The sequence below is a fragment of the Cyclobacterium xiamenense genome (genome assembly GCF_009467825.1).
Taxonomy (GTDB): Bacteria; Bacteroidota; Bacteroidia; order Cytophagales; family Cyclobacteriaceae; genus Cyclobacterium; species Cyclobacterium xiamenense.
On record NZ_WIOK01000027.1, the window covers coordinates 1 to 57671 of the forward strand.

Consider the following 57671-nt stretch of genomic DNA (forward strand, 5'->3'; position numbering starts at 1 on the left):
AAAAAGCCTAAAAGTGACTATTTTCGGGGTTTTTAAATTAAATTACCTCTATTTAATTCATTGGATATCAGTTTTTTAGGGATTCAGAAAGAAGCCCTAAAGCGATCGCAGGTACTGGCGGTCCTCTTCGTCCAGGTACCGGAATCCGCTGGTGTTTTCCACGGCCTGTCGGGGTGTTTTTATCCCTGGGATCACCGAAGATACCCCCTCGAAACTCAGAATAAAACTCATGGCCAGCTCGGTTTTTGTAAGGCGGTACTTGGCACACAGGGGCCATACCTTTTGCTCAAGTACATCGAGGGCGCGGGCCAGTAGCTCGGGTGGCAACCGAAAAACCCGGTGATCATCCTTTGAAAATTGCGTCGATCTGGAAAATTTACCGGTCAAAAGCCCGAACTGCAAGGGCATTCTCGCAAGGATACCATACCCCATCTCTCGGGATTTTTCTACAATGGGCAGGGCTTCCTGATTCATCAGATTCAATACCAGCTGCATGCCGTCGGCAATCCGGTGGGTATACAGGTAGCTGGCTTCGGGTGCTGGTTCAAAGGTATTCAGGGATAGTCCCCAGTATCGGATTTTCCCCTGCTTTTTGAGCTGTTCCATCGCTTCCACACAGTCTCCCTTTTCCAAATCCGCCACCTTGGCCGTATGCAGCTGATAATAATCAATCACGTCCCGGTTTAGTCGGCGGAGACTCTCCTGACAGGAATGAACGATGTGTTGCCTGGAATAATCCGTATAAATACCACCATTTGGGTCCAGGCGGTGCCCCACTTTACTTGCGAGAACCACATCTTTTCTATTGCCCAGCACCTTTCCGAGCAAGTGCTCGGAATGACCCAAACCGTAGAAATCAGCCGTGTCAAAAAAATTAACTCCTACATCGAGCGCCGTTTTTATCGCTTCCAGTGAGGTTTGATCGTCTACATTTCCCCAGCCGATCGGAACTTTTCCTGCCATAACGGGTCCACCGATCCCCCATGCGCCAAATCCGACTTCGCTCAACCGAAGCGAGGTATTTCCAAATTTACGGTAGTTCATTTTTCCGGCGTCCAGTAGTGTTTGTGAATGGCTAATCGGGTCTTTCCAACGAAAGCCTAAAGCGAAGAAAACAAATATTTGGGCGAAAAAAAATCACACAGGGTAGTTTTTTGGAAGATGGCTCCGGTTTGCGTGTGGTATTGCATCGACTGGCAAAACTGCTTACCTTGCGCAGGGGTTGTTTGAGGAACTTCCACACTATCCGCATGAACAAGATTCGACTATCACCGGCTGGCCCGCTTCAGATCCCCCTGGTGCAGGAGATTGCGCGCAAAACCTGGCCTTCGACTTTTGGGGCAATTCTGAGCAGAGAGCAATTGGCCTACATGATGGAACGCATGTACAGCAACGCTTCCCTGACACAACAGATGGCGGCCGGGCATCGTTTTTTGCTTGCTTACGAAAGGGAAACGGCCTGCGGGTTTACTTCCTTTGAAGTCAATTACCAACAAACGGCAATCTTAAAAATACATAAATTATACATTTTGCCGGAAGCCCAGGGGAAAGGTGTGGGAAAAAGAATTCTGGAAAAGTTAGAGCGAATCGCTCAGGAGGAATCCCAGAACGCACTGGAACTAAACGTTAATAAATACAATCAGTTGGCCATTGATTTTTATTTCAAGAGGGGTTTTGTGACCGTTAAAGAAGAAGTGATTCCCATCGGAGAAGGATTTGTCATGGATGATTTTTGCCTCAAAAAAGCGCTTCCTGCCGGTTAATTGTTCTTCTCTGGCATATCGATGTTTTGTGACTTTTCGTTGATATCCTTTATTACGTCATCCAATTCATCTGCAGAAAACACAATGTGGTTCAATAATTCTTTTTTCTCTGCTGGCAAATCAGACAGTTCAATTTCCAGCAAATTCACCAGCCCCATAAGGCGTGCAAGCGGAGCCCGTACCACATGCGACTGCACCCAGGCAATGTCTCGCAGCCGCTTATTTTGCTGCTCCACGGTTTGTATGTAGGCTTTTTTCTGTGTGACATCATTGGCAAGAACCAATTTTGCGGGTACCCCGTCAAAACTTATCCTATTGGAGCTAATTTCCACGGTAATCAACTGTCCGTTTTTTTTGGTATGTAGAAAGGTGCCTGCGCTTCGTAGCCCAGGAATTGCTTTGCCTTCCTCCACCGCTTCGTACATCTTTTTCCGCTCCTGTTCGGGACGTATATCCGCGATGGTCATGGACAGAAACTCGCTGCGGGAATAGCCGTACGATTGAATTGCCGCTTCGTTAACATCGAGGAATCGGAGTGAATCCTGATCGTATACCCACATCGGGAGCGGGCTCAAGTGAAACAGCTCCCGGTACCGAAGTTCGGATTGTTCGAGGCGATTAAAAACTTTTTTCCGTTCGATGCTGTACACGATGCTTCGGGAAAGGATATCCGGATGAATTTCGTCTTTGACGAGGTAATCCGACATGCCAAGTGCAATGGACTTGATGGCAAAATTTCGGTCTACGTACCCGGTCAGCACCACCACGGGAACTTTACCGGCGAGGCGAAGAATTTCCTTGATCAACTCTTCTCCGCTTTTATCCGGCAAGGTCAAATCAAGTAATACCAGGTGGTAGTCCTGTATTCGCTTGGTGGAAGCACTTTCGAAAGTAGGCGCCCGGTCAATGCTGCACGAAGGGAAAATTTCTTCAATCGCTTCCGATACCAGTACAAAGTCTCCTTCGTTGTCTTCGATTACTAAAAGATTTAGGTAGTCGTATCCAGGTGACATGGAATCAGTTTTTTGACGGAAGCTGAACCAGAGAAAACCAGAATGCTTCGACTTTCTGAAGTATTTCCTGATAACTTTCAGCCCCCACAGGTTTGGTAATATAGCTATTCGCGTGGTTTTGGTACGATTCAAGCACGTCCCGATGACTGGAAGAAGTGGTCAACATAATTACCGGTAATTGCTTCAAGTCGTTTGATGTTTTAATGAAGCGCAAAACCTCCTGTCCGTTCTTCTTGGGAAGATTGATATCCAGTAAAACCAGGTCCGGTACCCCATTTCCGGACGCGTTGATGCAGGCAGTAAGAAGGGCTACGGCCTCTTCCCCGTCTTTGGCGTAGGTTACGTGCAAGGGAATGCGCAGGTCTTCCAGCGCTTCGGAGATCAACAAAATGTCCCCTTCATTGTCTTCAATTAAAAAAAGCTTCAACATGGCTATCCATCAAAATTTTCGGAATCAATTGGTTCCTCGTTAATTTTTACCGGCAATTTAATGAAAAAAAATAGATTTCTTTTTTAAATACAACTAAAACCCTACATGTTTTTATACAGCGGAAAGGTTTGATTTATTCTCGGGACCAACTCCTGTATTTTTGAACCCAAATGCATTCCTATGCCGGCCCCTCGGGGATCGAAAAGTAAAATTTACTGCCCTTGTCCGGTGCTGATTCCAACCAGATGGTGCCTCCGTGATTTTCGATGATTTTTTTGCAAATGGGCAAACCCGTGCCTGTTCCGGAAAATTCGTCCCGACCATGAAGCCGTTGAAAGAGCAAGAATATTTTTTCGTGGTACGCTTTGTCGATCCCCAATCCATTATCCTGCACGCAGAAAACAACCTTTCCCTTTTTGGTAAAACTGCTGAGTTCGACTTCTGCCGTCCGCATGGGCGGTTGGTACGTAATCCCGTTGAGAATCAGGTGTTGAAAAACCTGGAACAACCGCTTTTTATTTCCCCAGATTCGAGGCAATTCTCCGACGCGTACCCGAGCAGCGGTTTGTTCCAAATAGGCCTGATTTTCCACTAGTATGTCGTTTACCAGTTCAGCGCTTTCCAACCATTGGGCTTGAAGTTTCTGTTCCTCTCTTCCAATTGTAGAATACTCGAGCAAATCAAGAATCTGCTTACGCATGTGTTCGGCTCCGCTTCGGGCAAATAAGAGGTACTTGCGGGACTTTTCATCCAACTGATGGTGTTGGGAGCGATCGAGTTTATCCATAAAGCCAATAACCATCCGAAGCGGTTCTTGCAGGTGATGCGAGGCGATGTATGCGTACCGTTCCAACTCGGCATTGGTGGCTTCCAGGTCCCGGGTGCTGGCTGCGAGAATCTTGTTTAACTCTTCCAGCGAGCTTCGGTATTCGTATTGGGCAGATACGTCTCGCATGGCTCCTACCATCCGCAGTGCCGCACCTTTCTGATCCCTGACTACCAATCCTTTGTCCTCGACCCGAAGGTAATTTCCATCCGCTTTCCGGAAACGGTATTCCATGGTCCAGGTTTTTTTCCGGCCGTCGATGATTTTCTGAATGCTGCTGGTGACTTCCTCGAAATCATCGGGGTGGATAAAGTCGGACCAGGAACTACCGGGCATTTCCTCTTCCCGATGGGGGTGACCAAAGAGGGTATGGTAGCCTTGACTCCACACGACAGTGCCCTTTGGTAAATCCGCATCCCATATGGCTTCGGAAGTGGCTTCACGTACGTATTGAAATCGCTGATCACTTTCCTTCAGCGATTGGATATTTTCGTGGTTTTCCAGAATGATCGCCAGAATTTTGCTGGACCTGTCAATGAAATCCAGTTCCATCGGTTCGGGCGATTTTTTCTTTTTGTAGTAAATGGCAAAGGTCGCCAACACCTTATCCGAAGCAGAGATGATTGGGTGGGACCAACAGGCCTGCAATCCGTAAGGAAGTGCTGCTGATTTGTAGTCCTCCCAGCGGAAATCCGTGGAAATATCCGCTACAAGGACGCCCGATTTTAAGAAGGCAGCCGTGCCACAAGAACCCGCCCTGGGACCAATAGGGACACCATTTATCAATTCCAGATAGGCTTGTGGAAGACTCCTGGACGACCAGCAATATACGCGGTCGTCGACCACTTTCATTAGCGAACAAATCATATCGGGAAAGATTTGCTCCAAGCCCAGGATAAACTCATCCAAAACCTCTTCCAGGGTATAATAGGAGAGCGCATTCTTTTCCAAGACATTTCGCTCCAACTGGTCGAGTTCCTTAAATATCACTTCCCGGCTAATATCTTCCGCTATGCATGCAAAGTGGCTGTTTTGTAATGGCATCAAAAACACATTCAACCAAACCTGCCTTTCATCAATTCGGATCACTTTTAGTTCAAAGGGAGAAAGCCGGGTTAACGAATTCGCCTTGATCGCATTAAATCCGAAATTAGCATCTTTTTTCTCAAAAATATCGTCCCAATTACGCCCGCTTAATTCCTTTTCGGTATAACCCGTCACCCGCAAAAAATTGGCATTTCCTCGTTCCCATTTGCCCTCGGAATCGACAAATGCAATCCCGACTTTCGCATTTTCAAAGACCGACAATAGATCGATCGAATATCCTGTACTGTTCTTCATGGCTGAAAAAACTCGTGGGCTTTGAATGAGATGAAAAATGTACTACCCTCACCCGGTACGGAGGTGGCCCAGATTTTACCTCCTACATCTTCTACAATTTTTTTGCAGATGGCCAATCCCATACCGGTACCCCGCTTGATAAATCCATCGTCGTAGCGTTGCAAAACGTAAAATATCCGCGGTAGGTATTCGGGCGCAATCCCCTTTCCGTTGTCCTGTACGGCAAGGGTGTGGATATCTCCCGCTCGGGTAGCACTTACCGATACGCGTAAAACTCGCTCCGGATTTCTGAATTTGACCGCATTGTTCAATAAATGATCAAACAGCTGGGTAAACCGCTGAAAATCACCCTTTACAATTGGAAGCACCTCCTTGCGTAAATGTATGTTGTGCTCCCGTATCTTTTTTGAATTCAAGTGAATCACTTTCTCCAGCACTTCGTTTAGATCCACCTTCTCATGCGTCGTTTCTTTTTCCGAAAGCTGAGAAAACGTCACCAAATCCTGAATCACTCCCTTAATTCGAATAAAATTATCCAACGTAAGCCGTAAAAAAGACATGGATTTATCCGGTAGGTTGGCTTCGTTTTTCCGAATAAATAGTTCCAAAAACCCCTGACTTTGTCTGACGGGGCCCGCCAGATCATTTGCCGCAACCAAAATAAATTGATCCAGTTGGTTTTTGGCATGTTCTGATTTCAACCGCTCTTCTTCCAATTTGGAATTGGTGAGTTCCAACTCTTTGACTTTTCGGTCCAGGTAGCGATACTGCTTCTTTATCAACATATACAAGAGAAGCCCTGTCAGTAGCACAAAAAACACGCCCTTTGCCAGCTGCAACTGCGCCAGCTGCGTTTCATCCAGCTGATCGCGCACCAAAAGCATCAATTTATCGCTGCCAAAAATCCAAAGAATACCTATCACCACATAAATAATGGAAATCTTTTTACTCGCTGCCATTTTCCTTAACGGTTAGCTCCAACCGGAACTTCTCTCTCTCACTTTTTGAACCTGTGGTTGAAAATACAAAACTAAATTGACTACAAAAGAAAACTACACCAAATTTAATCCAAAGGTAACAGGTATTTTTTCATTTCTCCTTTTATCAGAACGGAAAATTCCAGTAACTTGCTACAGAAAATCGAGCACTTAATCGAATCTTCATACCATGTCTATTCCGGTTTCTTGTACGTGTATCTTCGCGTTATTGGCCATGCTATCCTGCGGCAGCACTGTCGAAACAGCCGTACCGGAGCGTCAGGATATTACCTTGTCGGTATACGCCTCGGGGAAAGTGGTGAGTAAAAATCAATACGAAGTAAAACCAACTGCCAGTGGTACCATTCAGGAAGTTTACGTCCAGGAAGGCGATCTTGTAGAACCGGGTGCCGTATTGTTTTCCGTGCGAAACGAAACCGCCCTACTCAACCGGGAAATTGCCTCCCTTACCAAGGCCTTTGCCGATAAAAAAAACAATCTGGAAAAAATTCAGGACATGGAAGTCCGGATCGAGCTTGCAGAAGCCCGGCTGGTACAGGATTCGGTTATGGTGGAAAGGCAAAATCGCCTCAAAAAACAAGGCATCGGCACCGACCTGGAGTTGGAACAACGTACGCTGAGCTACGAGCAAACCAAAACGGAGTTGGCAGGACTCCGGCTACAAAAAGAGACACTCCGTCGGGAGTTGGCCCATAATGAAACCACCGCCACAAAAAACTTCGAAATTGCCGCCGCTGCCGCAGAGGACCTGGATGTGAAAAGCGACATACAAGGCAAGGTATATGCGCTCTACGTTGAACGCGGAGAATTGGTGAATTCGCAGACGCCGGTTGCCGTCCTGGGAGATGAAAAGGAATTTTTGTTGGAGTTGCTCGTGGACGAGTACGACATCTCCCAAGTACAGATGGGGCAAGAGGTAAAAGTAAGCCTGGATAGCTACAGGGGCGAGGTATTTGATGCCCGGATCTCAAAAATTCATCCCATGATGGACTCGGGAAACAAAAGTTTTGTGGTGGAAGCCAGCTTTGTGAACCAGCCACCAACCCTCTACCCGAACCTTAGTCTGGAGGCAAATATCGTCATCGAGGTGAAGAAAAATGCGCTACTGGTTCCCAGTTCCTTTGTATTTAAAAACAATCAGGTGATTACCGCCGATGGGGACACCATCGAGGTACAAACCGGAATAAAAAATTACCGCCATACAGAAATAATCGGTGGTATCGATGAAAACGCAGCGCTAATCAAGCCATGAAATACGGCTTGTTGATACAGATCGCCCGGTCCCTGATGCTGGCAAGACTCAAGCAAACGATGGTCGCCGCAGTGGGGGTCACCTTTAGCATCACGATGTTTGTGGCGCTTTTGGGTTTTATGAATGGGCTGAATCAACTGCTGGACGGGTTGGTATTGAATCGTACGCCGCATATCCGTTTTTACAACGAAATCAAACCGAATCCGGATCAACCCATCGACCTTTCGGAAAGCTACCGGGATTTCGAAAATACCATCCGAACGATCAAACCAAACAGCAGCCGGCTACGCATCTACAACAGTGCCGCCATCATCGAAACCCTACAGGCAGACAATCGGGTACTCGGAGTCGCACCAAAGGTCTCCACTCAGGTCTTTTTTAATGTTGGTACAAGCGATATCAGCGGTACCATCAACGGGATTGACGTTCAGGCAGAGAACGCGCTTTTTTCCTTTGCCGATTACGTCACGGAAGGAAATGGTAGCGACCTGGACCAAACCAATAATGGCATCATTCTGGGAAAAGGTGCCGCCGACCGCATGCTGGCAACGATAGGAGACGTGATTCAGGCCACCACCGCTCGGGGAGATCGGATACAGCTAAAGGTAGTGGGCTATTACCAGTCGGGCCTGGGTGACCTTGACAACGTACAAAGCTACGCTTCCCTACAAACGGTCCAAAAAATGCTCGGCGAACCCCCTTCCTACATTACCGATATACAGGTGAAGCTGCACGAACTGGACCTCGCTCCCCCCATGGCGAAGGACTACGAGGCACTTTTCCGGGTGACGGCGGATGATATTCAGACGGTAAACGCCCAATTTGAAACCGGTACGGAAATCCGAAACCTGATCAGTTATGCGGTAGGAATTACCTTGCTCATTGTATCCGGCTTTGGGATTTACAATATATTGAACATGATGATTTACGAAAAGATGGACACCATCGCCATACTGAAGGCGATCGGCTTTTCTGGAAGGGATGTAAACATTATTTTTATTATCATTGCCCTGATCATCGGAGTCGTTGGTGGCACCGTTGGGTTGATGCTGGGATACCTGGCAGGCCTTGGTATTGACCGGCTGCCTTTTGAAACCGAAGCACTACCTACCATCAAAACCTTTCCCGTGGACTTTAATCCCCGGTATTACATCATTGGGGGGATATTTAGTTTAATTACCACCTACCTGGCGGGGTATTTTCCCGCCAGAAAAGCAAGTGCCGTGGATCCGGTAGAAATCATCAGAGGAAAATAGGATGGCAAAACAACTGGTATTGGAGGCCAGGAATATTGATAAGTATTTCTACAGCCCTCAAAAAACACAAGTACTCAAAAAAATCTCTTTTACCATCAATCGGGGAGAATTTGTCTCGGTTATGGGTAAGTCCGGCTGCGGCAAATCAACCCTGCTATACATTTTATCCACCATGGATACCAGCTATCAGGGACAGCTCCTAATCGATCAGGAGATGATCACCGGCAAACCTCCGGAATACCTTTCCAAAATCAGGAACGAAAAAATCGGGTTTGTTTTTCAGTTCCACTACCTATTGAATGAATTTTCGGTGTTGGAAAATGTCTTGATACCCGGGCTCAAACTGGGTAAACTGGGCCGGGAAGCGCTGGAGGTAAACGCCATGGAAAAACTGCGAATTTTCGGCATGGAAGAGCATGCCCTGAAAAAAGCATACCAACTCTCCGGTGGCCAAAAACAACGCGTAGCCATCGCACGAGCACTTATCAACGATCCCCTGATCATCATGGGAGACGAACCCTCTGGCAATCTGGACAAAAAAAACAGCGACATTGTTTTTGGGATTTTTAAAGAATTGGCAACCGAGTTCAATCAAACCTTGCTGATTGTTACGCACGACCCGGAATTTGCCGAAAAGACCGATCGCACCATCGAAATGGAAGACGGAAACATCATTGCCCAATAAATCCCTAAATTTTTGATAAACATCAGCGCTTTCTGTGACTTTTGTCATAGAGGAAAGGGCACTGATTTCTTACATTAGTTGTGTAAAAAATGCATTTCCAGTATCTAAAAAAGCGAATGATGAAAAGTCCAGCCAAATTTAGAGACAACTTCTGGCCCCGCACTTTTTCTGACTTTTTTGAGTCAGAGAATCTGCCAGAATGGAGCAAGCGGTTTTACGATGGGGAATCAAAATTTGAAATCCCCTCAGTAAATATTAAAGAAAATGAAAGTGACTTTCAGGTGGAAGTCGCAGCACCCGGTTTCGAAAAAAAAGATTTCAAGATCGATTGCAGCGATGGCATGCTGACACTGCAAGCAGAAAGGGAAGAAAAAAAAGAGGCAGCGGAAAAAGGAGAAATGAAGCGAAGGGAATTCTCGTATTCCTCTATTAAGCGGTCGTTTAATTTGCCCGCCAACATTGACGAAGAAGGAATCAGTGCCAGGTACGAAAACGGCATCTTGCACCTTCAGCTTCCAAAGGTGAAATCGGCAGAAGCACCGCCTGCAAAGACTATTAAAGTTGGTTAGGTCTAGTGAAAAGGCTCCGACCGTTTGGTCGGGGCTTTTTTTATACGGTTAACCTGAGTAAGATTTTAATTGATGGCAAGTGGGGTCGTTTGAACGGTTTTGTAGTTGATTCCGGTCATTTTTGGAAAAAAATATTCAACCCTCTCCCGGGCTGCAGGAAGGGTCGATTGGCTCATAAGCCCCGGATTATTGTTGTTGAAGCCCCACTGGCTACGGAGTCGAATAGGAGCTTTTTTTGGGAGAAGTGATAGCGGACTTCACTTCATCGGGTTGGGCTAAAGAAAAGTTATTTTCTTTATATGCGGTTTCTGCCTGTTGATACTTCACTCTGCAAATGCAGGCCTGAAGGGCCTGAACAAAATAACCGTGGGAGCAACCCACGACTCGTTGACCTCCAATTAGCTCCAACCCTGGAAGGGGTTGAACCGGAATTGCCTGCCATGCAAGAAAAACGCTTCCGGAGATAGAGTCATTCGATCGATCCTATATCGACAGAGGAGAACCTGCTGGCTCTAGTATTCGCTACACCCTTTTACTTGAGAATCTACACTAATTGAGTAGCGCAATCCTCAAAAGGCCATTTGCGATGGCAAAAGACAAAACTATTAATCCGAGATCGGGGTGGAAATTTGTCAAAAAGCCGTCGTTACAAGGCATTGGTTTGAATCGAGAAAGCCGTGGGAAATTCCAACTTAGCAAGACTGCCAAACCTTTCCCCTCCTCGCTACCCAGCTAAATGAGTCTGGATTGACGATTTAGACAGTTTTTTATGAAAAACAGTTCGAAATCAGGTGTTTAGATCTTACCGAAATGCCATCGTACTGGAAACATACGGGACATTTTGGGTATAAAACGTACCTTTCGATTTATGCAACGTACGGATACTTTCTATTGCTACTCAAAAAACCCGCTATTACGGCAGCCTAAAGTGCGTCGGTGCCCTTCTTGAGGTAAAAATAGGAAATGGCGGCAGCTCCGGTATCTGCCAGGGGGAAGGAGTACCAAATCCCCTCCAATCCGAAAAATATCGGCAATACAATCACCAGGGGAACAAGAAAGATACCTTGCTTGCTCAACGCCAGCAATAAGGCAGACTTTGGCTTTCCAATGGCTTGAAAATACGCACTACCAATCAGACTAAACGCCAGCAAGGGGGTCGCTAAAAAGGCTTTTCGCATCGCGGGTATCGTTTCTAGAATCAGGGTTTCGTCCGAAGTAAATATCTGGACCAGGGAGCCCGTAAAGCTCATGATCAGCACAAAAATAAGCAGAGCGATCAGACTGGAAGCACGAAGCGCCAGACGAATGGCTTTGTGAACACGTTCGTTCAGCTTTGCTCCGTAGTTGTATCCCGCGATGGGCACAAATCCCTGCGTAATCCCCAATACAGGGAAATTGGCGAACATCATGACCCGGTTGATAACCCCATAAACCGACAGTCCCATCTCACCTCCATAGTTGAAAAGTTCGTTGTTTAGTACAATCGCTAAAATACTCACCATTCCCTGCCTTGCCAGCGTTACTGCCCCTAGTGCTGCAATCTCTTTGGCCAGACCAAGATCCGGGGTAAACCAGGAAGCCTTCACCTTCATGATGGATTTTCCAAACAAAAAGAACCACAAGGTATAGGCGGCGCTGGCGATGTAAGAGATGGTCGTAGCCCAGGCAGCTCCCTCTAAGCCCATATCCAGCCACACGATGAATATCGGATCCAAGATTATGTTAAAAACCGCCGGAACAATTAAGGTATACATGGCCACCTTCGGGTATCCTTCAGCGCGAATCACGTTATTGCTCATCATGGCCCAGGCAAGGAAGGGAATACCAATCAGAATGATGTTGAAATACGATTTGGCAGGCTCAAGTACCTCGCCTTTCCCTCCAAAAAGCTGTAAAATCTCATCTGCAAATAGAAATCCCAGCCCAACAAATAGAATCGCCAGGGTTAGGGTCATGCCAATTTGGTTTCCAAAGGTAGAGAATGCCCTCGCTTCGTTTCCATCGCCAAAAGCCCTGGAAATGACAGAGGCTCCCCCTACCCCGATGGACATGCCAATACTAGAAATCAAAAAGGTAATCGGCAGGACCACAGTAATGGTGGCGATGCCGATGGAACCCACAAAACGTCCGACAAAAATCGTGTCAACTATCCCGTAAATAGACAAAACCAAAATGCCGACAGCGGCCGGGACCGCTTGTTGCAGCAGTAATTTACCAATGGGCGAATGACCAAAAGTATGGTTGTTTTTTTCCATAAGATGAGAATTTCACAAAAAAGGAAATCCCTGAAATGATTTATCCGGGCAAATTACCGATTTTATCTCAATGGATGAACCTCAATTACAGGAACACCTAAAAAGTTTTGGTAAATTGAATTTTCACTTTCAGCTGCAGATCCCTGATCACCTTGAATATTTCCTTGATGGTGACGGCCTGAACTTTGGTCAAACTACTGATCTTAATGTAATTCACCGGGTCTTTTCGCTCGCGGATAACGGCTATTGCTTGTTTTTCCAAACGAAGGCCCATTAGGTAATAGTAGCCCTGGTAAAGCTCTTCGGCCTCCTTTGCAGAAAAGACGCCTTTTTTCGTCAGAATTTTCAGGCGTTTACCCGTATTGGTTTCAAAAACCCGGTTGGCTAAGGCGTACAAACGGATGGCATCGACCATGGGTGTCATGGCTTTTTTTATATCAAATACCTGCTCCTTTTCTACCTTGAACGTGCGAATGTTACGCAGCCAGGTCAACTGTGGATCGTATTGCAAGGTATTTTGAGCCATATTGAAGAAAAACCGCTCCAAGGGGTGCTGCAGCTGCTCGTCCATAAAATTCTTTAATCCCTGAAGTAGTGAAAAATCACCGTAAATGGGCCTGCAATCAAAAAACGTTCCGTAGGTCATTACGGTTTCCATCGAGGACTCCTGAAACCAACCGGCATAATTGGCTTTCCAATGAGAAAGAGAATGAGTCCACTTGGGATTGCTAGCCATAAACCCTCCCTTGCAGTAGTTAAATCCAATCTCGTCCAACCGGTCGGAAACAGCCCGGGACATGTCCAAAAAATAGGATCGCACCAATTCCCGCTGCTCGTTTGCTTTGTCTTCGTAAATGATCGCATTGTCCTGATCTGTTTTCAGCGTTTGTTCCTTCCTCCCCTCACTTCCCAGCACAAAAAATACAAATTTCGCCGGCGGAGACCCTTTTTCCTTGATTACCTGCTCAATAACCCGCAACGCAATGGAGTCGGCGATGGTCGAAATAATCTGATTGATGATCTCGGCCCGGACGCCGCGCTGAATCAATTGGTCTACAATTCCCGGTACCTGCTTCCACTTATCGCGGAGCTCTTCCTTGCCCAGCGCGAGTTTTACAGATTGGATAAAAACAAAGGGAGACTGGGATTGGATCGTCAGTATTTTATTCCGGCTCGTAACACCTACGTAGGCACCCTGCTCCGTCACGAGCAGGTACCTGCTCTTGGTCCGAAACATCAACAACAGGGCCTCGTACACAAATGCTTCCCGCTCGATCGAAACCAGCGTTGGGTCCATGATCTGATACACCGGGGTTTCCGATGACAAACCGGCTGCCAGAACGTTGTCGCGTAGCGTAATATCGGTAATCACCCCCTGAATATCCCCGCTCCCCGTACCTACAAAAAGACAGCTGGATTTTTCATCCCGCATCAGGCTAGCCGCTTTCGATACCGGTGTATCGGGCAGGCAAAATAGAATTTCCTTCAAAGGAATATCACCGACAGTCCTGACATAAAAGTCATCAATAGGGCTTAATGGCTCCTGCGTCATATCCACTTTTTTTGTAAAGATCCGTAATCCCTTTGAGTAATTAAAAAGTAATTGCCAATTACTATTTGTAATTAAAAAAAACCGCCTTACATTTGCACAAGCTTTTGAAAAAAGCACTCCCAGACAGGCTGAAAAGCCTGTTTCTGTTTACAGACAACGGTTCCATCGCTACCGCTGAGTAAGCCTCACCCCATTTTGAATGGGGCGTTTTGGAAGAAGCATTACCGGCTGGATGTGACCAAAAAAAGGTCCTGTAGCGCAACCGGATAGCGCATCCCGACTGCTGGGTCGGGAAGGGTTCAGGTCCAGGAGTAGACAGTAAGTAAACAGCAAAAAAGGTCCTGTAGCTCAACCGGATAGAGCAACTGCCTTCTAAGCAGTAGGTTTCAGGTTCGAGTCCTGACAGGATCACAGCCAGTTAGGAGTACCTGAAACGTGAAAAGACGTTGTGTACACTAATGCAAAGCAATTGATTCCGTAGCTCAGCTGGTAGAGCATAACACTTTTAATGTTAGGGTCCTGGGTTCGAACCCCAGCGGGATCACACCCATATAAAAATCCTGTGAGAATTCGCAGGATTTTTTATTTCCCCACCTCGTCTCGTCACTGCGAAAAATGCATGGAGCATCCCGGCTGGGCTGAAATTAGCAGGGGACTCATATCCAGAAAAATTCCGGTGGTAGGATTCAGGGGTGCCTTTTTCGCTTACTGGAATCCGGAAAATAAAAAAGCAGCTACCAACAAATCGGTAGCTGCTTTTTTTAATTGCTTCGTGTCAGGATTTCAAAAATTGGCGTAAGACGTAATGCAAAATGCCGCCGTTTTTGTAATACTCAATTTCGATGGCCGAATCCAGTCTGGCAATGACATCAAAATTGATCAAACTTCCGTCGTCTTTGATTGCGGTCGCTTTTAGCACTTTTAAAGGACTCAGGCTGTCCTTTATCCCTTCGATAGAAATTTGTTCCTTTCCGGTAAGTCCCAGGCTTTCAGCGGTTTGACCCTCCGCAAACTGCATGGGTAAGACCCCCATTCCGACAAGATTAGACCGGTGTATTCGCTCGTAACTTTCGGCAATGACCCCTTTGATCCCCAGAAGTGAGGTACCCTTGGCTGCCCAATCTCTGGAAGAACCGCTACCGTATTCTTTGCCCGCAAGTACCAAAAGGGGCACCTGTTCGCTTCGGTAGCGCTCAGATGCATCAAAAACTGTCATTTCCTCACCAGAAGGCATGTGAACCGTATAGCCTCCCTCCTTCGAGGTTAGCTGATTCTTGATCCGTACATTGGCAAAAGTTCCCCGAACCATGACCTCATCGTTCCCTCTTCTGGAACCATACGAATTAAACATACTTTGGTCCACACCTTTTGCGATGAGGTACTTGCCGGCGGGCGATGAAGGTGAAAACGATCCTGCTGGAGAAATATGGTCGGTGGTGATGGAGTCTCCCAATTTTAGTAGAACCCTTCCGTCGACAATGTCAGCTGCCGCAGCTACCTCCTCAGCGATACCGTTAAAGAAGGGTGCCTCTTTGATGTAGGTAGAAGAATCCGACCATTGGTACACCTTGTCTTCGGGCGCTTTGAGGCTGCGCCACTGTTCGTTTCCTTCGAAGATTTCCCCGTAATTTTTCTTGTAATCGTTTGGAGAAAGCACCCTATTGGCTACTTCGAATATTTCTTCGTTGGACGGCCAGATGTCTTTTAGGTAAACGGGTTCCAGATTGGGATCGTACCCAAGGGGTTCGTTATTGAGATCCACATCCACCCTGCCGGCCAATGCGTACGCCACCACCAACATGGGCGACATGAGGTAGTTCATTTTTACCTGCGGGTGTACTCGTGCTTCAAAATTTCTGTTTCCGGAAAGGACCGAAGCGACGACCAGATCATTTTCCTCAACTGCTTTGGCGATATGGACCGGTAAGGGTCCCGAATTGCCGATACAACTGGTACAGCCGTAGCCAACCACGTGGAAGCGCAGGGCTTCCAAATCATCGAGTAATTCGGAATGCCTCAGGTAATCGGTCACTACCTTGGAGCCAGGAGCGAGAGAGGTTTTGACCCATGGTTTTACGTCCAAGCCCCGTTCTCTTGCTTTTCGCGCCACAAGTCCCGCGCCGATCATCACACTGGGGTTTGAGGTATTGGTACAGGAAGTGATGGCAGCAATTACCACCGAACCGTCATGAAGCGCAAATTCTTCGTTATTCAATTGCACCATAACGGTTTTTAAACCGTTTTTAACCTTTGTTTCAATCTCTACCTCCTTCTCTCCACTCGGATCGGGTGTTTTCACTGGCTGATTGCCTCCCCCTTCTGCGTACCATCTTCCAACATCTCGTTTGTTGATAGGAATGTAATCCCTGCCATGTACCTCCTTTAGCAACGCGCCAAATTTGTCCTTAAATTCGCGCATGAGGATCTTATCTTGCGGACGCTTCGGCCCAGAGACGGTGGGTTCGACGGTACCCAGATCCAACTCAACCACGGTGGAATAGTTGATGTCGTCTTCATTAGCCCGCCACAGCATGTTGGCTTTTGCATAGGTTTCCACGAGTTCGATTTGCTCCCGTGAACGGTTCGTACGGGACATGTAGTCCAATGTGCGGTCATCGATGGGAAAATAGGTCACCGTACACCCAAATTCCGGAGACATATTGGCGATCGTGGCCCTGTCCGGAACGGATAACCCATCCAACCCGGGTCCAAATACCTCCACAAACTTCCCCACGACACGCTGTCGGCGGAGTAATTCCGTAATGGTTAGCACCATATCGGTGGCAGTGGTACCCAGGGGAAGGGCACCTGTAAGTCGCAGACCCACTACTTCCGGCATGATGAAATAAATGGGCTGGCCCAATAGGGCGGCTTCTGCTTCAATCCCGCCTACTCCCCATCCGACTACACCTATCCCGTTGACCATGGGGGTGTGGGAATCGGTACCTACCAGCGTGTCTGGGAAAACGTTTCCGTCCCTGGCGATGACCCCCTGGGCCAGGTATTCGAGATTGACCTGATGGCAAATACCCATTCCGGGCGGAACCACGGAAAAATTATGAAACGATTTTTGCGCCCACTTTAGAAATTCGTACCGCTCACCGTTGCGTTCGTATTCTACATCTACGTTTCTCTTGTACGAATAATTGGTACCGAAAAAATCCACTTGTACGGAATGATCCACCACCAAATCTACCGGAATCAAAGGGTTGATTTTTTCCGGATCTTTTCCCTTTCGAACGGCTTCCGCCCGAAGTGAGGCAATGTCCACCACCGCGGGCACGCCGGTAAAATCCTGCATCAATACCCTGGCTGGCTTGTAGGGAATTTCTTTATCCGAAGCCTGCGGCTTCCAATTCAGCAGGGTTTCTATGTTTTCTTGGGTAATAGCAAAATCATCAAAATTCCTAAGCGCATTTTCGAGAAGAATGCGAATGGAGAAAGGTAGTTTGTTAATCGGGTATCCCTTTTGCTGTAAGGCTTCCAGACTCCAGTAAGTCAGGTCACCTTTGGGAGATGGTAATTTCTTCTTTATTTGATATGGATCATTAGCCATGCGTTGTATTGGTTAAATGATAAAAAAGAGTTTACGTAATCTGGAACCGCTTTCGGTTTCCAATACCACTAATATAGGTTATTTTTGGCGAATTTCGAAGCAAATCTGCGCCTGTAAGCCGGGAACATCCCCCCACTATTCGGCTTTGTCTTTTGCCTTTTCCATCTTTCGGAAAGATCCCCGAAACAGCCAGTTGTAGCGCAATGCCTCGAGGGTCTCGTTTAAGCGCACCGTTCCAGTATCGAGATTGACCATAGTGTTTTTGAGGTAGGCGGCAAATTGTTCGTCATTCAGCAACATCCCCAGGGCATTGTCGGAATCCTGCAGGTTTTCGCTCACCGATTTAAAGTTTTCCGAGACATCGTTTACCTGCCTGCCGGTCGCTTCCAAATCGAGAACGGTGGACTTTAAGCTGGCAAAAACGGTTGTATCGGTCAATAATTCATCGATGAGTCCGCCTTTTTGATTGAGCTGCCTGGAAAAATCAGCCAACTCGGCCGTCATCCGGGTGCTATTCGCAGCCGTACGCTCGAGATTGACCATGATCTGCTTGAAGTTTTGCACAAGCAGGCTATCGGTAAGCACTGCACCCACAATTCCTTCCCCGCTAGCTATCTTATGAGTCAACACCTTCAAATCCTCTGTAATGGAAACCAGGTTATTGTTATTTACCTGAAGGGTCTCCATCATCTTGTCGGTATCCAGGGGCATCTCGGCATCCAACCGGTCTCCTTCTTCGATGGAGGGGCCTTGCCCCGACCCGCCGTAGATGACGATTATTTTATTACCGATCAACCCATCCGAACTGATGGTTGCTTTGGAGTTTTTCTTTATGTACTCTTTGGACGAGGATTCGATGTTCATTTCGATCTCTACCTGAGATTCTCCGTAAAAGTTAATTTTCTTGACGGTCCCGATTTTTACACCAGAAAACCACACATTATTTCCTGGCTGCAAACCTCCCACATCATCGAAAACCGAAAATACCCGAATGCTACTCACGAATGCTTTCTGTTGCGCACCCAATGTAAGTATCCCGGTCACCAAAATTATTATTCCAATCAGCACAAATATGCCGACGGTAACCGATTTTTTGTTATCGTTTCTCATTGCTTGATGAAATTATAGTCATAAAATGATTTTACTCTGCCGTCTTCGGCATACTCAAATACCTCTTCGAACTTTCCAGTCGCACCAAAAACCCCATCCAACAGTACCGCCATGCGGTCTCCGGTCACCTTCGCACAGGTAAGGTCATGGGTAATGATGATGGATGTTGTTTTGTACATTTCGTTTACCTGATTGATTAAATTGTTGATGTCCATGCAGGTAATGGGATCCAACCCTGCCGTAGGCTCGTCGTACAACATGATCTCGGGTTTCAAGATAAGTGTCCTGGCGATTCCTATTCGCTTCCGCTGTCCGCCGGAAAGCTCGGAAGGCATTTGATTAATCGTTTGCAGCAAACCCACACTGTCGAGCACCTCCTCCACCTTTTTATCTTTTTCTTCCTTACTCAGGTTCTTTACGTTTCGAACCAGCGGAAACTCCAGGTTTTCCCGCACGGTCATGCTATCGTACAAGGCACTTGCCTGAAACGAAAAGCCTATCTTCAGGCGAAGTTCGTTGAGCTTTCTGGAGTTCAGGTCTTTTACTTCCTTCCCCAGTACCTTGACCGAACCTTCGTCCTGCGTCAGCAGGCCGACCATGATTTTGATCAAAACCGATTTGCCGCTGCCCGACTTACCGAGAACTACCAGGTTTTCTCCTCGATATAGATCCAAATCGACCCCCTTAAGAACGTGAAGGTCTCCGAATGATTTGATCAGGTTTCGAACTTGTACTACTGATTCTCTCATGGTCAAAGTTGTCTAAAGAAATTGGTTACCTGCAAGGAGAGCAACTCCTCAATGAAAATCAAAAACATGGCCATCACCACCGCGGAATTGGCCGCCTTGCCCACTCCTTCGGTTCCCTTGGTAGAATTGTATCCCTTGTAACAGCCCACGATCCCGATGGTAAAGCCAAAAAACAGGGACTTTACCATCGATGAAGTAATGTCCAGAAAGGATATCGCATCAAATACCTGCACAAAAAACGTGCTTAGACTTACCAACTCGTTGAAATGAACATTTACGAATGCTCCCAATAACGCTACAAAATCCGTGTACAATACCAAAACAGGAATCATAAAGGTACTGGCAAGGACGCGGGTTACGACCAGGAATTTAAAGGGGTTGGTTGCCGAAACCTCCATGGCATCAATTTGCTCGGTTACTTTCATCGAACCGATTTCGGCACCAATGCTGGAGCCGACCTTACCCGCGGCTATAAGGGCCGTAACCAGCGGGCCCATGGCCCGAACCACCGCGATGGATATCAGGGCCGGCAGCCAGGACGTGGCTCCAAACTCCGAAAGCGATGGTCTGGATTGATTCGTGAATACAACCCCTACGATAAATCCAGTTAACGAAATCAGGGGTAGGGAGTTGTAGCCAATTTGGTAACATTGCCGAATTACCTCTTTAAACTCGTAGGGCGGAAACCAAACTTCCTTAAAAAACCTTTTGACAAAATCGTAGGCACGTTCCAAACCGATAAAAAACCGATCGATCCGTTTGCTGATTACTTTGTCTTTGTTTGTGGGCTCTCCCGACATATCATGGTGATTTTAGTTGGAACTATAATTCGAATACAAAAATCAAGCTATACTTCTAATTGGCCAAAAATTCGGCGATATTTTCATCTTTTAGGGGTTTTACTAAAAAGCCAGTCACTTGTTTATAGCCCTTACTTTTTTCCAGATCATCCGGGTCCAGGGAGGAAGTAAGCATTTTCACTTCCCGCTTGATGCCTTTTTGCTCCATCAGATTCAAGAAATACCAGCCGTCCATTTCCGGCATGTTGATATCGAGTAATACCACGTCTGCCGCATTTTTCTCCAGCCAATCCAGCGCCTCGTAGGGGTTTTCAAAAAAAACCAACTTCAGCTTTTCGTTGACCTTTAATAAAATCCGCTTATTGATCATGTGCTGCACTTTGTCGTCGTCAACAAATACGATCGTTTGCTCTTTTTGCTCCACCTCTTTTGTTTTTAGGTCCTTATCCATCAATAATTCATTCATGTGTTGAATCTCGGTGTCCAAACGGACCGCCGCATCCTTCAACATCGCCAGGGCATCGCCAGAAATACCCTGCTCCTCTACCTGTAGTAAGCCCAGTATATTGGTCAAATGTGAACGGATGGTATGAGAATTGATAAAGGAGAATTCTTTCAATTGTTGATTCTGTTGTTGTAAAGAATCCGACAATTTTCGAATCTTATCCAACGAACGGTGGACTTCCGAGTGGTCCACTGCCATTACCAATACCATGCGCTTCGTCACACTCGTAAATGGAATACTGAAAAGATCGACATACCGGGGTTCGTAAAACTTATCAATCATCACGACATTTCGAAAGGTGTGGTACTCTCCATCGACTACCTTTGCCCCTATTTTGGACGTGAAAAACAGGGACTGAAAACTTTGGAAAGGGTCCGGACGGCTGGCAAGTGCATAAATTGAATCCGCCATTTCATTGGAAAGTTCCAGCTTTCGATTCGCTAATGAAAATACCCACACACAATTTGGTAATTTATTGAAAATCTGGTGGGAAATCCCTCCTGCCAGATCGTTTTTTTTTACTTGTGAGGTTAGGAAAATCCAGGAAAATACCACCAGCAAGCCTCCCGAAAAAAGACCATAAAACTGCACGAACTGCCAGCTGTCTTCCTGAGAGGAAATCCATTGAAAATCTCGGATCAGAAAAGGAGATGCAAGTAACGCCAGTCCACCTGTCAACCCAACTAGCCAAACCGAATGAATTGTAGGTTTCATCTTCTATGTCAAAGAGCTAAAGGTAAACATTTTCGCCCAATATCGAAAGTGCCTGCCTATCTGGAACATATTTCTGAAAACGGGCAATAGGTACATTTTGTCAGGTCCCCGGTCTGATCAAAGGGCTGACCGGGATCAAAAATCTCCGCGAGCAATTCCGTGAGTCCGGCAATAAATTCCTCCCGGTAATCCGCATAATTGGTGACTTCTCTTTTTTGGCTACGTGGTACTTTTTCCAGCAAATACGGAGAAAAATCCTCCTTAAAAATTTCCCGCAGGTTAAACAGTGCCGGCTTCAGCGGCAACTCATTCTCCGGATGCCTGGATTCGTAAAGCAATCCATAAAACAAGGTTTGCATCACCGCTTTGTTTCGGGAGGTGTCCTCCCTGTCAAAAAGGCTTGAAATACCGGAAAACTCCTTTTTATCGGCCCCAGACTTGTAGTCGATCAGGCGGATGGTTGACCCTACGCGGTCCACCCGGTCAATGATTCCTCCCAAATTGACCCAAACGCTACCCGAAGGGGTGTCGACCAGCAATTTTGCCTGGTATTTTTTATTCCCTTCCAGCGAAATAATGGTAAAAGGGGCCGTAATGCGGTCCTGTTCCAGAACTCCCGCCAGGTATTTTTGCAGCACATCCCGAGCAATGGTCAATTGACCGTTCAGTTTCATAGCCGCCCCTTCTTCCACAAAATACTGCGATCGGATTGCTTTCTCCACAGCAGGCCCGATGTATTTTTTTAACGAATCGATATCGGATGCTTCCACCCGGCTTCGGTCTTTCCTGCCGATAAACCCGGTATACAGGTTTTCCAGCGACTGATGAACCAGGTTTCCAAAAACTGCAGGATCTACCGCTTCCTGTACCTCCTCTGGTTCATCCAGCCCAGCAATGTAGGTAAGGTAAAACTTAAGCCTACAATCCAGGTATCGATTGAGCGCCGAAGGGGAAAAGGCCGTTCCTACCTGATCGCTTTCGCTGCGATCGGTGTACCGTTCCAGAACCTTCAAAATGTGGGGATCTTTCTCAATGGTGATGGGGCTTGCTTTTGTTAAACTTACCGGTACGTGCACCAGGCGGTCCTTTTTTTGTACACCCGCTTGATCCATTTCGATCTGCAGTTGCTGAATGTACCGGCTTTTTTCGCCCACCTGTCCCTGGGCAGCTGCGGTGGAATAAATCAGATGTACCTCCTCCGCCCGGTGTAGCAGCCGGTAAAACGTATAGGCATAGATCGCATCGTTTTGTTCCTGGACGGGCATTTGGAACGCACGCCTTAGGTTATAGGGAATAAGGGTATCCATGGTCCTGGAGGGCGGGAAACTTCCCTCATTCATCGAACAAATGATGACCCGTTTAAAATCAAGATTTCGGGTTTCCAGCACGCCCATCACTTGAAGACCTTCCAGGGGCTCACCCTCAAACGGCAACCGTGTTTCCGCAAATACCTGGCGGAAAAGTTTGATAAAAAAACCAACACTTACCTCCTCTTTGACCTCGTTTTCAAATAGCTCCCGGAGTCGATTCATCTGTTTATAGCACTGAAACAGATAGGTGCGCTCCATGCTGTTTTCGTCCATAGAAACAGCCAATTCACGAATCCAGTCCATGACCACCTCCAGGATCGTATCCGAGTGCAGCTGCTGAAAAATGTGCGCAAAGATTCTTCCCCCCTTTTGAAGCGCTTCGGCTGGGTAATATATGGAATTTGTCCGAACCAATTCGTCGAGCAGGTGCTCCGTGAAATCGGGCGCCACCCCCCGAAGGTATACGTTATTGAGGAGTTCTTTTAGCGGCTTGTGGTAAAAAACCAGCACGCCCTCCTCCAATTTGGCGTACCGCTGAAGCTCTAGCGCCGCTTCCAGGAAGGTATACACCGGCGTTTGCTTAACCGGATAGCCCATCGTGACATTTACGCGATTTACCTGATCCGGAAGCACGTTCAATAGCGGAAATAATAGTTGCTCCTCTGGTAATATCACCACCGTTTCTTCCCAACACTCCTCCCCCTCAAGTGCACCCAACAGCCCGGCCACCAGATTGGCCTGGTTAATCTTCAAGGGAACGGTGTAGGTCTGGATGCTGGCGTTTTGTTGTTGAATGTGCCGGGGAATGGGATTGGGAAACGTGGGACCAAAAACTGGATCTTTTAGGTATTGCCGAAAAAAAAGACCCGCCTCCTGTTCAGGTTGGTCCAGGTAGTACGCGTCTACGTCCCAAAAAATCTCGGCCCCAAAATACTTCACTGCATGCTTAATGAGTGTTTCTTCCGCCGCTGTAAATGCATTGAATCCTACAAATACCAGCTGCTCGGCAGGTTTCTGAATACTTTCCAGACCCGACGCCACCTCCCGGTAGATTTTTCCGCTATAAGCCAGGCCCTGACGTTCGATCGAAGCGTTAAATCGGGTATACAAGGGATGGAGCATGTCCCAGAATCGTAAAAATTTCTCCTGATGATGCCGGTCCCTACCCTCAAATGAGGCCCAAAATTCCTGTATCAATTTCACTTGCTCGGGACTCAGAAAACTCCAGTCACTCTCGAGTATTTTTTGTTCCTTCAGGTTGGTAAATAGTTTTTGTGGATCAACTAAAAACTGGTCCAGGTCATTGAAATCCTTTAGGATCATTTCTCCCCAAAAATAGAACCGGTCAAAACTCTCCTCCCGCTGGGTCAAGCTGCGAAACTGCTGGTACAATTCGTAAATCAAGGTCAACTTGTCCGCCGGCTTTTTTCCTGCCCACTGGTAAAACAAGGATTCAATGGTGATTATTTCCGGCATCCATACGGGTGTATCGACCAATTGGCTAAGGTACCGGGTAAAGAACAGGCCTGCTCTGCGGTTTGGTAAAATAACTTGTACCCCTTTCAAATCGCCTTTGCTGTCCAACAAACGGGCGGCTGTCTCTTTTAAAAAACTATTCATCTATGTCAATTTGATTATGGAACCGGACTCTAAGTAACAGATATATCCAATGACCGTGTTGCCGGGTTCAAGTTTCCGGATTAAGTCCATGTACCCCTGCACCTGATCCCTGTAGCGGTCTACTTCCTTTCCCGTTTTGAAATCCACAACTTCCACAAGGTCCTCCTTAAATACCAAGCGATCGGGCCGTTTGCTGCCACCACCTGGAAGCAAAATTCCCTGCTCCGTCAAAATTTGGTAACTTTCATCAAACCAACCATTAAATTCGGGAACCTGACAGAGGTGGTTGAACTGTGCCTGTAACGTCTCCCGTTCGGCTGCATCCACCGATCCATCAAAATACAACGCATCCAATTCCAGGAAAAAATCCCGTTTGGTTTTGGATTTTTCAATCAATGCATGCACCAGCTGACCAAAATTACGCCGGCTGAAAACCCCCGACTCATCAAAACTACCCACAACCTGCCGTACCTGCAGGCTGTCTTCCCAGGGACGGTAGTTCCAGGCCATCTTCTCCTGCGGTGGTGCTACCAAACCGGATGTACCTCCTGCATCGGGCCATTTACCCAGTTCAAAGGTCATTTTTTCGTCGTCGAAATAATCTGGAAAATCCACTGCCTCTCCTCCTCCCCGAAGGGCCATCGCCTGCAATAGCAAGTCCGCTACCGTTGTGAGATTGCTGGATGACTGGTTTTTCTGGGGAGCCAGTCCCCATATCACCTCCTCTGCCCGCGTAAATGCCACGTAAAGCATGTTTAGGTTATCCAAATGACTCAACAAGGATTCCAGTCGGTACACCCCTGCAAATTCAGAATTGAGTAAACCCTTCCGAATGGTCAATGGCATGACTACCGGCGGCATCCCCGGCTCCCACGGATACTGCGTCCACACAATGGAGTCCTTTACCGTATCGAAAAGCTTCCAGTCCAAAAAAGGCAACACGACGACTTTAAACTGGAGGCCTTTTGATTTGTGGATGGTGAGAATCCGGATTGCATTGTGGGTATCCGGCAACTTTACCGTGCGTTTGTGTCCATGAAGCGCCCACCATTCTAAAAAATTACCCAAATCGGCCCTGTTTTTGGCGACAAAATCATAAACGGATTCTTTTAAACCCGACAAGTAGGCCCGTTCTTCCAGCGCTTCGTTAAAGCCCAGCAAGTCAATCAAAGCCTCCAGCAAATCCAATAAGGGAAGCCGTTTAAATCCCTCCATTTTCGCATAAAACGCTGTTTCATGACCGGCAAATGGTGCAGGCAAGGCACCCGTTAGGAAGAAGTCCGGAGACAATGCCTGCTGTTTGGCACGCGCCCATTGCACCCAAAGGTTGGTTTTGGCCAGGTCCTCGCTTGGATCACTGACAAGTTTTAAAGCCGCCAGCAAACACCTAACCACAGCGGATTTATTCAAAAACAAGGCCTCATCCGAAATGACATCGTATTTTTTATCCGGATGTTGGTGGCCATGAGCCATCAGAATATCGGCGATTTGCGCTGCCTGCCCGTTTTTTCGCACCAGTAAGGCAATGTCTTTCAACTGGTACCCCTTCGCCAATAACTCGTCGATCATTCCCGGTAGGGCTTCCAGGGCGGTCTCCGAAAAATTCCGATCGTTTTCCGGCACTAAAAATTCGAGCTTCACTTTTCCAGACTTACCCTTGGCTAGTTGCCGGGGCGACACCTTTTGGTGAATTTCCGCGTAGGCCTTGGCGATCAAAATACCCATGTCCTCTCCGAGGTCTTCCGACAACGCTGCCTCGAGCAGTCCGGAAAGCCCCGAAAACAGGCTGTTGTTGAATGCAACCACCTGCGGCAAACTACGAAAATTGGTGTCCAATTGGTTAATTTCCAATCCAAAATGCCCGGTATCGCGTTCCACCTGCTCCATCAGCAGACGCATCTCCCCTCCGCGCCAGCGGTAGATTGACTGCTTTACGTCTCCTACGATGAGGTTGGTATTTCCCATGGAAAGGGAATTGAGAAGCAGCGGCCGGAAGCTTTCCCATTGAAATCCGGAGGTGTCCTGAAACTCATCCAGTAAAAAATGCCGGAAACGGTTCCCTACTTTCTCGTAAATAAACGGGGCATCGTTTTCTGCCGTGATAGAACGGAGAAAATCGCTTGCTTCTGAAATTAGTAGAATATTTTCCTCCTCCTTTAACGCATTCAGCTCTTCCAATAAATAGCCAAACAGACCGAAGACGTAGAGGTTTTTACTCATGGCATCCAGGGTATTCCATTTACCTCTCAGGGGCTCAAATCGGGCAAAAATTGCCGCAAGCCCCTCCCGGTTTGCCGCGATAATCGCGGCTTTCTTCGTACTGGTCTTCGTATACCAGGTATCGGGGTCGGGAATATTATCTTTTTGGGAGTCGGAGAGCTCCGGTACCGGATTGGAGGGAATGCCCAGTTTTTCTAGCTGATGGGCAAACGACCGCTGCCCCCCCCTAAAATCCGTCCATTCCAAACCGTGACGTTCGCGTATTCGCTGTGCTTCGGCTTTCAATTCCACTGCCTCCGATACGACCAATCGTTTTTGGCGATGCAGGTATTCGCCAAACTTTTTCAGGTTTTCGGGGCCCTCCAGAAACGTTTTGATCTCCGGCTGTGCACGCTTAAAATCTTCCTGAAAAATCTTCTTTCCGAGGTCAAAGATTGCCTTTTTTGTATCCCAGGTTTTCCCTTCCTGTATTTTGTGAAGGGAAAATGCCACCAACCAGCGGTGCAAATCCGGCTCGTCTACCACGCGTGTCATGAGTCGGTCCACGATTCTTTCCATGACGCGGTCCAGGTCCAACTCCACGTCGTATTTTGCCTGCAAATCGATCTCGCGTGCGAAAGCCCGAATTACTTGCTGAAAAAAACTGTCAATGGTGCTTACTGAGAAAGCAGCGTAATCGTGGAGGATTGCCGTCAGCGTTGCAGCAGCCCGGGCGGACAATTCAGCCGGTGCCAATGCCCATTTTGCCATGAGGTCCTGATCCATTTGCTGGGTTTCGTCCACCTTCCCCCGTAGCCGAAGCAGTTCTTCCAGGATCCGTTCTTTCATTTCCTGCGTGGCTTTGTTGGTAAAGGTCACCGCGAGTATTTGCCGGAATGCCAGGGGATTTGCGAGTGCCAACTTGAGGTAAGCTGTCGTCAGCGTGTAGGTCTTTCCAGAACCTGCCGATGATTTGTAGAGCTGAAAGGGAGTAGGAATTGCCATAAAAAAGCCGGAAGTAGTTGCACCAACAGGCCACACGCAGGGGCAGCCAGACCAAGCGTTGAAGTTAAAAAGAAAAACAACCGGTGGCAGCTTATTTTAGGATATTTTTATTAATTAGTGTCCCCTAAGACATGTGAATCACCGATAACTCCCTGCTGGTATGTTTTTTTTTATTTCGCAAGTGGCCAGTTTTCTAATCATGCCATTCTCTATCTGCCTGGCGATGCTAGTGTCAGGCCTTGTATTTATACGCAAAGACTGGGGAAAGCAACTGATTATGGGCGGAACCGCACTCTTGCTGTTTTTCTCCAATAGCTACGTTTCCAACCGGCTGATGCATGCCTGGGAACCCGAGCCCAGGCAATTTGAAGGGCTTCCCGAATACGATGTGGGCATCGTGCTGACGGGCGTAACGCTTATCGACAAACTGCCGAAGGATAGGACATTTTTCAACAAGGGGGCGGACCGGGTGACACATACGATCCAGCTATACAAAATGGGGAAACTGAAGAAAATTTTGATCAGCGGAGGACTTGGATTTTCTCCCATTCACCCCAAATCAGAGGCAGCATCTCTGGCGGAATTCATGATTTGGGCGGGGGTCAAAAAATCCGATCTGATTTTGGAAACCGAAGCCAAAAACACCCGGGAAAATGCCCTTTTCAGCCACCGTACCCTGCAAGAAAACGGATATGAGGACTTCCCTTCCACCAAAATCTTGCTAATTACCTCTGCCTTTCACATGAAACGAGCAAAGGCCTGTTTTGTGAAAACAGGCCTTTGTCCGGATACATTTCCTACCGATTACTACAGTTCGTCACCAAATCTGACCAGCAAATCCTTGATAGAGCCAAGTATTCACTCCATTTCGATCTGGCATGTTCTGGTGAAAGAATGGGTGGGACTGTTGGCTTACCAAATGGCCGGGTACATCTGACAGGTCAACACCCCGCCGCTTCGTCTTACCAGGTGGAAGCCTTCAACTTGGGCATGGCCCGTACGATATCGCTGACACTGATTTGCCCAATGAGGTTCCCATCTTTGACCACCGGAAACCGGCGAATTTTGAGCGTCAGGAACCGATCTGCTGCATCGAATATGGAAATGTCTGGAGGCAAGGTTCGCACGTCCTTCGTCATGTGTTCGGCCACTGCTGCCGGAAACTTCGGGGTATTCGTGTATTGCCCCTTGATGATTTCTTTCAGGCAATCCCCTTCTGAAATCATCCCAACCAGCTTACCTGTCTCGTCTACCACAGGAGCGCCTGAAATTCGCTTTCTCGTCAGCACACGGATCACAAAATCGATGGAATCTTCGGGGCGAAATGTGACCAAATTGGTTGACATGTAGTCGCTTACCAATATGGGCTGATTACTCGGTTTGATAGGGGCTTCCCGCACCCCCTGAAAACTCTTTACCATACGTTATAGGGTTTATTGAATACATAATATACCACTACAAACGGGTATTCACAAATTTTTCAGGATAAATCCCTCGTAAGGTCGTCCAATGCTTCCCGAAACGAACGGACGAGTGCCGGGTCAACGGTTAGGATTTTTCTTTCCATTTCATCCAAAAGAGACAGCCTGACCGGGGCATCCGGTGGCACGCTATCCGACGGCCGCAGCATCTTGCAGGAGCGGTGCACCTCCCGAAGCTGACCGGTGCGGGCCAGGGGAGCAAGGTTTTTCGTAGCCAGGCCTCCTCCCGGCATGACAGTGATTCGTTCTCCAGCGTGAGTCAATACCTCCGCTAAAACCGATAAACCTTCCGAGACGGTGTTGCTTCCGCCCGAAGTGAGGATCCGTTTAAAACCCAGGGAACTGATACGATCCAGAGCGGTCAGCTTGTCTGGAATTAGGTCAAAGGCACGATGAAAGGTGCAGGGCTTGCCTTCGGCCGCATTAATCAGGGCGGCACAGGCCGTTTCGTTTACCGCTCCGGAAGGGTGCAACACACCCAATACAAAGCCATCGGCGCCCAATCCCCCCAGGATCCGGATGTCCTCCCCCATGGCCTGTAGCTCGTACCGGGAATAAACGAAATCTCCGCCCCGAGGCCGAATCATGACAAATACAGGAACTGCTACATGCGCTTTGACGACCTTCAGCAAACCGGCACTCGGACTGGTCCCCCCTTCTCCAAAATCCGCACACAATTCCAGCCGATCCACACCGTTGGATGCCGCCAGAATGGCTGCTTCCAGGGTGTACACAGGCGCTTCGAAAACGATTCGTTTGTCCATCAATTTCTAGTTAAACCAACTCCCTGCATCGATCAGCGACCTGCCGTTCGCATGGTGTTGGGCAAAATTAAATCCGGGACGGATGGCATAGCCTCCAAAACTCCCCTCTTTGTTCAACGCAAGAAAGCCAATCTGTGTGGAATCCAGGTTTTTACTTTTTGCAACCGCTCGTCTGACGGCCTCTTCACAGGCTTCCTGAGGGGTTCTTCCCTGTCGCATCAGTTCCACGATCAAAAACGCCCCACAGATTCGGATGACTTCTTCTCCCAAACCGGTCGCAGTGGCGGCGCCAACTTCGTCGTCCACGAAAAGGCCGGCACCGATAATCGGACTGTCGCCAACCCTTCCGTGCATTTTGTAGGCCAGACCACTGGTGGTGCAAGAGCCGGCAAGGGATCCCGTTTCGTCGAGGCCAATCATCCCAATGGTATCGTGGTTTTCAATATTGATAATGGGTTGGTATTTTGCGTTTTCTTTCCACCGTTCATAGGCCTTTTCCGCATTGGGGCTGAGCACTTCCTCTTCCAGGGGCATCCCTTCTGCGATCGCAAACTGCCGGGCTCCCTCTCCCGCGAGTAATACGTGCGGCGTATTCTCCATCACTTTTCTTGCCAGGGAAATGGGATGTTTGACTTGCCTGACAAACGCCACGGCGCCACAGGACCCGTCTCCTTTCATGATGGAAGCATCCAGCGTGACAATCCCCTCCCTATCCGGTAGGCCTTGTAAGCCCACCGATAAATTACTCAGATCGTTTTCGGTGACCATCACACCTTGCTCTACCGCATCCAGGATGGATCCACCAGTCTCCAACACCTCCCAGGCTTTGTCATTTGCTGGCATGCCGTGATTCCAGGTGGATAAAATGTGGGGCTTATATGCAGTAGTTTCCGCTGTTTTCCCCGACAGGTTTCTGGCAATTCCCGCCAATGGAACCGTTGCAAGGGTTGACATTACCGAATGTTTGATAAATTTTCTTCTGCCTTTCATGATTGTTCACAGAGTTGATTCGTCTATAGGTTACAGTTCAGAACAAACATGATAAAATATTTTCAAAAAATAGCTTGGCTTTATATATTTTTATAAATAACTTAACTTTTCTTTAGCTGATTCATCCATGCCTAATAGGTAAGTTAGCATGGATTACTAAAATACATAAATCTGAACCCGACAAAACTCCCGATTGAAGGTTAAATAATTTTTTACATGAAGTTGTGGTTGTTTGGTAAAATTTTTTATTAATTTGCATTAAAATCATTTCAATGAATCTGATAGACCCAAAAATAGTACTGGAGAAAAAAGAAGGAGTCGTAGAAATAAAAAACTACATCAATAAGCTAAAAATCGTTAAGGAACTGTACACCCTGGGCAACAATACTGCCAGCAATATTTGCCAGCTAGTGGGGATCAGTTTGCCTACAGTCAACCTGTTGCTTACCGACCTGTTGGAGGAAAATATCGTTGTAAAAGAGGGTCGGGGGCAATCGCAAGGAGGGCGAAAACCGGATTTATACGGTTTGGCTCCGGATTCGTTTTTTATTTTAGGAATGGACCTCAGCCGGTACGGCGCCAAAGCGGCGGTTTACAACACCAAAAATGAAAAAGTTACCAAAGTAAAAACCGTAAAGCTGCCTTTGAACAACGAGCCGGATACCTTGGACAGGATTCACGAGTTTGCCCGGGACGTTATTCAATCTTCGGGAATACCGGATGAAAAAGTCATAGCGGTAGGCATTAGTATGCCCGGTCTGGTAGACAGCGTAGCCGGTGTCAACCACACCTACCTCAAATCGGGAAAGAAATCATTAACGGCACAACTGGAAGCCAAGTTTGAACGCAAAGTCTTCATCGAAAACGACGCCCGGGCAAAAACCCTTGCCGAATTTAAGTTTGGCAACAAAAACACCCATAAAAACGTCCTGGGGATATTTGTTGACTGGGGCATCGGTCTTGGAATCATTATCGACGAAAAACTCTACCGGGGCTATTCTGGCTTTGCAGGTGAGTTTAGCCATTCGCCGCTTTTTGACGCAAAGGAGATCAGTTGTAGTTGCGGCAAGAGGGGTTGCCTGGAATCCGTCGCTTCCGGAGGTGCCGTGGTCCGCCTTGCCAAAGAAGCCATCGCTCTGGACAAAGATTCCATTCTGGCACGTCTATCGGAAGGAAAAGAAGAGAACCTGGAACCCGCCATTGTGGTAGAGGCAGCCATGGCCGGAGACCAGCGCGCCATTAGCATTCTGTCCGATGTAGGATTAGACCTGGGCCGCGGTATCGCTATTCTCATACAGTTGTTAAATCCAGAACTGATAATTTTAGGAGGGGCTATTGCGGAGGCCAATCAGTACATTACCACACCCATCCAGCAGGCTTTGAATATATACAGCATGGCAAAACTTCGGGAGAAGACATCCATCGAGTTATCTAAACTAGGCAAAGAGGTGGGCTTACGCGGCGCCATTGCCATTGTCAACGAACACATCTTTGAGGACACCATCCAATCGCACTAAAAAAGAAAAAAGCATATGTTAGCAAATTACCCACTTTCCAAAACTGAACAGGCGTTTTTTAAGGATTCTGAAATAGAAACCATCACGACCAGAATCCCCTACCTGACCGTCGATAATTTTCCAAAATTGGGATTACTTACTGCTTGCCGGTTTTTAGAATGGGTTTCAACCAACCCAGAAGGTGTTATCAGCCTACCTACCGGCAAAACTCCCGAGTATTTCATCAAATGGACCCAGTTTTTGCTGGACAATTGGGACAAGAAAAAAGGGTTGGAAATTCGAGAAAAATACGGACTAAAAGACTGCAAGAAACCGGTATTAAAGGATTTGCAATTCGTACAAATAGACGAATTTTACCCCATTTCTTCCCAGCAGAAAAATAGTTTTTACCACTATGTAAATAAGTTTTACATCGAAGGATTTGGCCTGGACCCGAAAAAAGCCCTGTTGATCAATTCCGACGAAATACCATTGGCAGAAGGGAAATCTTACCGCGAGGTATTTCCGGATTCCAAGGTAGACTTGTCTCTCCGGGTTAGGGCGTACACCACGCCTCTAGAGAAATTGCAGCAGGAATCCATCTACCTTATCGACCAATGGTGCGGAGACTACGAAGCCCGAGTCCGGGAAAAAGGAGGTATCGGTTTTTTTGTGGGAGGCATTGGTCCCGACGGGCACATCGCTTTTAACACCAGAGGCTCGGACATTTTTTCGACCACCCGGCTTACGGAAACGAATTTTGAGACACAGGCGGTAGCCGCAGGCGACCTGGGAGGAATCGAAATCTCTGCCAATCGTCTCGTAATCACCATCGGTTTGGACACGATAGTGCACAACCCCGAGGCCGTAGCAATCATCATTGCGGCAGGGGAAGCCAAAGCTCCCATTGTAAAGGAATCGCTGGAACGCTCCATGACAAACGTGTACCCCGCCACGGTGCTTCAAAAACTAAAGAATGGACGGTTTTACATAACGAAAGGGGCTGCTTCCAAGCTTACGGACAGCACCGATCAGTACTATTTTACCGGAAAGTGGACCGATACCAAAACGGAACGGGCCGTTCTGGATCTGTGCAAAAAAATTCAAAAATACGGACACCGCATTACCCTGGAGGATTTAAAAAACGACAAATACACCAGTCAAATACCAGACTTGAACGAAAACACCGTCAAAGAGGTCATCGAGCGCATTAGCGGGAAAATCGACAAAGGAATGGAGGAAGAAAAAAACGAGGTCTTCCTACATACCGGTCCGCACCACGACGATATCTCCCTCGGTATTCTGCCGCAAATCACCAAACAACTGCACGAAAACACCAATCAGGCGCATTTCGCCGTGCTTACGTCGGGATTTACGGCGGTGACCAATTCCTTTGTTATCGACACCCTGAAAAGCACCAAGAAATTTCTGGACGAAGGCCGCATACAGATGGTGAAATTCGACGACTTCTACGAGTCCGGATACAAGCTGAAAATGGATAAGGATGTCTACCACTACCTGACCAACGTGGCTTCCGAAAATGCGGAGGAGCGCTTGAGGGGTTTGTGCCACCGGGTAGTGCGCGCCATTGTGTTTACGTTTGGTATCAAAACTACCATGCAGCTACGGGAACAAATCAATGAAATCATCACGGTGCTGAAAAATTCCTACGATGGGGAGAAAAACCCGAAAAATATCCAAACGCTCAAAGGCATGATACGGGAGTTTGAAGAGGAACTGGTCTGGGCTCATTTTGGTGTTCAGGTCAAAAATGTCCATCACCTACGTCTTGGATTTTATACCGGGGATATCTTTACCGAGCAGCCGGATAAAAAACGGGATGTGGAACCCATACTGAACATGCTTCGGGAAATCAAGCCCACCAAACTCAGCCTCACCCTGGATCCGGAAGGAAGTGGACCAGATACCCATTACAAGGTATTGCAAGCCACGGCGGAGGCCGTTCGGCAATGGAGTCTGGAAGAGGATTTAAGTGGTTTCAAGATTATTGGATACCGAAATGTTTGGTTTAAATTTGACGCGGCAGAATCAAACGTGATCGTGCCCGTTTCCCTGGGAGACATGTCGGTCATGGAAGATTCCTTTTCCAATTGTTACCTGAGCCAGGTAAACGCCTCCTTCCCAAGCTATGCCCACAATGGCAAATTCAGTACTTTGGCGCGCAGAACCTGGGTCAATCAATTAAGCGATGTGCAACTGCTATTGGGTAAAAATTATTTCTACCAGCACCATACCGCAAAAGTAAGGTCCAGCCATGGACTGATCTTTTTCAGGGAAATGGGCGTAGAAGAATTTCTGGTGGAAGCCCGTGAATTGGAAAAATCCACCGAGGGAATGCTTTGATCCTTCCCCCAACACGGCTTACTCCGCAGGTAGGTGTAACACCTGCGGTCATTTTTCCCCTTTGTGGTTCCCGCGGATGATCCGGGGGAATCCGTAGGGGAAGAATACCGGGAACTCCGGGCTTCTCTAACAACTAAAATCGGGAAAAACCCGAAAACCATTCGTACAATGAAAGCAAATAACATGGTTCTTGGATTGGATATCGGGGGTACCAAGATTAGCTCCGGAATGATCCGGGATGGAAAACTATCGGAAAGAAAAGAAACCCGCACACCGGCCAGTTTGCCACAGGAAGAAATACTGGATGCTATATCTACCCAAATTGAGCATTATACCCCATTCGGTTTCAAATCCATTGGCATTGGGATCCCGGGATTGGTAGATCCGATCGAAGGAATCGTGTACAACCTGGCCAACATCCCGTCTTTTCAAAAAGTTAACCTAAAGGCCTATTTGGAAAAAAAATTCAATGTACCGGTGGTGATCAACAACGATGCCAACTGTTTTGCTCTCGGCGAATACAAATTTGGCCCGGCGCGTGATCACCGGCACGTGATCGGCATCACGCTGGGCACCGGGATCGGTACGGGAATCGTTGCAAATGGCCACCTTTACACCGGAAGGCTTTGCGGCGCCGGAGAATGGGGAGGCGTCCCCTACCTGGAACATACATTTGAAGACTATTGTAGCAGCAAATTTTTTAAAAGGGAGTTTAAGCAAAGTGCCAAAAAACTGGCAATAAGTGCCGAAAACGGCGCGCAGGAAGCCCTGGATATTTTTAAGGCGTATGGAAATCACCTGGGACAACTGATTTATCGATTGCTTTTGGCCTATGCACCCGAAGCAATCGTGATCGGAGGGTCCATCCGAAAGGCATATCCCTTTTTTGAAAAAGGAATTCAGGATGTTATCGATCAATTTCCCTACAAACCCATTTCTGAAAATCTTAAAATTTACGTTTCCGAATTGGACGATTCGGCTATTTTGGGCGCCATTTCCCTGGTGAAAGAAAATGAATTTCTGATAAAAGGAGAAGCCCCGGTAGGCAGCAGCACCTTTATCGCCTGATACGTTCCGGGTTTCGGGCTGGCTTCCTACACCCAATCCTCGCGTATAGATAGGTTCGTGAAGTTGGGTATTCCCCGATATTTCAATAAATTTGGGGGTATTGTAAGGCAACTGGCATGGCAAAACTCCTGTATACCGCTTTTCTGTTTTTCTTTGTGGGATACCTATACCCATTGTATGCAGTGGGCACCAACCCACCCGATTCGGAGCGGGAAAAACAAGAACTGGACTGGATGATTGATCACCTGTTTTCGATCACCGAAGTGATGGTCAACGACGTGGCCAGCCCTCCAGGTGCGGCACGTTTCTACAGCTATAGTTTATTGGCGGCGCATTTGGCTTTCCAACAAGGGCAGGATTTCGCCGCCGATCCATTGCTTAGTCAATTAAAAGGCCCCTTTCCTAATTCCCTGCCAACGCTTCCTTCGGAAAAGGAGCAAAGCAATACTTCTTTTTCTGCCCAATATGCCATGTTGGAAGTGGGTAAGCGGCTTATGCCTTCTGGGAAAAAATTGCAGGAAGCCCAGGAAAAACTACAAAAACAATACCTAAGCAACCGATACCTCAAAAAAAGGGACATGGCCGAATTAGTCGTCTACGGGGAGCAGCTGGCCCAGTGGGTAATTGACTACGCCGCCGAAGATGGCTACCGTTTTCTCAGCACCCTGAAGCGCTACAGTCCTTCCGGAGAGGAAGGAAAGTGGTACCCTACCCCGCCGGCCTACATGGCTGCCATCGATCCGGAGTGGCGGACTATTCGCCCTTTCTTCCTGGATAAAGCCAGTGACTTTGCTCCACCTCCTCCTGCCCCTTTTTCCTTGGAGCCCGGAAGCAGTTTTTACGAACAATTGCATGAGATTTATCGGGTCACCGGGGACTTGGACGAAGAACAGCAATTGATTGCGAACTTCTGGGACTGCAACCCTTTCAATGTAACCTACAGTGGCCACATGGCAATTGGCCTAAAAAAAATAACCCCCGGCGGCCATTGGATCGGCATTACGGGAATCGCCTGTAAAGATGCCGAATTGAACGTAAAACAAAGTATCTACATTCACTCCCTCGTTGCCATGAGCCTGCACGATGCATTTATTAGTTGCTGGGATGAGAAGTACCGCAGTGATCGGATTCGGCCCCTTACGGCCATTAACGAACACATTGACGACACCTGGCGACCACAGCTGCAGACACCTCCTTTTCCTGAATACACCAGCGGGCACAGCGTTATTTCCCGAACAAGCGCGATCATTCTTACGGATTTTTTTGGCGAGGGGTTCGAATTCATCGATACTTCGGAAGTGTTTTTTGGACTACCTGAACGCGCCTTTGACTCCTTCCTTCAGGCATCAGACGAAGCGGCGATTTCCAGACTCTACGGGGGGATACACTTTCGGGATGCCATCGAGGAAGGTACAAAGCAAGGCGATGCAATTGCCCAATATATTCTGAAAAAAGTCAATTCCCCCAAAGAAATGTTGCTATCCAACGAATAGTGAAAATTTTCAAACATATTTTTTCGTCTTTTGTAAGAGAAATTTGATTTTTTTCTATATTCATGAAAAATCCATTTTGCTTCATGAAATCGAGCCTACCTACCGGATAGACATGCACGACGAGAACCTCACACAGTGAGGTGATTATCGTAGCGAGATTCCATCTGACGTATGAAAATCAAATTATAAACAGATAAAATCGAGCCTGCCTTCCGGACAAGCAGGCATGACGTAGACGACACACAGAGGGATGATTATCATTGCGAGATTCCATGTGCCCATTAAAAATCAATTATAAACACATGAAAAGACGAGATTTCCTGCAGGCGACTGCCCTATTGGGTGGTGCGCTTACCCTTCCCACAAAAGGATACCCCACCTTTTTGCCGGCTAAGAAACCCAAACACGTATTGATTATTGGCGCCGGATTTTCCGGGCTTGCCGCTGCTTACAAACTCAAAAAGGCCGGCGTAAAAACGACCGTTTTGGAAGCCAGAAACCGGGTGGGTGGACGCGTGTTTTCCCACCAACCGATAAAAGGAGAATCCCAAACCATCGAATTGGGAGCAGAATGGGTAGGTGCGTCTCACGAACGGGTGATTGAGTTGTGCAAGGAATTTGATCTGGCGCTCTTTGATAACCGTTTTGAAACCGACTTGATTTACCGCGGAAATCACAGCAAAGCGGGCACCTGGCAACTCTCCCCGGAGATGGAGGCGTTTTGGGATCAAAAAACGAAGTACTGGGAAAAACTCAGCGCGAAGGAAAAACAAAAATTAGACCGGATGGACTGGTGGCGATTTTTATCCAGAAAGGGATTTACGGACCGCGATATTGACATTCGCGAACTCCTGGATAGCACCGATTTTGGGGAGTCGATCCGTAAGGTTTCTAGCTTTGGTGCCTTGGCTGAATATGCCGAAAGCAGCGAAAAAAATGAAATGGACTTCAAAATACGCGGGGGAAACGACCTGCTGGCGAAAAAAATGGCCGAGGCCCTCGGAGAAGCATCCCTGCAACTGGGCCGAAAAGTCACCCGGGTGGAGCAGTCCAAAGAAGGAGTGACCGTGCGCTGTACCAATGGAGAAGTGTATCAAGCAGACCAACTCATTTGTACCGCTCCTACCTACATGGTGCTAAAAATTGACTGGCAACCCGGCTTGCCCATCGCCATGTCGGATGCCTTGCATGCACTTCAATACGCTCGGATTGGAAAATTCCCAATCGTTTTTTCGGAGCGCTTCTGGGGCAGGGAAGACTTCGATTGCGTCACCGACGGGGTAGGTCATTACTTCTATCACGGTACAAAGGACCAACCCGGTAAAAAAGGGGTATTGGTAGCCTATGCCGTGGGCGACAAAGCAGAGGTCTTGCACGCGCAGCCAAAAGCCGCCCGCCTCCAATTGATTCTCGATACCCTGCGTCCCGCTTTTGGTGATCTCCGTTCTCTGGTATCCGGAGAAACCAGTTATTACTGGGGCAAAGACGAGTACTCCTACGGCGCCTATGCCCAATACGGAATCGGCCAATGGTTTAATGTGATGCCGGTGTTAAAAAAACCGTTCCAATTGGTGCATTTTGCTGGCGAACACCTGGCCGACTGGCAGGGCTTTATGGAAGGTGCCATAAATTCCGGAGAGGAAGTAGTGGAACAGATGCTTTCCTGAGTTACCCCTCGGGAAATGACGGAGGGTCAAAGCTAACTTCAAAACCCCTCCCTTTTGGAGAGGCAGCCATTGGACCTACCTGCAGGGATGTTGCCGGAGGAAAATACGCCACGCGCAACATTTCAAAACGGAGGGCATCGGTGCTGTACGATAGCTCTACGTGATCCCTGCCTCGCCGGGCCCTGATCCAAAAGTTAGCTGGCGTTTCCGGTAAATCCCGGATGGACCAGTCAGAAAAATCCCGGGTCACCACCACACTTGCCTTTGGTAGCCCATCTACCCATTCGATTCCAGCCTTTATCCAGTTGGTTTCGTTCACACGCAACATCAGGCCTGCCTGGTCGTACAGATCCCGGTAGGTACCGGAAAATCGCAGCAATACATCGAAGGTTCCCGGTACCTCCCGGAAAAAGAAATGACCGTTGTCCTGAATAAAATCATGCTCGGTAACGCGCCAGAAATCGGTCTCCCCGTCGGTTAGCAATCGAAGCGAATTTTGTTCGAATGACCAACTCCCTGGTTCGTTCATCCATCGAAATCCCTCCCAATAATTTTCAGCCATGTGTATGTGACGTTAACGTAACTGAGCGCACCCGCTTAAAATCGATCGGGTCACTGCTTGGTTAAAGTTACCTTGATTTCCTGGTAGTACAAAACGGTTTTCCCTTCAAACCCCGAATCCGTACCCACAATTAACCAGAGCTTGCCTTCAGAATCAGCCAACACCTCCTGAGGACGATTACGATTGTCGCGCTGAATGATTTCGTAAACGAACGCATCTCCAGCGATACCAATGGTACCCAACCCATACATGTCCTCCCCATCCTGGGATTGATTTCCCTTATTGATATTCATTCGATAGTAGGTAGTGCTCGCTTCCTCCACCGGCTCCGGCATGGGTTCCTGGTTGACGGCTCCGGCTTTCAAAAACACCGATCCGCCAGGACTTCCGCCAATCCCAATCGAATTTTCCGGATAGCTGGAGGCCAGTCGCAGCTCAAATACCGCCCGGTAGCTGGCTCCCGGGTCCAATCCGGAAATCTCCTTCTTTAAAAACATAAACAAATCATCGCTCCGATTATGTCCCTGAATCCGAATGGCCGGATCGGTTTTCCCGGTCTCTTCGGGCAGCTTATCGAGCGCAACGTCCAGTTCGTAACTGTCCAAACCATCCACCGGCAAATCTGCAAATCCCCCCTCCCATCCTTGCATGCCGGCTTCAAAATTATCGGCTATCACGCGTGCTTCCACCCCTGGATCGGGATCCTCTCCCACGCAGCTGACTACTGCCAGCAGTATCAGACAGGCCGCTAGTGGACGTACCATTGATTTTCGATTGATTTTTTGTTTTCTTGGTTTCATAGATACATCGGTTTAAATCGCATTTCTATTTTTTCTCCGCGCAATCGCAAGTGACTTTTTTCCAGGAACCCCTTAGAAACAGCCTGCAAGGCTTCCACCAATGCATGCGAATAATCGCTCGCACAACATCCGTTTTTTACCCAGGCGAGTTCCCGAAACTGCATGCTATTGCGCTCCAGATCGTAAGCATACCGTCCATGGACCAGTGCGCCATCGAGACGAAACAAAAACGTGGAATCGTTGAGAAACTCCAGTGCGTAGCTGGGCCTTTTCAATAGCTCGCCGGCCGGGCTTTCCGGTTGGTAGGGCTGCAATCGCCAGGTGGAAGCCGCAAGGGAAACGCGCGGTACAGGGGCCGCCTGATGAGATTCCACACAGGCAAGCGTACCGGCACCCGCGAGTAAAATCCAAAGGAAGGGAATGTATGTTTTCTTTGCTGCCGTCATCCTGTCCGAATAGTATCCGCGTGTTACCTGAGGTTCCATTTTTGCACCTCACATCGACTTTCGTCAGTCGGAGGCGGGAAAAGTGCCTTTTAGCTTCTCACAAAGCCTTTCCACGGTCTCCTTTACTAGGTAGGACGCAAGAATCGATCCATTTGCTACATTCGCCGCTGGCATGATTTTGGCACTAGTCGCCGGTACAACTAAAAAGCCTGAAAATGATGCGTATCAACCAAGCAATTGTGACGCCATTCCTTCCGCATTTCTCGGGAGATGGGGTCGATAAAGGATCCAATAGGGAAACTCCGGATACTGAGGGAGAAGGGCCCCGTCCTCCCCGGAGAAACGAATATCCCGAGCAGAAAGAGGAGAAGCGCAAGCAACCAAAAAAAGAAAAAAAGAAGTGAATGGAGAATCCGTTTTTACGATCAGGGGTCCAAACGAAAGGTAAACGTCTCATACGCTCCGGTACCCCAGGCCAAATGCCGGGTAGCGGGAGAAATGGCAAACAGCGGAGAAAAGGTTTTGACCGTCACTTCCAGACCGTTGAACTCAAGTAGCCGCAACCAGCCGTCCCCACCGTTGCCGTGCCATCCCCCACCGAGGGCCTGGGCATTGAAGGTCATTTGATGAACTTTTCTACCTGCGGCATTGGTATCGGTCCGGAAGCCCACATGCCCCTCGGGGTTGTCTGGGTCTCCGATATGACCGGAAAATACCAATTCGATATTCTTAGACGGTTTTACCAATTTCTCCCAGACCGCTTTCCCGTAGTTTCGATCGCTGATCGGGTAAGCCTCCGTTTCGATGAACTCGCTGTTTCGGTCCAGGTAGCTGTGATTCAATAAAATTACCCGGTGGTCGGCATACGCTTCCCGGCTTATCAATTCTCTGGCCCATTCCAGGCTCGCATCCCTTGGTGCAAACTCAATAACCAGGATCAGAAATTTGTCTCCGTCGGGCGATTCAAACTCGTAACTCGCATTGAGTAAGGTGGGCATTCCCTGCGCATCCAATCCATGATCCCGAAGCATCCCTCGCGTAAAGCGGTTTTTTTCAATCGGAAAATACCGATCGTAATAGCTGACCCTGTTTTCGACGTTTTTTATTCCAAAATCATGATTACCAGTCGTGGCAATAAACGGTACCTGCTGATCAAATTTCCCCATAGACCGGGAAACGGCCTCCCATTGTTCCCTTCCCGTTTGGTCAGCGATGATGCCGTCCGGAATTTGCAGGGCATTGTGTTCCACCAGATCGCCCACATGCAACACCAGTTCGACCTGCAGGGGCTCGATCTGATCCAACACCCAATGAACCATTAGGTCCAAAATGGGTTGGTTACGCTGAAATTTCACATAGGATTGTGTATCGGGAAAAAGCACCAATGTCCAGGCGTCTTCGTCTTCCAGTGATGGGGATTGAAACGGTTTTTCTTGCGTCTGCGCAAGTGCATTTCCACCACTAAAGGCGAGTAATAGTACGAAAAGCAAGCGAAAGGCAGCCCTGTTCATGATGAATATCTTGTTGGATGGATGTAGAAAAAGCCGATCAGTTCACATTGATGACCATTTTGCCCAAAGATACAACAATTTTCAATAAGCGATCGTGGATGTTTTTTCGCGAGGTAGCGAAGGACTCCTTGTTGTAACAGTCCGTAAAATCACTCAAATGCAAAAACAATTTTTCACCTCCCTGGCTCAGTTCCACCGTGATTTTAAGGCCGCTGCTGTACTCCAATTGGACAATGTCCACCTGCCGAAGTTCTGGTTCACTTTTTCTTCCGGTAAGCTTGTTGAAAAAAAGTTGTTTTTTGTAATCGGAAATACTGACCAATTCCTCGTGCATGGCATCGGAAGGCGGCTTGCTGCGAAAGCGGTCGAAAATCTTCTTGTTCTCCCCTTCCGAGCTGATATTAAACGTCTTTTCTCCGTATAATTTGTAGCGAATTTGCAGGTCTACATGAAAGTCGAACAAGCTTTTTTCTTGCTGCTTTATTTTCTTTACCAGGGAATAAATGAGCCCCAGTTGCTTTTCCACATTCTTTTCCTTCTCCAGGTCCATCAGCACGTGGTTGCGCTCGTCAAATGCCAGAAACTCGGCAAAATCCTCCGCTGTATCCAACACCCGTTCGCGTAGGTCTTCGAATCCGGCGTGGGACTCCTTGTAGGCACCGTTATTTTTCGTGACGATTTTATCAATTTGCTGAGACAAAACAATCCCTTTGATCACCAATTTGGTTTTATCCCGGTCAAAATCGGGGTACTCCTCTTCGAATAAAAACGCCTGCGCCAACAATGCCGCCTGCTGATGGGCATTGAACACCAAAAATTTCCCTTCCGGATTGGGATATCCGATGATGGTTCGATCGAGGGAATGATCAAAGCCCACCACAAAATCGTAATCCAGTCCTTTGACTTTTTCCAGGGCTGGAAGCAAAAATTTGTAGTTGAGGTTTTCGTCCGGATTGTCTTCCGGAGAGTAATACAGAGCTTCGAGCTCCCAGTCACTTACCAGATTTGATCCTTTCCTGGAATCCGGTAGGTAAATCAATCCTTTGGGCATCACATTAACTTCAACAGGCTGGTCGTTTTCCATGGGTGCGTATTTTCAAATTTGAGGATGTACTTGGTTTGTGTACATTTCCGATGAGCAAGCCCGGATGATCAGGTAACGTATTTCCGCGTTTCCGGGCGGAAGGATTAAAGGTCAAAATTATGTTTTAAAAGACGACAAAGCAAGTCGGCAACGGAAGCATTATTAAATAATTCTCAGATTCCTGACAAATTCCACAGCTGGTTCCATCGACTGACGAACAGCCTTCTTCTCGTTTTCCCTGTTTGCGGCCTTGAATGGGGTTTTATTCCGTAGAGGATTTCGCTTTTCTGAAAAAGGAGTGACGAAGCCGGCTTCCCTCACAGGGAAAAAACCTGCAATTTCCGGTAAATGGGTTCGCATTCGGAGAGAAGGCCGCGTAAATGCTCCGGAAATGGTTCGCTTTTTTCCGTGTAGGGCTGAAACCCGGTGGACTTGTGCACACTTGCGTACCAATAGTTTGCCCAAACACCGTCTTCTGGAATCGGTCCGGCCTTCCAATGCATCATGTTGGGATCAAAGTCAATGCCGCAAGTTTTGCATAATTTTCGCAGCTGACCTTCCGGGTCCTGTAGAAACTTTTTTGCCTCCAGTACCACAAAAGGGAATTCATTTGTTTTCAGGTATTGCAATAGCCGCCATTGCATGGCATAGCCTATGTCTTCCATGACCGGTTTTTCAATGATCTTGGAAAAGGACAGGAGCATCGCTTTGGGCTCCCGGGTGAGAAGGATGTTCATGCCCTGCCCCATAAACGACCAGTCCAGATCGATCAGGTGGTGCGTCATATTTTTAAAAAAGAGCAGGGGTTTCCCACTTTTGGAAAGCATGTGCTGCACTACTTTTTGCCCATCGTTCTCCATTTTTTCCAGAATGGTAGCTGCCCCTGGATGGTAGGGGCTGGCGAGGGAACGACTGAGGTAGTGTGCATACAGGGGTTCGTCTTCCACGGCGGCATCCGCTCGCTGCGAAAAACTGTACATCAAGGCCGTAGAAATATTTCTGGGTCCCGACCATAGAAAAAGCCGCTTGACGGCAGGGGAGGTACTCATGCTTGTATTTCCTGTTCGATCCATTCTTCGTACCAATTACTCAACTGCCGGGTAAGCGGGCCGGCACCCGATTCACCAATGGGCTTCCCATCTATTTTCACAACTGGCGTAAGCCCACCAAAGGTACCCGTGACAAATGCCTCGTCGGCACCGTAGACGTCAAACAGGGAAAAATTCTTCTGGTAGCAGGGTAGGCCCTTCTTCTCACAAATGGCCAACACCTTCCCCCGAGTGATTCCGTTCATGCAATACTGCCCGGTAGAAGTCCATACCTCCCCATCTTTGACCATAAAAAAGTTCGTAGCGTTGCAGGTTGCTACAAAACCCTGCGTATCCAGCATCAGGGCCTCATCGGCTCCGGCTTCGATGGCCTGAATCAGGGCCTGTACTTCGTGGAGCTTGCTGTGGCAGTTTAACCGCGGATCCAGGTAATCCGGTGACCCACGGCGGTAGGTACTGGTAAACAGACGAATCCCCTCCTGCTTACTTTCGCCGGCGGCTTCCTTGTGTTCGGCAATGATTACCAGATTTGGTCCGGAAATGGTCAGTCGCGGATCCTGAGAGGGTGTTTTTTTGATGCCCCGGGTGATCATGACCCGTACGTGAATGTGATCCCACATCCCGTTGATGGCCAACGTTTCCTGAACGTGTGCTATCAGGGTTTCTTTGGAGAACGGCAGGGCAATTCCTATTACTTTCGCCGACTGCCAGAGGCGATTCAGGTGATCGTCGATAAATACCAGCTTGCCCTTGTGTACGCGGAACGCTTCCCACACCCCGTCGCCGACCAGGTAGCCACTGTCGAATACCGAAATACGGGCCTCCTCCCGGGCATAAAAGGTTCCGTTTATAAAAATTTGCACGTCTTTGTTTCTGGGATCTTCTTTCGCCTGATGGGTACCCTTGACCATTGCCTTCGTTGTGTATCGTTGTTTGGAGTATGTTTACCAATGTTCTGCAGCCTTACCAACTGCGAAAAAACTAATCCGCCGGAAGTACTTCCAGACTATTCAATTCGGGATTTCCTCCCCGGTTACCGCACCCTGCAGCCAGGTAGAGATCTCCATCGATGGCTACCACCGGAAATCCGTGCCTGCCGCGTTCGAGTCGGTTCAGTAAGGTCCATCCTTTTTCCGGGTGAAAATACTCCACTTCATCGTGTGCCGCTACCTGGGAGTCGCTTTCTCCCCCTATCACCAAAAACCCATCCTTATAACCAATGGTGGAACTACCCGCCCGCTCGGTTGGCAGGGGATGCTCTGCAAGTGTGGTCCATTTTTGGGAATCAAAATCGTACACATCTACCTCCTCGAATGTTAGCTCAAAACCGTGGCCTTCTTTCGCAAAAGACCTGCGTCCACCCACCGCATAAAGCCGGTCATTTAGCACCACGGCCTGAAAGTGATCCCGAACCCGGGGCATGGAGGGCAAGGACTTCCACTCGCCGGTTTTCGGATCGTATTCGTCCAGGTAATCCCTATTGTCTGCCCAATGTCCATCCTGGGCCCCTCCCAACAAGTAAAACTTATCCTGATGCACTACTACTCCCGCTGCTCCTCTTCTGCGGGCCTCGGGAATTTCATGGCTTTTGGTCCAGGTATCGGCAGCCGGATCGTAAATGTATACGTGCGGTACGGGCGTTTCGTGCGGATAGCCCCCGGTAAACGCCCCCATGACGTATATTTTATCCCGATATGCGACCGCTTGAAAATGGTGCATTTCGAAAGGCGCCGCACCCTTCATTTCCCAATTTCCACTGGCGGGGTCGTACACCTCCACCGGTTTTTCTCCGCGTCCTCCCATCAGGTAGAACTTACCGCCTACGGCGGCTCCGGCGCATTCGTGCCGCTCCGTGCAGGTGTTTTGGGGGGTCAATGTCTGCCAGTTCTGGGCAGCTGCAGGGTGCAACAACAGAAGGAGAAATGCAGGCAAGGCAATAGCAGTAATCCAATTCATAGCGGTTCGGGTTCAGTTAGGAATACGATTCATTGGTGAAATTACGAAATTAGCTGGTTTTCGGGAAGGAAACAATCAAAATTGGCAGGTACTCCTGCCGAGATCGATCGCTATTCGGCTTGCTTTCGACTCCGGATAGTCCCAACCGTACTACTTCATTTGGTTTCCCCAAAGTACGCGTATGACCACCGAAATCACTTGACCCAATCGGACTAGCTTCTTAGCAAATAATTTTTAAACGCCTGGTAATCGTTGGCCATTTTCTCGGCTTTCTTCTCCCGCATTAAAAAGGCCTGCAGGCGCTCTGGCAAGGGCAACTCAAGATCAAGTGTTTCTTCCACGACGTTTCGGAATTTGCCGGGGTGCGCCGTTTCCAAAAAGACCCCCTGATACTCACCAGGCTCGGTTTGCATGAAATCCTTCAGACCCAGGTAGGCAATCGCCCCGTGCGGATCCATGATATAGCCAGAATCGCGTTTCACCGCTCGCATGGCTTCCCGGGTCTGCTCGTTGGTATAAAAATACCCTTTCACCTTTTCCTTGAGCAAGGATTCATCGTTGTCAAACAAGGCGAGTAGGCGGTAAAAATTACTCGGATTTCCTACATCCATGCTATTGCTAATGGTTTGCAGGGAAGGTTTTGCGGCAAAGGGAGCCCCATTGAGGTAATCTGGAACCACTTTATTGATATTGGTAGCCGCCACGAAGCCGGCGATTGGCAAGCCCATCCGCTCGGCAAGAATACCGGCGGCAAGGTTTCCAAAGTTTCCGCTAGGCACGGCAAATACCGCCTTCTTGTCGGATAGTGGCAAGCGGGACCAGGCGTAAAAATAATACAGGCACTGCGGAATCCACCGGGCTATGTTGATCGAGTTGGCCGAGGTAAGCAACATACGGCTATTTAAATCGGGGTCCAAAAAGGCTTTCTTTACCATTTGCTGGCAATCGTCGAATACACCCGCTACTTCCAGGGCCCGCACGTTGCCACCCAATGTGGTAAATTGCTTTTCCTGCAGGTCGCTTACCTTTCCCGAGGGGTAGAGAATGATCACTTCCACGCCATCCACCCCATAAAACCCGTTGGCAACGGCGCTTCCGGTATCCCCGGAGGTAGCCACCAATACTTTCAATTCGCGCTTATCCTGAAGCATGCTCATGAGTTTGGAGCAGAAGCGTGCGCCAAAGTCTTTGAATGCAAGGGTGGGGCCATGAAACAACTCCAGGCTAAATAGTCCATCCTCTACCTGAACCAACGGCGCATCAAATATCAGCGTATGGTCCACCAGTTCGTGGATTTGGCTGGGGGTTAAATCCTCGGAAAAGAGTGCGCCGACGATTTCATAGCCCATCTCCCGGAACGACAGGGACGACAAACGGGTGAAAAATTCTGCAGGCAGGACCGGTATCGTTTCGGGCATGTACAGCCCCTGATCCGGAGCCAAACCCTTGATAACAGCCTCTTTTAAGGCAACTTTGTGGTTGGGATTATTGGTACTGAAATAGTTCATTGCAAGGTTTCCTGTAGGGACGGTGGTTCAAATTTCCTCTTCAAGTATATAGGCGCCCCGGGTATTGATGGCCGAAACATACAAATCAATCGGGAGCTGCATGGTGTCAAATACTTGTTGGGCCAGGCGGCTTACTTCCCAGGCAATCTCCTCCGAAGGAGAAAGAACAAAAATCGTAGGTCCCGAACCCGAGATCCCGCAACCCAACGCACCTGCAGGCTTGATGCCTTCCTTAACTTCATCATAGCCCGGGATAAGCACGGAGCGGGAAGGTTCCGCAATCACGTCATTCAGGGAGCGACTAATCAGGGCCATGTCCTCCTGAAACAATCCTGCCACGAGCCCCGCAATATTACCAGACTGGGTAGTAGCATCCTGAAGGGAAACACTTCTCCGCAAAACGCTTCGGGAATCAGAGGTATTTAGCACCAGATGGGGATGCACGAGGGTGCAGTACAGGCCCCGCGGCACGTGTAGGGGGATGACATCCAGCGGATGGTACTCCCGGATCAAAACGAATCCTCCCAGAAGTGCCGGAGCGACGTTATCGGCATGTCCGGCCCCGCAGGCTATTCGCTCCGATTCGATGGCAAATGGTAGCAGATCTTTTTTTTCAAAGGGATTTCCCAGGAGGGTATTGGCTGCCATGAGTGCTGCGACGGCGCTGGCTGCGCTGGAACCCATACCGCTTCCCAGGGGTAGGCCCTTGTAAAGCTCGATTTCCAGCCCTCCTTCGAAATTCAGTGCCTCTGTCATGGCCCGAATCGCAACGGAGCAGGTGTTTTTTTCGATTTCGTAGGGCAACTTCCCCTTATCGCCTTCAATATGGGTCACGCGTATCCCCGGGATATCGGATAGAGAAACGGATACTTTATCGCCCAAATCCTCTACCGCAAAGCCCAATATGTCAAAACCACAGGATACATTCGCTACAGTAGCCGGTGCAAATGCGGTCACTTTTTGCTTTTCCATTTTACCTTGAATAATTTCCTAATCGGATGATATCTGCAAATACGCCCGCAGCGGTAACATCCGCTCCGGCGCCCGGCCCTCTGATAATCATCGGAAACTCGTGGTAGCGCTCGGTGGTAAACAGGATCATGTTATCGCTTCCGACGAGTGAATAAAAGGGATGGGTGCTATCCACCGACTTCAGCCCTACCGTGGCTTTTCCGTTTTCCAGTACCGCCATAAACCGAAGCTTCTCATTTTTTTGATCGGCCTCGGCCAGCAATTGTTTGAAATGGCCGTCGTGGTCTTTTAACTTCTCGAGAAACACATCAACCGAGTCCAAGTGGGCACAATCCTCGGGCACCATGCTTTGAACAGAGACGTCTTCGAAATGCAATTCCTGTTCGGCTTCCCTCCCCAGGATTAGAATTTTTCGGGCCACATCCATTCCACTCAAATCGTCCCTCGGATCTGGTTCGGTATAGCCTTTTTCTTTGGCCTGCGCCACCACCTCACTAAACGGCGCACCTTTACTCAGCTCGCTGAAAATGTAATTCATCGAACCACTCAGCACCCCTTCGATCTTGATCACCTTATCCCCACTTAAAATCAAATCCTGCAGGGTATTGATAACAGGAAGCCCGGCAGCCACGTTCGTTTCGTAGAGGAACTTGATGTTTCGCTGACCCGAAAGCTTTTTTAGGGCTTTGTATTTTTCCAGTGGTCCCGAATTGGCTTTCTTATTTGGGGTGACAATGGCGACCTTGGATTCAAGCACGCGTTCATAGGTATCCGCCACTTCCTGGCTGGCGGTGCAATCCACCAACACGGAATTGGAAAAATTCATGCTATTCATGGTATTTAGAAAAACCTGCAGATTCATCGGCAAGTCTTTCTCGGCGGGGACAGGGACGGTAGACAGGTCAAATCCATCTTCATCGAAGGACATGAATCGGGAGTTGGCCAAGCCGTGGATTTTGATATCCAGCATGTATTCCTCCTGCAATTTAGCCAATTGACTTTGGATCATCTTTATCAATGCCTTCCCGATCAGACCTACTCCAATCAGGAATACATGGAGTACCTTGTTGTCCGACAGAAAAAAGGCTTCGTGCAAAGCATTGAGTCCTTTTTGCAAATCGGATTGCTTGATCACCGCCGAAATATTCAACTCGGAGCTTCCCTGTGCAATGGCTGAGACATTGATGTTGTTTCTACCCAATGCCTGAAATAACCGTCCGCTTGCGCCGGGATGATGCTTCATGTTTTCTCCGACCACGGCAATCACCGCCATGTTTGGCATGATCTGCACCTTATCCATTTCTCCGGCCAGGATCTCGTAATGAAATTCGGATTCCAGCACTTCCCTGGCCAGGTCCGCATCGTCACTTTTTATGGCGATGCAGATGCTGTGCTCGGAAGAGGCCTGGCTTATCAGCACCACATTTACCTGGGCCCTTGCCAGGGTACCGAATACCCGACTACTAACGCCCACGACCTCGACCAATCCGGAGCCCTGTACATTTAACAGAGAGATGTGGCTCAAGGAGGAGATGCCTTTGATCAATTTGCTATTTTCGGAGGTCTCGCAAATCAGCGTACCTTCGGCTTCGGGCTGAAAGGTGTTTTTGATGTAAACAGGCACCTTTCGCCGCATGGCCGGCTGCATGGTGGCAGGAAAGACTACTTTTGCACCAAAATGAGACAACTCCATGGCTTCACTGTAGCTAAGCTGGGGGATCGTAATGGCCGAATACACCAGCTTGGGGTCTGCTGTCATCACCCCGGATACGTCTGTCCATATCTCCAGGCTAGTTGCCTTCAAGGCGGCTGCAAAAATGGCGGCGGTGTAATCCGACCCACTTCTTCCCAGGGTAGTGGTCTCCCCTTTGTCCGTAGATGCCACAAATCCCGTAATTACCAACAAGCCCTTATTTTTGGAGTAAAAATCGTATATCAACTGATTGGTAGTCGGAAAAATAACCTTGGCGTTGCCAAACCGATCGTTGGTACGGATAAGGTCTCGGGCATCCACAAACCGGGCATTCAGTCCAGCCACCTTCAATGCCTCTGCCAGAACAAATGCGGATATACGCTCTCCAAAACTCACCACGTAATCAGAAGTACGCGGAGAAAATTCTTTGATCAGAAAAATCCCGTGGTACAGGTCCTCCAATTCGTTAAACCGCACTTTAACATAGGTCAGTACACTGGATTGCTTTTGTACCGGAATCAGTTGCTTTACCAGTTGCAGGTGTCTCTTCTCCATGTCCAGCAGCAAGGCCTGGTAAGACGGATCGTTTTGCCTGGCCAAATGGGCACATTTCAGCAGGTTTTCCGTCACTCCCCCAAAGGCAGAAAAAACCACTGCCAACTCTTCCTCTTGCGATGCTTTTTGTATGATCGACAGCACGGTGGTGATGCTATCCAAATCAGCGATTGACGAACCTCCGAATTTTACTATTTTCATTGCTACTTTTTATCGGTTAAACTATAAGAGAAAAGGCTGTGAGAAACCTTTTAGGACTGGGAAAGGATGCATCGTTTCTCGGGATTACCCCGTGATGGTCGTGGTGGTACCGGTAGAAAAAATACGGCAGTCAGCTGTCCGGATTGCTCCGGAAGCCGTGTAATGGAAACTACTTCTTACTGCGAAAACCATGCTTCTTTGTTTGAAGGGACAATTCTAAGGACAAATTTTATATATCACAAGTTTTTCAGCGTAGAAATGCCCTCAGAACCAGGTACAGCAGCGGGATTACCGCTGCGAATGCTCGCGATCCTCCGCACCCTTCATGCAATGGGCAGGTAACCCGCGCCGCTACCTGACAAGGCATCCCGCTGTTGTCCCAAAACCCCGACCTCAGCACCAAAACGTTCGCAGTAGCGTCGGGCTATTGACGAAAAAACCGGCCCGAACCGGGAAACAGGGCAGCAACGACTTGCTTCGTGAGAGGCAATTCCGTTGCCGCACCCCTCGTTGACTACCATTTTTCGATGGCTCCTCCGACAGTCTCTTTGATGTCGATGACGTTAGGCGTTCCTTTGTATTTTACCCGACCCCGAGTGGCTGCCGACCCTTTGAGTGACTCTGTCACTTCAAAAGAACCGGAAGCATTGGTATTTGTACGTACTTCCGCATGGGTGACCTGCAGGTCTTCGCCATCGATTTCCGCATTGGTAAACGCATTGTAGTCCAGGTTATTTGCCTTACCCTTGACATACATTTTTGAATTGGTCTGTGCACGTAGGTACAGATCATCCGCATTCACTTCCGCCTCCAGGTAGCCGTTACTGGCAACCTGAAGCCGTATGGATTTACTTTCCAAGGCATTTTTCAGGATCACACGCGCCCCTGTATCCACCTCTACATCGTCCAGTTTGACGTAGGTAAGCACCACTTTCACGGAACTGGATTTTGGGTTGCTACCGGGAACGGAGATTTCCAATTTTCGCTTGTTCACTTTTGTTTCTACATTCCCGGGATCGATTCCAGATGCAGTAATGGTTACTTCGTACTGATCACCAGCAACAAGCTCTGCTTCAATGGAATTGCTTATCAGGAGTTGATCAAAAGCGGAAAGGCTGCGCGATTCGGAAACGGTCTGGGCCTGAAGCAGGGTGGAAAAACACAGCGCTGCAAAGATTGAGAATACGTTTATATTATTCATAGTTGCTTTTTTAATGAACACCACCATACAATTTAAAGGTCATGTTTCGAAGCGCTGTATTGGTTGCCGCATAATGCATGGCTTCGGCAATCTCAGCAGGCTTTACCCATTGACCGAAATCCGCATCGGGCATGGACTCCCGGTTGGGTGGAGTGTCAATAATACTGGGAACAAACACGTGCGACCGCACCTTGAGATCGGCTGTCTCGTTGGCGATAAATTCCGCCAGATCAATCACCAATCCCTTACTCAGCGCATAGGCCACGACGTCCTTTCCCTCGTTGGGTTGCAAGGCAGGTTTGGCCCCTACAAAAAGAAAGGTGCCGTTATTGGCTTTCTTCATGATCGGAAGGAAGTTTTTCACCATGTTAAAGGCACTAAAGAAGTTGAGACGAATCATGTTTTCCAGGTCCTTGGTCCCAGTGGTTTCGATGCCCCCCATCCCAAAACCGCCTACCAGCAATGCGACGCACTCCAGGTCCCCGTACTGCAACTGGTACTCTTTCGCAAAAGCTGCCACTGCGGATTCGTCGGTAACGTCCACCTGATAGGTATCATCCGCTTCCTCTACTTCGTGTCCACTATCGGGCTCGATGACGGCGATCACTTGAAACCCCTCTCGTTTAAATTTACTCACTACTGCCCTACCTAAATTCCCAGCACTTCCCGTAATGATAATATTTCTATTCATGCGATTATTTAGTTTGGTTACAATCTGGTACTTTTGCATGGCGAAAGCCAAAACATAAAATTAAGATTTATTTTTAAGAAACATGGTCGAATTGGGAAAAAGCAAGCTAGAGGCAAACGAACGCAAACGACGAATCGCCTTTGCGGTGAAGGTTCTCGCCTACATGAGCTTGTTTTTTCTTCAGGAGATTCTGGATTGGGAAAAAGAGCCCCTGCTACGTCGATTGTCCTCCCTGATGGATGCGCTGATTTTTCTTCTGGCAGGCAACCTACTGGTTTCGCTGGGAAGGCTGTTTCTGGTCCGGTTTTACCTGCGAAAAAAGAAATCCGAGTCCCTCCACTCCAATTTCGTACTGGGGATCAATCACATCGCCAACCTGCTGAATGTGGTTTTTTTCCTGTTTGCCGTGATGATCTTTTTTCAGATCAAACCGATCGAATTTTTAGGTAGCATTGCCCTGGTGGCAGCAGCCATCGCCATATTGTCCAAAGATTACATCACCAATATGTTCAACGGGCTGATCATCATGTTTTCGGATCAGATCACCCTGGGAGATTACATTCAGGTAACCGATCAGAAAGGTAAAATACAAGATATCACGCTGCTCAATGTAGTGCTAATGAACGACGACGGAGATTTGGTGCTGATTCCAAACAGCCTGATCCTCTCTTTTCAGGTGGTTAACCACAGCCGCCAAAGCATACGCAGGCTGACGTTCGAGTTTGAACTCGGCAATCGTCCGGGGCTCAACGTGGATCGGATGGAAGAAACGCTAAAAGCAGTTCTAAAACCCTTCAAACACGAAGTAAAGCAGGACGGGCTCAGCTTGCGAGCAATGGAAGTACGGAAAGAAGCCGTCAAAATGAAACTTCAAATTCAACTCAATACACCGTCCAGGGAGGCAGAAAAGAAAATCAGAAGGAAAATCAATCAAACCCTTATTGATTTGGAACATGAAGCAAGATAAAACCAACTTTTTTGAACTGGTGTACCAGGTAGTCCGACTGATACCACCGGGACGGGTGAGCAGCTACGGAGCCATTGCAGCCTATCTTGGCAGCAAAGGAAGCGCCCGCATGGTGGGTTGGGCCATGAATGCTTCCCATCAGCAGGCGGACATCCCCGCCCATCGGGTGGTCAACCGACAGGGACTGCTTAGCGGCAAACACCATTTCTCCGACCCGCAAGCCATGCAACGACTGCTTGAAAAAGAAGGCATTGCGGTTGAATCTGACCGCGTAAAGGACTTTGACCGACTGTTTTGGGACCCCGCCCAACACCTCCATCTTTGATATTTAGCGGTCAAAACCCCTGAAAAAGACCGTTCCTTTCTTTCATGCAAGCTTTTTGATGTAAAAGGCAAACTTTCGACAGGTAGACAGGTACGAACCGTTTTATAGAATGTATAAAATTTAGTCTTAAAAATTAACTTTTTGTTAATTTTTTGTCGATTTAGGTTATTATTATCAAAAATATTAATTAAAAATTAGGAAATTAAACCACTTTAATCTAGTTTTGAAATACATTTTTAGAAAGACAAAATTCCATCATTGGTTTTGTGGCATGATAATGGTTGGGGAGGTTTAATTCGAAAATTAGAAAAAAAAACTACCATATGGCCTCTACTATTACAGAGAGAAAACCAAAGTCAAAAAGAATACACCGAGTAGGTAGGAAGGTACGTTCGTTCCCGGTCGTATTTTTCGACGAATCCCAGCAAGTTATCAAACGAACGCTGGACTTGCTGATCAGTTTTACCTTGGTGGTATTTGTGTTCTTCTGGTTATTCCCCATCATTGGGGTGCTGATCAAGCTCACCTCTAAAGGTCCACTGATTTTCAAACAGCTCCGGCATGGAAAAGACAACGTTCCTTTTTACTGTTACAAGTTCCGGACCATGTATATCAACGATCAGGCAGATACCGTACAGGCTACAAAGAATGATCCCCGGATCACCCCAATTGGAAAATTTTTGCGGAAAACCAGTCTCGATGAATTGCCTCAGTTTTTCAATGTCATCAAAGGCGATATGTCCATCGTGGGACCCAGGCCACATGCTGTTCCCATGAATTACAAGTTTTCTGCGGAGATTGATAACTTCATGTTCCGTCATACGGTCAAACCCGGGATCACGGGTCTGGCACAGGCAAAAGGATTCCGGGGGGAAACACGGGACTTCTACGACATTTATTCCCGATGCAAGCTCGATATTTTTTATGTCAACAATTGGTCACCCCTATTGGATCTAAAGATCATCTTCTGGACATTCCTTTCCTTGTTGCTTCATAAGGACCAGGCGTATTGACCTTAGGTGTCGCTCGTGCCTTAATGGATCGGTTTCTGCCGGACAAGCAAAAGACCCAAAAACATCAACGCCCCGTTTAGGATCAGCAGTTCAAAACCAAAGCGGTAGCCTCCCAGCCATTGCTCGGATTGGTACGAAATCAAAAAAGAAAGCAAGGGTGCCAGCAGGGCCAGGTAGGGAACCCATTTGTCACGAACCTGAAATCGGGTAAACAGACCAAAGCTATACAGCCCAAGCAAGGGTCCATAGGTATATCCGGCGATGGTAAAAACCGCGTTGATCACACTCTGATCGTTGATCCATCGGAAGGCAAGTATCACAAAAAACATCAGCAGGGTAAATCCCAGGTGGACTTGTTTCCGGATTCGAACGGCAGCAGCGGCTTCGTAGCGTTTCGTAATTTCAAGAAAATCGTAGCAGAAAGAAGTAGTCAAAGCGGTAAGCGTGGAATCCGCACTGCTGTAAGCGGCAGCAGTGATCCCCAATACAAATACCACCCCTGCAAACGTGGAAAAATACGAGGTGGCCAGGAACGGATACAAATCATCCGACCGCTCCGGCAGCGTCAATTGATTTTTCGCAGCGTATAGGTATAGCAATACACCCAAGGCCAAAAAAATCAGGTTGACCACCACCAGGATGTTTGTAAACCAAAACATGTTTTTCTGGGCATCCTTCAGGTTTCGGCACGTGAGATTTTTTTGCATCATGTCCTGGTCCAAACCTGTCATGACAATGACGATAAAAGCTCCTGAGAAAAACTGCTTGAAAAAGTTTGTCCCGGAACGCCAGTCCCAGTCGAAAATCCGGGAATAGGGCTGATCCGCTACCATCCCTACCAATTCGCCGACACCGCTAATCCCCAACTCTCTCGAAACCAACACCATGCTCACCCCAACGGCCAGCAACATAAACAGCGTTTGGAGGGTATCTGTCCACACCACGGTTTTGATGCCTCCCCGAAACGTGTATAGCCAGATAAGGGTAACGGTGATCAATACGGCACCCCAAAACGGAATTCCCCACCGATCGAATAAAATCAGTTGCAACACCGCCGCTACCAAAAATACGCGGATGGACGATCCAAGGGTCCGGGAAAGAATAAAGAAAAAGGCCCCGGTCTTATACGACCAAAAACCAAAACGATCTTCCAGGTAAGCGTAGATGGAAACCAGCTCCAATCGGTAATACAAAGGAAGCAGCACCTTGGCGATCACCGCATAGCCTACGGTATAGCCCAACACCAATTGGAAATAATAAAAGTTACTATTGCCCACTTCCCCAGGGACGGAAATAAAGGTCACCCCGGACAGGGACGCTCCGATCATTCCAAAAGCCACCAAAAACCAGGGCGATTGCCTGTCACCGGTAAAAAACGTATCTGCCGTTAATTTTCTGGAAGTAAGCCAGGAAATAAGGAACAACAATAAAAAATAGGACGTTATGACAATTACTACTACATTTGAATCCATATTGCTTCAGGCTAAAGGCCGATAAAGTTGTGATTAATTATTAACTTTGCAAAATGAAACCTTTAGAACATTTAGCGGAAACAGAAGAAGAATTATTGCTTGATGAGCAGGTAGATAAAGAGGAACACGACCTGGTGGTTTTCAACGATGACTTCAATACGTTCGAACACGTCACCAAGATTCTGATCAAGGTTTGCAAGCACAGCCAGGAACAAGCCGAGCAGTGCACCATGATCATTCATTACAAAGGCAAGTGCTCCGTAAAAAAAGGCAGCATTGGAAAGTTGAAACCCATGTGTGAGTCCATTCTCGATGCAGGCATTCAAGCCACCATTGTCTAACTCCGCCTTTGGTGAATTTCCCTTCAAAATTAATAGAAGATGCGGTCGCCGAAATCAGCCGCCTTCCGGGTATCGGTAAGAAAACAGCCCTACGGCTGACACTACACCTACTCAAACAAAACGAACCCGTCACGGTTTCGCTGGCGGAATCCCTGCTTTCCCTACGAAAGAATATCCGGTATTGCACCCGCTGCCACAACGTATCCGATGGAGAAATTTGTAGCATCTGCGCGGGGAACAAGCGGGACAAAAGCATCATTTGCGTGGTAGAAGACCTACCCGACTTACTGGCCATCGAAAACACCAATCAGTATTCCGGGCTGTACCATGTGCTGGGAGGAGTGATTTCTCCCATTCAGGGCATCGGTCCGGACGAGTTGAAAATTGAATCGCTGATCCAACGGATCGATCAGCCAGATGGTGAGCAGCCGGTATCGGAGATCATTATGGCCCTTCCGGGCACCATGGAAGGAGACACCACCGCTTTTTACCT

Annotated in this window: 48 protein-coding genes and 2 tRNA genes (1 of these 50 running past the window's edge); 19 read left to right on the forward strand and 31 right to left on the reverse strand. The window is 48.1% G+C overall.

Annotated elements, in window-relative coordinates; genetic code table 11:
• Positions 1-96: 96 nt before the first annotated feature.
• Entirely contained in the window at positions 97-1044 is a 948-nt protein-coding gene (locus tag GCU44_RS17610; RefSeq protein WP_154858189.1) for an aldo/keto reductase, read from the reverse strand.
• Between the two features lie 206 nt (positions 1045-1250).
• Here GCU44_RS17610 and GCU44_RS17615 point away from each other — a divergent pair, with 206 nt between their 5' ends.
• Positions 1251-1763 (forward strand): GNAT family N-acetyltransferase, encoded by a 513-nt coding sequence (locus tag GCU44_RS17615; RefSeq protein ID WP_154858191.1) that lies wholly within the window; start codon positions 1251-1253, stop codon positions 1761-1763.
• Here the strand turns inward: GCU44_RS17615 and GCU44_RS17620 are convergent.
• The 4 genes from GCU44_RS17620 to GCU44_RS17635 form a co-directional block, all read right to left on the reverse strand.
• Entirely contained in the window at positions 1760-2776 is a 1017-nt protein-coding gene (locus GCU44_RS17620; protein ID WP_154858193.1) for an ATP-binding response regulator, read from the reverse strand. The genes GCU44_RS17615 and GCU44_RS17620 overlap by 4 nt on opposite strands.
• Positions 2777-2780: 4 nt before the next feature.
• The gene (locus tag GCU44_RS17625) at positions 2781-3206 is read right to left on the reverse strand and encodes a response regulator (protein WP_241685006.1); all 426 of its coding nucleotides are present in this window, start codon (positions 3204-3206) and stop codon (positions 2781-2783) included.
• Between the two features lie 178 nt (positions 3207-3384).
• Positions 3385-5373: a PAS domain S-box protein gene (locus tag GCU44_RS17630; protein WP_154858197.1), complete on the reverse strand. Its 1989-nt coding sequence runs from the start codon at positions 5371-5373 to the stop codon at positions 3385-3387.
• A complete protein-coding gene (locus tag GCU44_RS17635) occupies positions 5370-6332 on the reverse strand; it encodes a sensor histidine kinase (protein ID WP_154858199.1) in 963 nt (320 codons plus the stop codon). Before GCU44_RS17635 ends, GCU44_RS17630 begins: the two co-directional genes overlap by 4 nt.
• Positions 6333-6540: 208 nt before the next feature.
• On the opposite strand from GCU44_RS17635, the gene GCU44_RS17640 reads away from it, so the two are divergent.
• The 4 genes from GCU44_RS17640 (at position 6541) to GCU44_RS17655 (ending at position 10133) form a co-directional block, all read left to right on the forward strand.
• Positions 6541-7623, forward strand: coding sequence for an efflux RND transporter periplasmic adaptor subunit (locus tag GCU44_RS17640; RefSeq protein ID WP_154858201.1), 1083 nt, complete (start codon positions 6541-6543; stop codon positions 7621-7623).
• A complete protein-coding gene (locus GCU44_RS17645; protein WP_154858203.1) occupies positions 7620-8879 on the forward strand; it encodes an ABC transporter permease in 1260 nt (419 codons plus the stop codon). Before GCU44_RS17640 ends, GCU44_RS17645 begins: the two co-directional genes overlap by 4 nt.
• A 1-nt stretch (position 8880) precedes the next feature.
• Positions 8881-9564 carry an ABC transporter ATP-binding protein gene (locus GCU44_RS17650; RefSeq protein WP_092178077.1) on the forward strand — a complete coding sequence of 228 codons (684 nt, stop codon included), beginning with the start codon at positions 8881-8883 and terminating at the stop codon, positions 9562-9564.
• 116 nt (positions 9565-9680) lie between these two features.
• Entirely contained in the window at positions 9681-10133 is a 453-nt protein-coding gene (locus tag GCU44_RS17655; protein WP_241685007.1) for an Hsp20/alpha crystallin family protein, read from the forward strand.
• Positions 10134-11056: 923 nt separating this feature from the next.
• Here the strand turns inward: GCU44_RS17655 and GCU44_RS17660 are convergent.
• Both GCU44_RS17660 and GCU44_RS17665 read right to left on the reverse strand, forming a co-directional pair.
• Complete coding sequence (locus GCU44_RS17660) at positions 11057-12388, reverse strand: MATE family efflux transporter (RefSeq protein WP_154858205.1); 1332 nt, start codon at positions 12386-12388, stop codon at positions 11057-11059.
• Positions 12389-12485: 97 nt separating this feature from the next.
• The gene (locus GCU44_RS17665) at positions 12486-13940 is read right to left on the reverse strand and encodes a DUF294 nucleotidyltransferase-like domain-containing protein (RefSeq protein WP_154858207.1); all 1455 of its coding nucleotides are present in this window, start codon (positions 13938-13940) and stop codon (positions 12486-12488) included.
• A 337-nt stretch (positions 13941-14277) separates the two neighbouring features.
• Between GCU44_RS17665 and GCU44_RS17670 the strand changes: the two genes are divergently transcribed.
• Together GCU44_RS17670 and GCU44_RS17675 are read left to right on the forward strand one after the other, a co-directional pair.
• Positions 14278-14351: transfer RNA gene (locus tag GCU44_RS17670), tRNA-Arg, on the forward strand.
• A gap of 60 nt (positions 14352-14411) precedes the next feature.
• A tRNA-Lys gene (locus GCU44_RS17675) sits at positions 14412-14484 on the forward strand.
• A 231-nt stretch (positions 14485-14715) separates the two neighbouring features.
• Here GCU44_RS17675 and acnA read toward each other — a convergent pair.
• The 7 genes from acnA to GCU44_RS17710 all read right to left on the reverse strand — a co-directional run bounded on the left by acnA (position 14716) and on the right by GCU44_RS17710 (position 27508).
• Positions 14716-17496, reverse strand: coding sequence for an aconitate hydratase AcnA (gene acnA, locus GCU44_RS17680; RefSeq protein WP_154858209.1), 2781 nt, complete (start codon positions 17494-17496; stop codon positions 14716-14718).
• 135 nt (positions 17497-17631) lie between these two features.
• Positions 17632-18606, reverse strand: a complete 975-nt coding sequence (locus tag GCU44_RS17685) for an MlaD family protein (RefSeq protein ID WP_154858211.1) — start codon at positions 18604-18606, stop codon at positions 17632-17634.
• Positions 18603-19355 (reverse strand): ABC transporter ATP-binding protein, encoded by a 753-nt coding sequence (locus tag GCU44_RS17690; protein WP_154858213.1) that lies wholly within the window; start codon positions 19353-19355, stop codon positions 18603-18605. The genes GCU44_RS17685 and GCU44_RS17690 overlap by 4 nt, the downstream gene beginning before the upstream one ends.
• Positions 19356-19357: 2 nt before the next feature.
• Positions 19358-20155 carry an MlaE family ABC transporter permease gene (locus tag GCU44_RS17695; protein WP_154858214.1) on the reverse strand — a complete coding sequence of 266 codons (798 nt, stop codon included), beginning with the start codon at positions 20153-20155 and terminating at the stop codon, positions 19358-19360.
• Between the two features lie 55 nt (positions 20156-20210).
• Positions 20211-21374: a response regulator gene (locus tag GCU44_RS23300; RefSeq protein ID WP_241685008.1), complete on the reverse strand. Its 1164-nt coding sequence runs from the start codon at positions 21372-21374 to the stop codon at positions 20211-20213.
• A 56-nt stretch (positions 21375-21430) separates the two neighbouring features.
• A complete protein-coding gene (locus GCU44_RS17705) occupies positions 21431-24304 on the reverse strand; it encodes a PD-(D/E)XK nuclease family protein (RefSeq protein ID WP_154858216.1) in 2874 nt (957 codons plus the stop codon).
• Positions 24305-27508, reverse strand: a complete 3204-nt coding sequence (locus GCU44_RS17710) for a UvrD-helicase domain-containing protein (protein WP_154858218.1) — start codon at positions 27506-27508, stop codon at positions 24305-24307.
• Positions 27509-27668: 160 nt separating this feature from the next.
• Here GCU44_RS17710 and GCU44_RS17715 point away from each other — a divergent pair, with 160 nt between their 5' ends.
• Positions 27669-28445, forward strand: coding sequence for a YdcF family protein (locus tag GCU44_RS17715; protein WP_154858220.1), 777 nt, complete (start codon positions 27669-27671; stop codon positions 28443-28445).
• Between the two features lie 25 nt (positions 28446-28470).
• Here GCU44_RS17715 and GCU44_RS17720 read toward each other — a convergent pair whose 3' ends face one another.
• Genes GCU44_RS17720 through GCU44_RS17730 form a run of 3 tightly spaced genes read right to left on the reverse strand, consistent with a single transcriptional unit; the run spans position 28471 to position 30707 of the window.
• Complete coding sequence (locus GCU44_RS17720) at positions 28471-28929, reverse strand: CBS domain-containing protein (protein WP_154858222.1); 459 nt, start codon at positions 28927-28929, stop codon at positions 28471-28473.
• Between the two features lie 59 nt (positions 28930-28988).
• Positions 28989-29753, reverse strand: a complete 765-nt coding sequence (locus GCU44_RS17725) for a copper homeostasis protein CutC (RefSeq protein ID WP_154858224.1) — start codon at positions 29751-29753, stop codon at positions 28989-28991.
• 6 nt (positions 29754-29759) lie between these two features.
• Complete coding sequence (locus GCU44_RS17730; RefSeq protein WP_394366499.1) at positions 29760-30707, reverse strand: isoaspartyl peptidase/L-asparaginase family protein; 948 nt, start codon at positions 30705-30707, stop codon at positions 29760-29762.
• A 308-nt stretch (positions 30708-31015) separates the two neighbouring features.
• On the opposite strand from GCU44_RS17730, the gene GCU44_RS17735 reads away from it, so the two are divergent.
• The 5 genes from GCU44_RS17735 (at position 31016) to GCU44_RS17755 (ending at position 38831) form a co-directional block, all read left to right on the forward strand.
• Entirely contained in the window at positions 31016-32260 is a 1245-nt protein-coding gene (locus tag GCU44_RS17735; RefSeq protein WP_092178051.1) for an ROK family protein, read from the forward strand.
• A gap of 15 nt (positions 32261-32275) precedes the next feature.
• Positions 32276-34603 (forward strand): PIG-L family deacetylase, encoded by a 2328-nt coding sequence (locus GCU44_RS17740; RefSeq protein ID WP_154858228.1) that lies wholly within the window; start codon positions 32276-32278, stop codon positions 34601-34603.
• Positions 34604-34771: 168 nt separating this feature from the next.
• Positions 34772-35671 (forward strand): ROK family protein, encoded by a 900-nt coding sequence (locus GCU44_RS17745; protein WP_154858230.1) that lies wholly within the window; start codon positions 34772-34774, stop codon positions 35669-35671.
• A gap of 116 nt (positions 35672-35787) precedes the next feature.
• Positions 35788-37164 (forward strand): vanadium-dependent haloperoxidase, encoded by a 1377-nt coding sequence (locus tag GCU44_RS17750; RefSeq protein WP_154858232.1) that lies wholly within the window; start codon positions 35788-35790, stop codon positions 37162-37164.
• 302 nt (positions 37165-37466) lie between these two features.
• Complete coding sequence (locus tag GCU44_RS17755; RefSeq protein ID WP_154858234.1) at positions 37467-38831, forward strand: flavin monoamine oxidase family protein; 1365 nt, start codon at positions 37467-37469, stop codon at positions 38829-38831.
• 1 nt (position 38832) lies between these two features.
• Here GCU44_RS17755 and GCU44_RS17760 read toward each other — a convergent pair whose 3' ends face one another.
• From GCU44_RS17760 to GCU44_RS17770, 3 genes are read right to left on the reverse strand one after another with little or no spacing between them, the layout of a single operon-like run.
• On the reverse strand, positions 38833-39393 hold the full coding sequence (locus tag GCU44_RS17760) for a DUF1349 domain-containing protein (RefSeq protein ID WP_154858236.1): 561 nt from the start codon (positions 39391-39393) through the stop codon (positions 38833-38835).
• 50 nt (positions 39394-39443) lie between these two features.
• The gene (locus GCU44_RS17765) at positions 39444-40193 is read right to left on the reverse strand and encodes a hypothetical protein (protein WP_154858238.1); all 750 of its coding nucleotides are present in this window, start codon (positions 40191-40193) and stop codon (positions 39444-39446) included.
• Complete coding sequence (locus GCU44_RS17770; protein ID WP_154858240.1) at positions 40190-40639, reverse strand: hypothetical protein; 450 nt, start codon at positions 40637-40639, stop codon at positions 40190-40192. Before GCU44_RS17770 ends, GCU44_RS17765 begins: the two co-directional genes overlap by 4 nt.
• A 215-nt stretch (positions 40640-40854) precedes the next feature.
• On the opposite strand from GCU44_RS17770, the gene GCU44_RS17775 reads away from it, so the two are divergent.
• Positions 40855-41043, forward strand: coding sequence for a hypothetical protein (locus tag GCU44_RS17775; RefSeq protein WP_092178036.1), 189 nt, complete (start codon positions 40855-40857; stop codon positions 41041-41043).
• Between the two features lie 21 nt (positions 41044-41064).
• Here GCU44_RS17775 and GCU44_RS17780 read toward each other — a convergent pair whose 3' ends face one another.
• The 10 genes from GCU44_RS17780 to GCU44_RS17825 form a co-directional block, all read right to left on the reverse strand.
• Positions 41065-42150 carry a metallophosphoesterase gene (locus GCU44_RS17780; RefSeq protein ID WP_154858242.1) on the reverse strand — a complete coding sequence of 362 codons (1086 nt, stop codon included), beginning with the start codon at positions 42148-42150 and terminating at the stop codon, positions 41065-41067.
• A gap of 37 nt (positions 42151-42187) precedes the next feature.
• Complete coding sequence (locus GCU44_RS17785; protein ID WP_092178032.1) at positions 42188-43234, reverse strand: hypothetical protein; 1047 nt, start codon at positions 43232-43234, stop codon at positions 42188-42190.
• A gap of 317 nt (positions 43235-43551) precedes the next feature.
• Positions 43552-44283 (reverse strand): sulfotransferase-like domain-containing protein, encoded by a 732-nt coding sequence (locus GCU44_RS17790; RefSeq protein WP_154858291.1) that lies wholly within the window; start codon positions 44281-44283, stop codon positions 43552-43554.
• On the reverse strand, positions 44280-45194 hold the full coding sequence (locus tag GCU44_RS17795; protein WP_092178028.1) for an aminotransferase class IV: 915 nt from the start codon (positions 45192-45194) through the stop codon (positions 44280-44282). The genes GCU44_RS17790 and GCU44_RS17795 overlap by 4 nt, the downstream gene beginning before the upstream one ends.
• A gap of 70 nt (positions 45195-45264) precedes the next feature.
• Positions 45265-46239 carry a Kelch repeat-containing protein gene (locus GCU44_RS17800; protein WP_154858244.1) on the reverse strand — a complete coding sequence of 325 codons (975 nt, stop codon included), beginning with the start codon at positions 46237-46239 and terminating at the stop codon, positions 45265-45267.
• A gap of 212 nt (positions 46240-46451) precedes the next feature.
• Positions 46452-47747, reverse strand: a complete 1296-nt coding sequence (gene thrC, locus GCU44_RS17805; RefSeq protein ID WP_154858246.1) for a threonine synthase — start codon at positions 47745-47747, stop codon at positions 46452-46454.
• Positions 47748-47774: 27 nt separating this feature from the next.
• A complete protein-coding gene (locus GCU44_RS17810; protein ID WP_154858248.1) occupies positions 47775-48719 on the reverse strand; it encodes a homoserine kinase in 945 nt (314 codons plus the stop codon).
• Between the two features lies 1 nt (position 48720).
• A complete protein-coding gene (gene thrA / locus GCU44_RS17815) occupies positions 48721-51168 on the reverse strand; it encodes a bifunctional aspartate kinase/homoserine dehydrogenase I (protein ID WP_154858250.1) in 2448 nt (815 codons plus the stop codon).
• A gap of 514 nt (positions 51169-51682) precedes the next feature.
• On the reverse strand, positions 51683-52369 hold the full coding sequence (locus tag GCU44_RS17820; RefSeq protein ID WP_154858252.1) for a GIN domain-containing protein: 687 nt from the start codon (positions 52367-52369) through the stop codon (positions 51683-51685).
• 10 nt (positions 52370-52379) lie between these two features.
• Entirely contained in the window at positions 52380-53060 is a 681-nt protein-coding gene (locus GCU44_RS17825; RefSeq protein ID WP_154858254.1) for an SDR family NAD(P)-dependent oxidoreductase, read from the reverse strand.
• A gap of 82 nt (positions 53061-53142) precedes the next feature.
• Between GCU44_RS17825 and GCU44_RS17830 the strand changes: the two genes are divergently transcribed.
• The 3 genes from GCU44_RS17830 to GCU44_RS17840 all read left to right on the forward strand — a co-directional run bounded on the left by GCU44_RS17830 (position 53143) and on the right by GCU44_RS17840 (position 55365).
• Positions 53143-54027, forward strand: coding sequence for a mechanosensitive ion channel family protein (locus GCU44_RS17830; protein ID WP_154858256.1), 885 nt, complete (start codon positions 53143-53145; stop codon positions 54025-54027).
• Positions 54014-54352 carry an MGMT family protein gene (locus tag GCU44_RS17835; RefSeq protein WP_154858258.1) on the forward strand — a complete coding sequence of 113 codons (339 nt, stop codon included), beginning with the start codon at positions 54014-54016 and terminating at the stop codon, positions 54350-54352. The genes GCU44_RS17830 and GCU44_RS17835 overlap by 14 nt, the downstream gene beginning before the upstream one ends.
• Positions 54353-54675: 323 nt before the next feature.
• On the forward strand, positions 54676-55365 hold the full coding sequence (locus GCU44_RS17840; protein ID WP_154858260.1) for a sugar transferase: 690 nt from the start codon (positions 54676-54678) through the stop codon (positions 55363-55365).
• 20 nt (positions 55366-55385) lie between these two features.
• On the opposite strand, the gene GCU44_RS17845 is transcribed toward GCU44_RS17840, so the two are convergent.
• The gene (locus GCU44_RS17845) at positions 55386-56837 is read right to left on the reverse strand and encodes a sodium:solute symporter (RefSeq protein ID WP_154858262.1); all 1452 of its coding nucleotides are present in this window, start codon (positions 56835-56837) and stop codon (positions 55386-55388) included.
• Positions 56838-56890: 53 nt separating this feature from the next.
• Between GCU44_RS17845 and GCU44_RS17850 the strand changes: the two genes are divergently transcribed.
• The gene (locus tag GCU44_RS17850; RefSeq protein WP_154858264.1) at positions 56891-57178 is read left to right on the forward strand and encodes an ATP-dependent Clp protease adaptor ClpS; all 288 of its coding nucleotides are present in this window, start codon (positions 56891-56893) and stop codon (positions 57176-57178) included.
• A gap of 11 nt (positions 57179-57189) precedes the next feature.
• Positions 57190-57671, forward strand: the 5' portion of a protein-coding gene (gene recR / locus GCU44_RS17855) for a recombination mediator RecR (RefSeq protein WP_154858266.1). It continues 139 nt past the right edge of the window; the window shows 482 of its 621 coding nt (coding positions 1-482); it begins with the start codon at positions 57190-57192; its stop codon lies off the right edge, out of view.

What these genes read in the sequence shown, in the direction of transcription:
- GCU44_RS17610 (WP_154858189.1), bottom strand. Translation starts at nt 1,044, where the DNA reads ATGAACTACCGTAAATTTGGAAATACCTCGCTTCGGTTGAGCGAAGTC.
- GCU44_RS17615 (WP_154858191.1), top strand. Translation starts at nt 1,251, where the DNA reads ATGAACAAGATTCGACTATCACCGGCTGGCCCGCTTCAGATCCCCCTG.
- GCU44_RS17620 (WP_154858193.1), bottom strand. Translation starts at nt 2,776, where the DNA reads ATGTCACCTGGATACGACTACCTAAATCTTTTAGTAATCGAAGACAAC.
- GCU44_RS17625 (WP_241685006.1), bottom strand. Translation starts at nt 3,206, where the DNA reads ATGTTGAAGCTTTTTTTAATTGAAGACAATGAAGGGGACATTTTGTTG.
- GCU44_RS17630 (WP_154858197.1), bottom strand. Translation starts at nt 5,373, where the DNA reads ATGAAGAACAGTACAGGATATTCGATCGATCTATTGTCGGTCTTTGAA.
- GCU44_RS17635 (WP_154858199.1), bottom strand. Translation starts at nt 6,332, where the DNA reads ATGGCAGCGAGTAAAAAGATTTCCATTATTTATGTGGTGATAGGTATT.
- GCU44_RS17640 (WP_154858201.1), top strand. Translation starts at nt 6,541, where the DNA reads ATGTCTATTCCGGTTTCTTGTACGTGTATCTTCGCGTTATTGGCCATG.
- GCU44_RS17645 (WP_154858203.1), top strand. Translation starts at nt 7,620, where the DNA reads ATGAAATACGGCTTGTTGATACAGATCGCCCGGTCCCTGATGCTGGCA.
- GCU44_RS17650 (WP_092178077.1), top strand. Translation starts at nt 8,881, where the DNA reads ATGGCAAAACAACTGGTATTGGAGGCCAGGAATATTGATAAGTATTTC.
- GCU44_RS17655 (WP_241685007.1), top strand. Translation starts at nt 9,681, where the DNA reads ATGATGAAAAGTCCAGCCAAATTTAGAGACAACTTCTGGCCCCGCACT.
- GCU44_RS17660 (WP_154858205.1), bottom strand. Translation starts at nt 12,388, where the DNA reads ATGGAAAAAAACAACCATACTTTTGGTCATTCGCCCATTGGTAAATTA.
- GCU44_RS17665 (WP_154858207.1), bottom strand. Translation starts at nt 13,940, where the DNA reads ATGACGCAGGAGCCATTAAGCCCTATTGATGACTTTTATGTCAGGACT.
- acnA (WP_154858209.1), bottom strand. Translation starts at nt 17,496, where the DNA reads ATGGCTAATGATCCATATCAAATAAAGAAGAAATTACCATCTCCCAAA.
- GCU44_RS17685 (WP_154858211.1), bottom strand. Translation starts at nt 18,606, where the DNA reads ATGAGAAACGATAACAAAAAATCGGTTACCGTCGGCATATTTGTGCTG.
- GCU44_RS17690 (WP_154858213.1), bottom strand. Translation starts at nt 19,355, where the DNA reads ATGAGAGAATCAGTAGTACAAGTTCGAAACCTGATCAAATCATTCGGA.
- GCU44_RS17695 (WP_154858214.1), bottom strand. Translation starts at nt 20,155, where the DNA reads ATGTCGGGAGAGCCCACAAACAAAGACAAAGTAATCAGCAAACGGATC.
- GCU44_RS23300 (WP_241685008.1), bottom strand. Translation starts at nt 21,374, where the DNA reads ATGAAACCTACAATTCATTCGGTTTGGCTAGTTGGGTTGACAGGTGGA.
- GCU44_RS17705 (WP_154858216.1), bottom strand. Translation starts at nt 24,304, where the DNA reads ATGAATAGTTTTTTAAAAGAGACAGCCGCCCGTTTGTTGGACAGCAAA.
- GCU44_RS17710 (WP_154858218.1), bottom strand. Translation starts at nt 27,508, where the DNA reads ATGGCAATTCCTACTCCCTTTCAGCTCTACAAATCATCGGCAGGTTCT.
- GCU44_RS17715 (WP_154858220.1), top strand. Translation starts at nt 27,669, where the DNA reads ATGTTTTTTTTTATTTCGCAAGTGGCCAGTTTTCTAATCATGCCATTC.
- GCU44_RS17720 (WP_154858222.1), bottom strand. Translation starts at nt 28,929, where the DNA reads ATGGTAAAGAGTTTTCAGGGGGTGCGGGAAGCCCCTATCAAACCGAGT.
- GCU44_RS17725 (WP_154858224.1), bottom strand. Translation starts at nt 29,753, where the DNA reads ATGGACAAACGAATCGTTTTCGAAGCGCCTGTGTACACCCTGGAAGCA.
- GCU44_RS17730 (WP_394366499.1), bottom strand. Translation starts at nt 30,707, where the DNA reads ATGTCAACCCTTGCAACGGTTCCATTGGCGGGAATTGCCAGAAACCTG.
- GCU44_RS17735 (WP_092178051.1), top strand. Translation starts at nt 31,016, where the DNA reads ATGAATCTGATAGACCCAAAAATAGTACTGGAGAAAAAAGAAGGAGTC.
- GCU44_RS17740 (WP_154858228.1), top strand. Translation starts at nt 32,276, where the DNA reads ATGTTAGCAAATTACCCACTTTCCAAAACTGAACAGGCGTTTTTTAAG.
- GCU44_RS17745 (WP_154858230.1), top strand. Translation starts at nt 34,772, where the DNA reads ATGAAAGCAAATAACATGGTTCTTGGATTGGATATCGGGGGTACCAAG.
- GCU44_RS17750 (WP_154858232.1), top strand. Translation starts at nt 35,788, where the DNA reads ATGGCAAAACTCCTGTATACCGCTTTTCTGTTTTTCTTTGTGGGATAC.
- GCU44_RS17755 (WP_154858234.1), top strand. Translation starts at nt 37,467, where the DNA reads ATGAAAAGACGAGATTTCCTGCAGGCGACTGCCCTATTGGGTGGTGCG.
- GCU44_RS17760 (WP_154858236.1), bottom strand. Translation starts at nt 39,393, where the DNA reads ATGGCTGAAAATTATTGGGAGGGATTTCGATGGATGAACGAACCAGGG.
- GCU44_RS17765 (WP_154858238.1), bottom strand. Translation starts at nt 40,193, where the DNA reads ATGAAACCAAGAAAACAAAAAATCAATCGAAAATCAATGGTACGTCCA.
- GCU44_RS17770 (WP_154858240.1), bottom strand. Translation starts at nt 40,639, where the DNA reads ATGACGGCAGCAAAGAAAACATACATTCCCTTCCTTTGGATTTTACTC.
- GCU44_RS17775 (WP_092178036.1), top strand. Translation starts at nt 40,855, where the DNA reads ATGATGCGTATCAACCAAGCAATTGTGACGCCATTCCTTCCGCATTTC.
- GCU44_RS17780 (WP_154858242.1), bottom strand. Translation starts at nt 42,150, where the DNA reads ATGAACAGGGCTGCCTTTCGCTTGCTTTTCGTACTATTACTCGCCTTT.
- GCU44_RS17785 (WP_092178032.1), bottom strand. Translation starts at nt 43,234, where the DNA reads ATGGAAAACGACCAGCCTGTTGAAGTTAATGTGATGCCCAAAGGATTG.
- GCU44_RS17790 (WP_154858291.1), bottom strand. Translation starts at nt 44,283, where the DNA reads ATGAGTACCTCCCCTGCCGTCAAGCGGCTTTTTCTATGGTCGGGACCC.
- GCU44_RS17795 (WP_092178028.1), bottom strand. Translation starts at nt 45,194, where the DNA reads ATGGTCAAGGGTACCCATCAGGCGAAAGAAGATCCCAGAAACAAAGAC.
- GCU44_RS17800 (WP_154858244.1), bottom strand. Translation starts at nt 46,239, where the DNA reads ATGAATTGGATTACTGCTATTGCCTTGCCTGCATTTCTCCTTCTGTTG.
- thrC (WP_154858246.1), bottom strand. Translation starts at nt 47,747, where the DNA reads ATGAACTATTTCAGTACCAATAATCCCAACCACAAAGTTGCCTTAAAA.
- GCU44_RS17810 (WP_154858248.1), bottom strand. Translation starts at nt 48,719, where the DNA reads ATGGAAAAGCAAAAAGTGACCGCATTTGCACCGGCTACTGTAGCGAAT.
- thrA (WP_154858250.1), bottom strand. Translation starts at nt 51,168, where the DNA reads ATGAAAATAGTAAAATTCGGAGGTTCGTCAATCGCTGATTTGGATAGC.
- GCU44_RS17820 (WP_154858252.1), bottom strand. Translation starts at nt 52,369, where the DNA reads ATGAATAATATAAACGTATTCTCAATCTTTGCAGCGCTGTGTTTTTCC.
- GCU44_RS17825 (WP_154858254.1), bottom strand. Translation starts at nt 53,060, where the DNA reads ATGAATAGAAATATTATCATTACGGGAAGTGCTGGGAATTTAGGTAGG.
- GCU44_RS17830 (WP_154858256.1), top strand. Translation starts at nt 53,143, where the DNA reads ATGGTCGAATTGGGAAAAAGCAAGCTAGAGGCAAACGAACGCAAACGA.
- GCU44_RS17835 (WP_154858258.1), top strand. Translation starts at nt 54,014, where the DNA reads ATGAAGCAAGATAAAACCAACTTTTTTGAACTGGTGTACCAGGTAGTC.
- GCU44_RS17840 (WP_154858260.1), top strand. Translation starts at nt 54,676, where the DNA reads ATGGCCTCTACTATTACAGAGAGAAAACCAAAGTCAAAAAGAATACAC.
- GCU44_RS17845 (WP_154858262.1), bottom strand. Translation starts at nt 56,837, where the DNA reads ATGGATTCAAATGTAGTAGTAATTGTCATAACGTCCTATTTTTTATTG.
- GCU44_RS17850 (WP_154858264.1), top strand. Translation starts at nt 56,891, where the DNA reads ATGAAACCTTTAGAACATTTAGCGGAAACAGAAGAAGAATTATTGCTT.